57 protein-coding genes are annotated in these 43,577 nt (G+C 53.9%); 1 reads left to right on the top strand and 56 read right to left on the bottom strand.

What is annotated here, in order from left to right:
• Positions 1-190, top strand: a 190-nt coding sequence (locus B5F27_RS16995; protein ID WP_206423001.1) for a hypothetical protein, incomplete at its 5' end; no start/stop codon positions are given.
• 80 nt (positions 191-270) lie between these two features.
• Here B5F27_RS16995 and B5F27_RS09945 read toward each other — a convergent pair.
• The 56 genes from B5F27_RS09945 to B5F27_RS09675 form a co-directional block, all read right to left on the bottom strand.
• Positions 271-1,149 (bottom strand): DUF4261 domain-containing protein, encoded by an 879-nt coding sequence (locus B5F27_RS09945; RefSeq protein WP_087367113.1) that lies wholly within the window; start codon positions 1,147-1,149, stop codon positions 271-273.
• 192 nt (positions 1,150-1,341) lie between these two features.
• A complete protein-coding gene (locus B5F27_RS09940) occupies positions 1,342-2,217 on the bottom strand; it encodes a spondin (RefSeq protein WP_087323548.1) in 876 nt (291 codons plus the stop codon).
• 47 nt (positions 2,218-2,264) lie between these two features.
• Positions 2,265-2,978, bottom strand: a complete 714-nt coding sequence (locus tag B5F27_RS09935) for a hypothetical protein (RefSeq protein ID WP_087367110.1) — start codon at positions 2,976-2,978, stop codon at positions 2,265-2,267.
• Positions 2,979-2,989: 11 nt separating this feature from the next.
• On the bottom strand, positions 2,990-3,769 hold the full coding sequence (locus tag B5F27_RS09930; protein ID WP_087367107.1) for a hypothetical protein: 780 nt from the start codon (positions 3,767-3,769) through the stop codon (positions 2,990-2,992).
• 13 nt (positions 3,770-3,782) lie between these two features.
• A complete protein-coding gene (locus B5F27_RS09925) occupies positions 3,783-4,142 on the bottom strand; it encodes a hypothetical protein (RefSeq protein WP_087367104.1) in 360 nt (119 codons plus the stop codon).
• Positions 4,143-4,191: 49 nt separating this feature from the next.
• Positions 4,192-4,716 carry a DUF3885 domain-containing protein gene (locus B5F27_RS17265; RefSeq protein ID WP_242962154.1) on the bottom strand — a complete coding sequence of 175 codons (525 nt, stop codon included), beginning with the start codon at positions 4,714-4,716 and terminating at the stop codon, positions 4,192-4,194.
• A gap of 183 nt (positions 4,717-4,899) precedes the next feature.
• Positions 4,900-5,133, bottom strand: a complete 234-nt coding sequence (locus tag B5F27_RS17260) for a hypothetical protein (RefSeq protein ID WP_242962153.1) — start codon at positions 5,131-5,133, stop codon at positions 4,900-4,902.
• Between the two features lie 15 nt (positions 5,134-5,148).
• A complete protein-coding gene (locus B5F27_RS09915) occupies positions 5,149-5,508 on the bottom strand; it encodes a hypothetical protein (RefSeq protein ID WP_087367101.1) in 360 nt (119 codons plus the stop codon).
• A gap of 11 nt (positions 5,509-5,519) precedes the next feature.
• Positions 5,520-6,056 carry a hypothetical protein gene (locus B5F27_RS09910; protein WP_087367098.1) on the bottom strand — a complete coding sequence of 179 codons (537 nt, stop codon included), beginning with the start codon at positions 6,054-6,056 and terminating at the stop codon, positions 5,520-5,522.
• Between the two features lie 4 nt (positions 6,057-6,060).
• Positions 6,061-6,321: a hypothetical protein gene (locus B5F27_RS17255; RefSeq protein WP_242962152.1), complete on the bottom strand. Its 261-nt coding sequence runs from the start codon at positions 6,319-6,321 to the stop codon at positions 6,061-6,063.
• Complete coding sequence (locus B5F27_RS17250) at positions 6,299-6,634, bottom strand: DUF4304 domain-containing protein (RefSeq protein ID WP_242962151.1); 336 nt, start codon at positions 6,632-6,634, stop codon at positions 6,299-6,301. Before B5F27_RS17250 ends, B5F27_RS17255 begins: the two co-directional genes overlap by 23 nt.
• 39 nt (positions 6,635-6,673) lie before the next feature.
• The gene (locus B5F27_RS09900; protein ID WP_087367095.1) at positions 6,674-7,423 is read right to left on the bottom strand and encodes an SMI1/KNR4 family protein; all 750 of its coding nucleotides are present in this window, start codon (positions 7,421-7,423) and stop codon (positions 6,674-6,676) included.
• 29 nt (positions 7,424-7,452) lie between these two features.
• Positions 7,453-7,782: a DUF4274 domain-containing protein gene (locus B5F27_RS09895; protein ID WP_087367092.1), complete on the bottom strand. Its 330-nt coding sequence runs from the start codon at positions 7,780-7,782 to the stop codon at positions 7,453-7,455.
• 16 nt (positions 7,783-7,798) lie between these two features.
• Positions 7,799-8,911 (bottom strand): hypothetical protein, encoded by a 1,113-nt coding sequence (locus tag B5F27_RS09890; RefSeq protein WP_087367089.1) that lies wholly within the window; start codon positions 8,909-8,911, stop codon positions 7,799-7,801.
• Positions 8,908-9,186, bottom strand: a complete 279-nt coding sequence (locus B5F27_RS09885; protein WP_087247087.1) for a hypothetical protein — start codon at positions 9,184-9,186, stop codon at positions 8,908-8,910. The genes B5F27_RS09890 and B5F27_RS09885 overlap by 4 nt, the downstream gene beginning before the upstream one ends.
• A gap of 23 nt (positions 9,187-9,209) precedes the next feature.
• Positions 9,210-14,831, bottom strand: a complete 5,622-nt coding sequence (locus B5F27_RS09880) for a DUF2185 domain-containing protein (protein WP_087367086.1) — start codon at positions 14,829-14,831, stop codon at positions 9,210-9,212.
• A gap of 15 nt (positions 14,832-14,846) precedes the next feature.
• On the bottom strand, positions 14,847-15,197 hold the full coding sequence (locus tag B5F27_RS09875) for a DUF6547 family protein (RefSeq protein ID WP_087367083.1): 351 nt from the start codon (positions 15,195-15,197) through the stop codon (positions 14,847-14,849).
• 24 nt (positions 15,198-15,221) lie between these two features.
• Entirely contained in the window at positions 15,222-16,070 is an 849-nt protein-coding gene (locus tag B5F27_RS09870) for a hypothetical protein (protein ID WP_087367080.1), read from the bottom strand.
• A gap of 816 nt (positions 16,071-16,886) precedes the next feature.
• Positions 16,887-17,441 carry an RNA 2'-phosphotransferase gene (locus B5F27_RS09860; RefSeq protein WP_087367077.1) on the bottom strand — a complete coding sequence of 185 codons (555 nt, stop codon included), beginning with the start codon at positions 17,439-17,441 and terminating at the stop codon, positions 16,887-16,889.
• A gap of 16 nt (positions 17,442-17,457) precedes the next feature.
• Positions 17,458-18,426: a hypothetical protein gene (locus tag B5F27_RS09855; protein ID WP_087367074.1), complete on the bottom strand. Its 969-nt coding sequence runs from the start codon at positions 18,424-18,426 to the stop codon at positions 17,458-17,460.
• Positions 18,427-18,437: 11 nt separating this feature from the next.
• Positions 18,438-18,848, bottom strand: a complete 411-nt coding sequence (locus B5F27_RS09850; protein WP_087367071.1) for a hypothetical protein — start codon at positions 18,846-18,848, stop codon at positions 18,438-18,440.
• A 14-nt stretch (positions 18,849-18,862) separates the two neighbouring features.
• On the bottom strand, positions 18,863-19,549 hold the full coding sequence (locus tag B5F27_RS09845; protein WP_087367068.1) for a hypothetical protein: 687 nt from the start codon (positions 19,547-19,549) through the stop codon (positions 18,863-18,865).
• Between the two features lie 2 nt (positions 19,550-19,551).
• Positions 19,552-20,502 carry a hypothetical protein gene (locus B5F27_RS09840; RefSeq protein ID WP_087367065.1) on the bottom strand — a complete coding sequence of 317 codons (951 nt, stop codon included), beginning with the start codon at positions 20,500-20,502 and terminating at the stop codon, positions 19,552-19,554.
• Between the two features lie 15 nt (positions 20,503-20,517).
• The gene (locus B5F27_RS09835; protein WP_087367062.1) at positions 20,518-20,817 is read right to left on the bottom strand and encodes a hypothetical protein; all 300 of its coding nucleotides are present in this window, start codon (positions 20,815-20,817) and stop codon (positions 20,518-20,520) included.
• Between the two features lie 18 nt (positions 20,818-20,835).
• Positions 20,836-21,165 carry a hypothetical protein gene (locus B5F27_RS09830; protein ID WP_087367059.1) on the bottom strand — a complete coding sequence of 110 codons (330 nt, stop codon included), beginning with the start codon at positions 21,163-21,165 and terminating at the stop codon, positions 20,836-20,838.
• A complete protein-coding gene (locus B5F27_RS09825) occupies positions 21,155-21,598 on the bottom strand; it encodes an Imm51 family immunity protein (RefSeq protein WP_087367056.1) in 444 nt (147 codons plus the stop codon). The genes B5F27_RS09830 and B5F27_RS09825 overlap by 11 nt, the downstream gene beginning before the upstream one ends.
• A 23-nt stretch (positions 21,599-21,621) precedes the next feature.
• Positions 21,622-22,080, bottom strand: coding sequence for a C-GCAxxG-C-C family protein (locus B5F27_RS09820; RefSeq protein WP_242962149.1), 459 nt, complete (start codon positions 22,078-22,080; stop codon positions 21,622-21,624).
• Entirely contained in the window at positions 22,068-22,937 is an 870-nt protein-coding gene (locus tag B5F27_RS09815; protein ID WP_087367053.1) for an NADAR family protein, read from the bottom strand. The genes B5F27_RS09820 and B5F27_RS09815 overlap by 13 nt, the downstream gene beginning before the upstream one ends.
• 10 nt (positions 22,938-22,947) lie before the next feature.
• Positions 22,948-23,547: a hypothetical protein gene (locus B5F27_RS09810; RefSeq protein WP_087367050.1), complete on the bottom strand. Its 600-nt coding sequence runs from the start codon at positions 23,545-23,547 to the stop codon at positions 22,948-22,950.
• A 71-nt stretch (positions 23,548-23,618) separates the two neighbouring features.
• Positions 23,619-24,080: a hypothetical protein gene (locus B5F27_RS09805; protein WP_087367048.1), complete on the bottom strand. Its 462-nt coding sequence runs from the start codon at positions 24,078-24,080 to the stop codon at positions 23,619-23,621.
• 232 nt (positions 24,081-24,312) lie between these two features.
• Entirely contained in the window at positions 24,313-25,794 is a 1,482-nt protein-coding gene (locus B5F27_RS09800; RefSeq protein ID WP_087367045.1) for a hypothetical protein, read from the bottom strand.
• An 84-nt stretch (positions 25,795-25,878) separates the two neighbouring features.
• Positions 25,879-26,448 carry a hypothetical protein gene (locus tag B5F27_RS09795; RefSeq protein WP_087367042.1) on the bottom strand — a complete coding sequence of 190 codons (570 nt, stop codon included), beginning with the start codon at positions 26,446-26,448 and terminating at the stop codon, positions 25,879-25,881.
• Between the two features lie 14 nt (positions 26,449-26,462).
• Positions 26,463-27,422, bottom strand: a complete 960-nt coding sequence (locus B5F27_RS09790) for an NTF2 fold immunity protein (protein WP_087367038.1) — start codon at positions 27,420-27,422, stop codon at positions 26,463-26,465.
• Between the two features lie 11 nt (positions 27,423-27,433).
• A complete protein-coding gene (locus tag B5F27_RS09785; RefSeq protein ID WP_087367035.1) occupies positions 27,434-28,198 on the bottom strand; it encodes a DUF4241 domain-containing protein in 765 nt (254 codons plus the stop codon).
• A 3-nt stretch (positions 28,199-28,201) separates the two neighbouring features.
• Positions 28,202-28,552 (bottom strand): DUF6572 domain-containing protein, encoded by a 351-nt coding sequence (locus tag B5F27_RS09780; RefSeq protein ID WP_087367032.1) that lies wholly within the window; start codon positions 28,550-28,552, stop codon positions 28,202-28,204.
• Between the two features lie 5 nt (positions 28,553-28,557).
• Positions 28,558-28,884: a DUF5713 family protein gene (locus tag B5F27_RS09775; protein WP_087367029.1), complete on the bottom strand. Its 327-nt coding sequence runs from the start codon at positions 28,882-28,884 to the stop codon at positions 28,558-28,560.
• Positions 28,885-28,900: 16 nt separating this feature from the next.
• Positions 28,901-29,446: a hypothetical protein gene (locus B5F27_RS09770; RefSeq protein ID WP_087367026.1), complete on the bottom strand. Its 546-nt coding sequence runs from the start codon at positions 29,444-29,446 to the stop codon at positions 28,901-28,903.
• A gap of 17 nt (positions 29,447-29,463) precedes the next feature.
• Positions 29,464-30,468 (bottom strand): DKNYY domain-containing protein, encoded by a 1,005-nt coding sequence (locus tag B5F27_RS09765; protein WP_087367023.1) that lies wholly within the window; start codon positions 30,466-30,468, stop codon positions 29,464-29,466.
• 4 nt (positions 30,469-30,472) lie between these two features.
• Positions 30,473-31,327, bottom strand: coding sequence for a YwqG family protein (locus tag B5F27_RS09760; RefSeq protein WP_087367021.1), 855 nt, complete (start codon positions 31,325-31,327; stop codon positions 30,473-30,475).
• Positions 31,328-31,350: 23 nt separating this feature from the next.
• Positions 31,351-31,905 (bottom strand): SUKH-3 domain-containing protein, encoded by a 555-nt coding sequence (locus B5F27_RS09755; RefSeq protein WP_087367018.1) that lies wholly within the window; start codon positions 31,903-31,905, stop codon positions 31,351-31,353.
• 26 nt (positions 31,906-31,931) lie between these two features.
• A complete protein-coding gene (locus B5F27_RS09750) occupies positions 31,932-32,567 on the bottom strand; it encodes a hypothetical protein (protein WP_087367015.1) in 636 nt (211 codons plus the stop codon).
• On the bottom strand, positions 32,564-32,797 hold the full coding sequence (locus B5F27_RS09745; protein ID WP_158098227.1) for a hypothetical protein: 234 nt from the start codon (positions 32,795-32,797) through the stop codon (positions 32,564-32,566). The genes B5F27_RS09750 and B5F27_RS09745 overlap by 4 nt, the downstream gene beginning before the upstream one ends.
• Before the next feature lie 94 nt (positions 32,798-32,891).
• Positions 32,892-33,395: a DUF2004 domain-containing protein gene (locus B5F27_RS09740; protein WP_087367009.1), complete on the bottom strand. Its 504-nt coding sequence runs from the start codon at positions 33,393-33,395 to the stop codon at positions 32,892-32,894.
• 13 nt (positions 33,396-33,408) lie between these two features.
• The gene (locus B5F27_RS09735) at positions 33,409-34,248 is read right to left on the bottom strand and encodes a DUF2262 domain-containing protein (protein WP_087367005.1); all 840 of its coding nucleotides are present in this window, start codon (positions 34,246-34,248) and stop codon (positions 33,409-33,411) included.
• A 14-nt stretch (positions 34,249-34,262) separates the two neighbouring features.
• Positions 34,263-34,853: a hypothetical protein gene (locus B5F27_RS09730; RefSeq protein ID WP_087367002.1), complete on the bottom strand. Its 591-nt coding sequence runs from the start codon at positions 34,851-34,853 to the stop codon at positions 34,263-34,265.
• 14 nt (positions 34,854-34,867) lie between these two features.
• The gene (locus B5F27_RS09725) at positions 34,868-35,488 is read right to left on the bottom strand and encodes a hypothetical protein (RefSeq protein WP_087366999.1); all 621 of its coding nucleotides are present in this window, start codon (positions 35,486-35,488) and stop codon (positions 34,868-34,870) included.
• A gap of 4 nt (positions 35,489-35,492) precedes the next feature.
• A complete protein-coding gene (locus B5F27_RS09720) occupies positions 35,493-36,572 on the bottom strand; it encodes an ankyrin repeat domain-containing protein (protein ID WP_087366996.1) in 1,080 nt (359 codons plus the stop codon).
• Positions 36,573-36,598: 26 nt separating this feature from the next.
• Entirely contained in the window at positions 36,599-37,741 is a 1,143-nt protein-coding gene (locus tag B5F27_RS09715; RefSeq protein WP_087366993.1) for a hypothetical protein, read from the bottom strand.
• Between the two features lie 10 nt (positions 37,742-37,751).
• Positions 37,752-38,339: a hypothetical protein gene (locus tag B5F27_RS09710; RefSeq protein ID WP_087366990.1), complete on the bottom strand. Its 588-nt coding sequence runs from the start codon at positions 38,337-38,339 to the stop codon at positions 37,752-37,754.
• Positions 38,330-38,725 (bottom strand): hypothetical protein, encoded by a 396-nt coding sequence (locus B5F27_RS09705; protein WP_087366987.1) that lies wholly within the window; start codon positions 38,723-38,725, stop codon positions 38,330-38,332. Before B5F27_RS09705 ends, B5F27_RS09710 begins: the two co-directional genes overlap by 10 nt.
• Positions 38,722-38,934, bottom strand: a complete 213-nt coding sequence (locus B5F27_RS09700; protein WP_087366984.1) for a hypothetical protein — start codon at positions 38,932-38,934, stop codon at positions 38,722-38,724. Before B5F27_RS09700 ends, B5F27_RS09705 begins: the two co-directional genes overlap by 4 nt.
• Before the next feature lie 40 nt (positions 38,935-38,974).
• Positions 38,975-39,805 carry a hypothetical protein gene (locus tag B5F27_RS17245; RefSeq protein WP_242962148.1) on the bottom strand — a complete coding sequence of 277 codons (831 nt, stop codon included), beginning with the start codon at positions 39,803-39,805 and terminating at the stop codon, positions 38,975-38,977.
• 13 nt (positions 39,806-39,818) lie between these two features.
• A complete protein-coding gene (locus B5F27_RS09690) occupies positions 39,819-40,043 on the bottom strand; it encodes an Imm17 family immunity protein (protein WP_087366981.1) in 225 nt (74 codons plus the stop codon).
• An 18-nt stretch (positions 40,044-40,061) separates the two neighbouring features.
• Complete coding sequence (locus B5F27_RS09685) at positions 40,062-40,904, bottom strand: DUF2262 domain-containing protein (protein WP_087366977.1); 843 nt, start codon at positions 40,902-40,904, stop codon at positions 40,062-40,064.
• 10 nt (positions 40,905-40,914) lie between these two features.
• On the bottom strand, positions 40,915-42,297 hold the full coding sequence (locus tag B5F27_RS09680; protein WP_087366974.1) for a DUF6138 family protein: 1,383 nt from the start codon (positions 42,295-42,297) through the stop codon (positions 40,915-40,917).
• 14 nt (positions 42,298-42,311) lie between these two features.
• Positions 42,312-43,427 (bottom strand): hypothetical protein, encoded by a 1,116-nt coding sequence (locus B5F27_RS09675; RefSeq protein ID WP_087366971.1) that lies wholly within the window; start codon positions 43,425-43,427, stop codon positions 42,312-42,314.
• Between the last annotated feature and the right edge of the window lie 150 nt (positions 43,428-43,577).

Here is a 43,577-nt window from a genome sequence, read left to right as displayed (position 1 = left end):
GACTTGGACCTTGCTTTATACCAGGCGTTTGCTGCCGTTACTTCTTCGGACTGTCGTAACTGGTTTGCTTGTGCCGGTTATTGTTGATATTTTATGGGGTTGCTCTAGGTATGATCCCATTCGTAACTTCCTCCGTAATGCAGCTGTAAAAACGAAAGGCCCGGACAAATTTCAGGAAACGGAGAACTAATACATATTGGCCGGTTTGCAGAAACGGTATAGGAAAATTCCCGGTCGGATTTCTGTTAAAGTTCATCACGACAGCTTCGATTATCGCCCGCCCGAAGCAAAAGTTCCCATATGAATATCCAGCACAGCTCTGGGCGGCTGAATCAAAGCGTCCTCGTACCGGCACTTCCATTGCAGATTCCGGCTCATCTGCCCATCCTCGACGCCATCCACCGTTTCGCCGTCCTGAATGGGATTGTCGTTGGCCAGGATGTAAGAGGCCAAGTTGTAAGCGTGATTGACCACCCAGTTGGGGTCCATGTCGTGGAAGTGATATTGCAGGTCCGGCAGATAGAGTGTGCTCATGCCCAGGGTGTCGATCAGCATATCCTCGGTGCCCTGGATGTTAAAGAAACGCACATTCACCCCGAATCGTATGAACCGGTCCGGCCCTTCGATCTGGTGGGAGCGTACATCCTCTGCCAGAAATAGTTTGCCACAGTTCTGGAAATAGAACGCCTCACAGGTAGGGTACAGTTCCGCCAGAGCGTCCAAGAAGTCAGCGTCCAGATTGGCCCGTTCCAAAGCTGGAAGGGCAGCCGCCAGCATATCGGTAGCGATCACCTGATATCGGCACTCCCGGAAGATCCGGTCCCGGTCCTCCTGGCAGTCCCACATCTGGCTCATCAGAAAAGCGTCAAAGCCTTTTCCCTTGAACTTGTCGCATTTCATTACCATCAGCTGCACCGGGCATTTGCCATCCTGAAATTCCGCGATATGGTCCAGGGCGGCAAAGCCCGCCATTTTCTTATCGTAACTGAAACACTCCACTCCGCCGATGTGCTTTTCCATTACAGCAGTCATGCTTTCCTTGTCCAGCATGGGCACTGGCTCTTTGAACAGCATTTGAATGAGGTAAGGTCCCCCGGGCTGGGGGCCTTTTTTGTCATCCAGGTTTTGTTGGAACACTTTATTGCTCATTCGATTTCCTCCTTATAGCAGTAGATCATGCGGCAATGGACAATCACTACTTTGTGTGTGGAGTTACTCCAAAAACTAAAAAAAGAGCCACGCAAAACAGGATCAGTCCAATGAAATTGCGTTCTATCAGCAGTTTTATGGCCATGAGAAGCAGAAAACCGCAAATCAGAACAATTATACCGTTCATTTCGTTCATTTTCCTTCTTTCGGTCTGTTAGCGAACAGCTTCCACCGGAACTCCAGCTCTCTCTGGACAAACTCTTTCGGCAGGCCTTGGGGATTGGCGATGAGATACCAGGCCCGAAAGGTGCGCTTCTCTGGGTCTGTCTCCTGCCGGTAGAGATGATAGCCCGCCTCATCCTCCTGCGTCCACTGTCCTGCCTGCCGCTTGGCCTGCACAAAGGGTTCCAACACCTGATCCAGTTCCTCTCTGGTGCGGCTTGAGGCCCAGGCATGATCCACATCCTTGGCATGGGACTGGTAGAACAGCAGCTTTCCGGTATGGGTCTTCGCCTTGCACTCCGGCGTTCCGCGCAATTCTGCCTGACGGCGGTACTCCTCCATCTGCTCCGCCGTTCCGTACCGTTCCACCATCTGCTCCCGCACATAGATGAACCAGCTGTAGTCCTCCGCCTCGGTGAAGGGGGCGCAGACCGGCTGTAATGCCTCCACGGGGTCTGCCTCGAAGCGGTCGATGAAGTCGAGGTAGTTGGCTTTGACCAGAGGCAGAAAGGTGTCCAGCAGCCCGGTGTTCAGCCGCAGGTCCTCTGTCAGCATCCGAAAGAATGAACCGCCTGTTGTGGGTACAATTCTGAAAGAGTAGAGGTAGTCATCTCCCTGCTTTATGATACAGCTGAAGCCCACCTCCACATTTCCATGGCCGATTTCGTAGTCTATGTAGTTGTAGTGGCTCCGGTCAAACCAGATCTGATAGGTCAGCCCGTTTTTTGTTTTCTTTTTGAAGTCGCCTTTTTTCAGCCGCTTCCAGCCCTTTTCCTCCAGCCCCAGGCCGTTCCACAGGTGGTCCAGAAGCTCCTGAAATATATCTGCCGGGCGTTTTTGTTCCATAGTCTCCACCTCCTGGCAAAACTTTTTCTGGAATTCAACTTCTGCCTTCACGGGTCGTCCTTGTTTTGCGCCATTGCTTGGGCGATCTGTTTCATGGCCATGTCGATATAGAGATACACCCCATCACGGTCGCAGTGGAACAGGTTGGAGTAACTTGTACTTTCATTCGGTCGGAGGGGGTTGGGCTCCACAACCTCGGTGGCTTCCAGCAGGCCGGCGCCCAGTTCTGCCGCAGCAGCAAGCGCTTTTTTCAGGACAGCAAACTGCCCGTCGCTCCAATGTTTCTCCAGATCTTCCAGCACCTTTGGTTCCTGCTCCAGATCTCGGAGAAGCTGTAAAACCTGATTGGGAGACAGATACACGCCGGAGCAGTAGTTTTCAAGGATCTGATTTTTTGCCGGGTTGGGCAGGACAGCCGGCACCACCTGCGCCCACGGGGTGAAGTACCGGGCATATTCCGGCTTCTCCTCCATCAGAAAGGAAAAGCTGCTCCCTCTGGTGTAATAGTAGTCCCGGAAAAAGCCCTGGACCACCGCAATATAAAAGCCGTGGCTCTTGTCAAACAGCTCGTCCGGTTCTGTCTCGGCACCAACCCGCAGGGTATCCAGATATTTCTCCGCATAGAAAACTTCGATTCCATGCTGCGCGGCAAGGGCCAGAACCTTTTCCTCCTGTCCCTGCCGTATCCAGGTTAGGGGAGTAAGATACCATTCCCGTATTTCCTCTGGCGAGATCGGGTGAAAAGTTACATCATATCCCATAAAAGTCCTCCTTAGTAATCAAGCAGGATGGGCACCTGCTGATCTTCGGCAAACCGCATGGCCCGCCAGAACATGGAGAAGGCAAACTTGGCCAGGGATTGGGTGTCATACTGTGTGTGTTCCGGGATCTCCGCCTTGCTGTAGTGTCCATCTGCTTCTATGGCTCCGTCTATCGGGTATCCCTCCGTGTCTGCCCAAGCCAGGATGGTATCCTCGTCGGCCTGCCACGCCAGCTGGTTCAGCTTCTCCAGCTCCTTCCGCAGTCCGCCCACTGTGGCGATGGCGGCGGTGTTATCGGTGGGCAGAGGTGCCTGGAAGAAGAATGCGTCCGCCAGAGGCAGCCACCAGGTAACCCCGCGGAACAGGGACCATACCTGTTCGTTATCTCCCGCAAGACGGGCGATCATAGGGTTTTCCATGAAGTCCCAGTCTTTCTCCACGGTGGGGGGCACCGGTTCCTTGTATGTATGGCAGGCGGCCACCAGCAGCATTGCGCCGAAGGCATCCCAGTCCGGCTTGTCGGTGTAATAGGGCTTCTCGTTATCCTCCGGCCAGGGAGCATAGGGGGGCTTGTCTGGCTGAGAAATGGCGCTCAAGATCTGATCCCGCCAGTTCTCTACCGCCGCCTGGATTTCAGCAGGGGACAGTTCTTCCTCGTTATCAGCTGCCTCTCCATCCGGCGTGATTTTTTGAAAGCTCCATCCATTTTCCTCCGCCCATTGCTGCGTGATGGTTTTCCAGTTGTGAGAATAGTACCGGGTTAAAGTTCCGGCGTAAAGATCAAGTCCCATTGCGATGCCTCCTTCAAAGTTCCCCGCAAGGTATCCTTGCTTTTTCATAGCAGGAAATTAGCTTGTCCAGCCATTCGTCCGAGTAGTTCAGCCGTTTGCTATCTGCAATCAGTCCAAAGTCGTCAGAGATGTACCCGGCCAACTCAGCATTCTCCGTTTTTTCGTAGACGGTGATGTATGCTTTCTTCTCTATTTCTCGGGTATCAGCAACCGTTTTTCCTTTTTTCAGTTCTTCGAGAGCATGATAAACCCTGACCCATTCGCTGTCAAAAGGATCATTGTCTCTTTGATCTAAGAAATTGTCTATATTGAGTTCTTCGTAATTGATTTGGCTCAGTTTATCAAGCAGCTCATACATTTGCTTCTCCCACATGAATTTTACCTCTTATTCCCACTCTAAGGGTTCCTCTGTTTTTGTTTGCTCAAAGCCGTTCCAGGGTACAGTCGTGCCCGGAATGGTCCGTATCCAAAATGATTTCCACGAAGGCGTCCATAGTTTCTTTCCCGAGATTACGGACGCTTTTTTCATAGGCCAGCCACTGGATGTGGATGGGTTGTCCATACTCATGCCGCCCGAAACCGCCCCGGAGAATATCGTTGAAGGCGTTCAGGTTCCGACCAATCTTCCAGTCCAAACCGAAGGTAAATACCCGCTCCACTTCGTCATAAAAACTGGCCATGTTAGAAAAGCGGCGACCATCGATGGTGAACTTCTGCCGCTGTGGTTGCTCCGCTGTAAATACCCGGTCGATCTGCTCCAGATTATACTCCAAGATCCAGCCATGAAATTGATGGTAAAGCGGCAAAAGCAGTTCTCTGGAACTGCCCAGCACATCCAGCCCCCGGTCATCGTACAGGTGGTAGAGGAACGGTCCAGGCCCTGTCAGATAGACGCTGGACACAAAGCCGCTCCAGCCTCCGATATATCCCAGAATGATCTCCTGCAAAAGTTGCTCCGGCTGAAAGGTAATCCCGCTGAGATCCCAGTAAAACTGCACTTGTGCATGGGTATCCCCATCTTCGTCCAGCTCTATGGTCGGAAGTTGCTCATTGGGAATCGGGAGTCCCGTTCGCTGCCGGATAACGGTCAGCAGGGACTCGGCCGGTTCTTCATTGGGATACCCGTCGATTCACAGAAGGTCCGGCACCGCCGGAAGTGCCCGATAGATCGCGGCGGCCCGGTCCAGCGCCCCCTGAACATAGGCGGGGTTGGTTTTCAGCTTTGCCGCACTCCTGTCCAGATAGATTGGTTCCTCCCCGCCGATCTCAAACCGAATGCCTACCGGCGCATTGTACAACAGAGGGTGTTCCAGTCCAGCCATGCCCAGATTATGTAGAATGTGTTCAAACCGCTTTGCCAGCATGGTATTCCCCCATTCTTATAACATTTCATACAGCAGGGCAGCGTCGCCCCTTACCAGTTCCAGATGGGAGCGCAGCGTTTCAAGCCCGCTTTGCACCGCCTCGGTGGGCAGATCCCAATCCGGGGCAATTTCAGCGGCCAGCTCTGGGAGGTTCTGCTCCCGCAGAGTTGCCAGCACATTAGACGCCAGCTCTCCCTCCAGCAGAACGCAGTCCAAGGTGTCTTCCGTCTGAGGGGCAGGGAAGCGAACATCCAGGCCCAGTTCGTACTCGCACCAGTCCCAGATGGCCATATAGACTGCGCCGGAGCAGTCGCCGTTGGAAAGTTCCTGCCGCTGGCCGTCTTTGAGAAGATAAAAGGATGCGATCTGTGACATGGCAGTTCCTCCTATATGTTATTCGCTTCCATCAGCCCTTCTGCCTGTATCCGAATCACATAGAAGGCCCGTACCCAGTCCAGCTCCTGCTCCATGGATTCCTCCAAAGCCAGCAGGCGGCGCTTTCCCAGCCTGCGGTCAAGAAGGGCAAAAATGCGGACAAGGGGGTTCTCGCTGACAAGGCTTTTCTCGATGCTTTGGTTGTCAAAGATACCAAACGCCTCATAGAACACCTTTTGGTCAAAGGTGCCCTGCTTCAGCGCAAAGGCATGAGCCTGGTTGATGGCCTCTTTTGCGGAGTCGCAATCTTTCAGCGTTGTGGACCGCAAATGATGAAATTTCGTCCACACATTCTCAAAATAGGTGTAGTAGTTGCTCCGCAGCACTTCCACGCCGTCCAGTCGAATGGCTGCCCGGCCCTCATGGTCAGCGCTTTTGCTGTAACTGGTGGCAAAATACTGGATGCGGCCCCTGAGCGCCGGGCACAGGTAGTCATTCTCGAGCTTGTTGCGGATTCCGCTCCAAGTGGATACTCGGCTGTTTGACATAGGCTTATTTCCTCTCTGCTGCATCGCACTGCTTTTGGAGATACTCCCGGAAACATTCAATGAACTCCCGATTCCGCTTTGGGACATCGAATCCCTTCCGATGGGGAAAGAACCCCTCTCGTTCCACATCATCCAGCAGCTTTGGCAGATCGGAAAACTGGGCAAAGAAGGGCAGAGCATAGTCCTGAATCTGTCCCGAAATCTCCTGGATGGAGCGTTCCCGCTCCAGCAGAGTAGATACCTCATAGCGGGGGGAAGTCATCATACCGGCAAGTCAGCCGGGCGATGGAGGTGCCCACGATACCGTCATAAGCCTCCTCCGGCCCTTGCTGCTCACTGCGCCATTGGGCAATCACCGGGGAACTCACATCAAAGAAGGCAGTAAAGGTGGTGGAGCCAAAGCGGATGGAAGGGGAAAAGTAAAAGGAGAACACAAAGATACCGTCTTTTTTGTAGATGTCATTTTTACTCTTGCGGTATTTGTAGCCCAGCGGAATCAATGGCTCCGCGATTCGCTCACAGGTGTAGACGAAGATCTCGCGGGGCTTGGTTCCCTTGGGGAAATCCTTCTTCTCCATGTTGCTACCTTCTTTCACTTCTTTACAGCGCGGCCTAAATCAATGCGCATTGAGATACCACGCCAGTTTTTTCTCCAGCAGCTCTGTCATGTCATTGCACAGGCGCTTTACTTTATCCTGCTCGTGGGCGTAATACCAGATGGTTTCCTCTCCGGGGCGAAGCAGGAGCAGGTCGCCGTCTGCTTCTTTCCAGAACTCGCCCAGCACACAATACCGCTCTCCATGAATGGTCAGATCAAACATCCTGGAAAGGGAAAGGGTCACGCCTGTGGATACCTGGATGCCGGCGGTCAGCAGGAAGAATGCCCGCACCTGGGCCGGAAGAGTAAAGCTCAGTGCTCTTTCCTGATTCCTGATCTGTTCCTCCGTGGCGGCGGGCTTGATCTCGTCAGAGGGGTCAAGCACCTTTGCCAGTGCCTTAGAGAACTTGGGGTAGCGGGCAAACAGCTCCGGGTTGTTGGCCTTGAATTCCTTTTGTTTTTCCCGCTGTACTTTTTTCTGCTCCTTGCAGAACGCGTCCAGTTCCGCCAGATACCGCTCCTGGTAGAGATTGCTGGCCTCAAATGCGGTGCCGCTCTTTTCCAGAATGGCGATGGCTCCCTTTTGGCTGCCAAACACCGGGATCCACTGAAAGCCGTGTCGGCAGGGCTTCAGCTTCAGAAATTCGCCCCGACTCAGCAGGGCTTCCAGCTCCAACTCGTGCTCGTCCCACCAGTTCCGCCAGCTTTCGGGCGTTTCCCGCCCCTCAACCAAATCCAGGAGTTTTGCAGTCAATGATTCTTTGTCCATAGGTGCGGTTCTCCCTAATAAATGAAAAACTATAAGTCCGTAAGAAAGATTTCTGCAGCTCCCTTTTTCCGCAGGTTATACTTCTGCACCTTGCTTAATGGAATTTCAAACGATGCGTCCATCTTGGGAAATCTGTTGTTTAAGATGTCCTCATACAGAACGGTAATAAATGGATTCCACTTTTGCAGCTTAGTTTTTCTCGCTGATTTTTCCAAGTATTCGTACCCGCCGGCCAAATAGAAAATCTCCAACGCCAATGCCAAATCGCAATCCGGGTCAGCGAGGATTGTTCTTGGGACTTCGAACCCGTCATCCCAGTTATACTCATCAAGTTTATTCTTTAAATCAGCATACGCCACTTCGTCCGCCTCCGTTTCAGAGGGCGCAGAAATAGATGCTCATGGCCCCGTAATCGGTGTGCAGGACAAGCCCACTCTTGGTAAAGGCAAAATTCACCTGCCGTACTACAAAGGGATCATCAATGGTGGCCAGCAGCTGGCCGCTGCCGGTATCCCATACTTCTATGGGGGAGCTGCCACGCTCCTGCTGAACAGCCATCAGGCTGCCGTTTGTCCGCACCATGCAGGTGTCTGAAAAACTCAGCCCCTGCCGGACAGGGAAGGGGAATGGATTGTCCGTCTCCTCTCCGGTTTGGGTCAGATAAAACTTGCCGCCCACCGAGAAGCACTGGTCATCCGGTGAGAAAAAGGGATGCCAGCCCGTATTGGGAATCACTACTTTTTGGGTGGACTTCAAATCGACCAGGATATACTCACCCTCAGTGACGCGGTAGGCCGCTTTGCTCTGCTGAGGAGACAGCATCCCGAAACAGTAATAGGCAAAATTCGGGTCTTTTGACTTCTTGCATTTCAAGGTCTCCCGCCATACCTCTGTATTGCAGCCAAAGTCAAAGACGACAATCTCCTCGCCTGTGTACCACAGGGCCAGGTCGCCGCTGGCATCCAGCATGGTTTTCATGCCGTTTTTCTTGTTGGCGAAGGGCGTGATCTCTTGGGTGCGGAGTGAGAACTGCTCCAAACGGTAGCTGTTGTTCAGCAGCAGAGTATCATTGGGGCAGAGAACCTGCTCATAGGTCATCCGCTTGGCACCCAGAGAGACCATTTCAAGGATCTCCCCGCTGCCATCGAAGTGGTAGAGGATCTCGTCCTCAAAATCTCCGGCTATCCTCGTCAGGAAGAAGTCATCTCGTGTGAGAGCGGCAGCCAGGGGCATGAAGCCGTTGCTGTCCTTGCCGACAAACCGATGGCACCGCGTCTGTCCAACGGCGGCGTCTGGATTGTGATAGATGAATCCTTTCCGCATCTGGCCCATCATGGCGCTGGCTGCCTTGCTCTTGACCTGGAAGGGGGAGTCGCACAGGATCTCTTTGACCTTCCCGCCATTCAGGCAAGTTCGGATGATATGTCCGTCAATTTCAATCCGCCACTGTTTGTTTGTGACGGGGTTGAGGAAGGTTTTTTCAATCATGGTTTTGACCGTTCCTCCTTTCGGATCAGGATGCTTTTTCCCTCGGAGTTGATGCTATACAGGTCATCCAGATGGATGTGGAATCCATCCCCGCGAAGAGTTTCTGCCATACCCAAAGCGGCTTTCGCCAAGAGAAGCAGCCCCGCCCGGTTTCCCGTTAGCTCCAATTCATTTCCATCAGCATGAGTGGTAAAGGAGAGGTGGGCTTCCGGTTCCACTGGAAGGATGGGCAGTTGTTCATCATTCAGTTGAATGGTCAGTGTTTTGATTTGCATTGCTTGCCAGGGCACCTCCCACATCAATCCCACCAGAGATACCAGACGGTGGACTGCCGCAGCACATCGGCCAAAGCGCCCAGGGTGGCATCCTCCGGCCCCTGGTCGATGACATCGGGGCAGAAGCCATACAGCTCCGCTGCTGTCTCAATGGCCTTCTCTTTGGGGACGGGGGCGGGGAGGGCAAACTCCAGCTCGTCATGGCTCATGGCCCCGGGCACCGCGCCGTACCGCTCGAACCAGTATTTGGCCGCAGCCATCAGCTGGGGTGTGTCGGGGCACTCGTTCCAGTTTCCGAAGGGCAGGTAGGCGAAGATCTCCCAGGGATTCTTGACCGGAATTTTCGCCAGAATGAGAGGATGGGTCATATCGGTGTCGGAATCCCAGTAGCAGGAGATACGGTTATTCTCATAGCCGCCCTCCATCTCACCCAGGATATCTTCCTCCCAGTCCATATCATCGTCTTCGGCTTCCTCCCGGCGCTGGGCGATTTGTTCTTCCAGAACGGTTTTGCCGTCCAGGATGGGGGCGGCCAGCATCTTCTTCCGATACTCCGTTACGGTCTTGAGGTCGAATTCGTAAATGTCCGCATCATGTTCCGGGTCGGCGTTCATTACCAGACACTCCAATAGCGTTTCGTCATCCGCCTTAATGAGCACCGGCACAAAGCCTTCGTGGGCGCTGTCCCGCTTGGCATAACTGTAAGCTGCCATGATGGGGTCATCGTCCTTCATGGAGGGGAAATAGGTACATTCACAGTCCAGATACTCCATAATGGCCCGGGCTGTATCAGAAGGTTCCAGCGTATCCTCGTCGAAGTCCTGCCCCTGCCAGTTTTCAAACCGCCGGTCGATGACTTTGGCCATAGCCTGGTAGTAGTTCTCGTCAAAGGGGATGAACAGATAGGCTTCATCCTGGATCTCGTCGGAGTAATTGCGCTCCTGGCCGATGACCCCAATGGCGTAATCGTCGATGTCACTGGGGAAGAAGGGCGTTTCCTGACCATTGGAATACGCACCATAATAATAGGAAGCAAATGCTCGGCCCCGTTTGTTGAACATCGGGCCGACCAGTTGCCCGTCCAGTTCATCCCGGATAAACTCCCGCAGGTCTACACTGCCCGGGTCTGTCTGAACCTGATAGACGATCTCGCCGTATTCTTCAAGGAATTCTTCGCCCATCAGGTCATTTTCCATGCACCAGCGCAGATAAATGGCCATGTGATTGTATACGTTGATCTCATCCACCGGCAGGTGCTTCTCTTGAATGGTTTCCAGGTGCCATGCTGCATCGTCCATCTCGACCACGCCGCCGTCGATCTCCACGTTGCCCATGGTGCCCCGAGTGATAGCATCCTGGCGGTTGGGATTTACCACAAACGAGATGCCCTCCATCTTATCCAGCAGAGCATCCGCGTCGTGGGCCAGTTTGAAATCCATCTCATCCCGGTAGAGGGGGATTACCTGGTAGAAGTTGACCTCCTCGCCGTTTGGCAAGGGGCAGACTTCGCTGCCATCCTCGGTGCCCTGGGGGCCGGTCAGGATGGCGGCGCAAAGCTGCGTGTTATTGGCATAGGGCTCTTGGTTGTCTGTGGTGTGGCCCCAGCCCAGCCAGGTGTCGCAGGTGATGGGCAGGCGGGCCAGGTCTTTCAGCAGGCGAATGGGCCAGTACCAACGCTCGTTTTTCAGGTCCTCGTGCTTCAGCTTCCAGTCCTTTGGCAGAGCAATGGCGAGTTCCGCCCGTTTCAGCTTGTATTCCGCCAGTTCCTCCGGCACATTCATCCGATGGGCACCCATACCCATGGTGACCAGGGTGTAATAGTTCCGCTCCTTAGAGGGCGGCACCACGCAGATGTCCACATGGATGTCCGGGGAGGCCAGCTCGTGGAACACGTGCTCGAATGCACCGAAATGCTGTTGGATGTGTCCCTCGACGATCTCCATCTCCTCCTCGGTGTAGACCTCGGGAACACCGGACGTCTCGTCCTGAGAGCCTTCTCCGTCCGGGCCGCCCTCCGACGGTTCCCAGGAGATTTTCAGGGTCATCTGATCCTCGGGCAGAGAGACCCCCGGGCTGCGGGTGATGGCGTGTTTATCGTCTGCCGCAAAGCCGATGGTTTCTCCATCATGGAGCTCCACATCGTTTTCCAGAACATAGGAGACAAGGCTGGCCAGGAAGTCCCGCAGCTGGTTGGGGTTGGCGTCGGTGCCCAGCACTTCCATCTCGTCCTTGCCGAACACATCCATGCCGTAAGTATAGCCGTTCATGCCGTTTTCGTTCCGGTACAGGCCGAACCAGATCCAGTTGAAGATGGGCAGCTCGTCCTCCTTCAGCATATCGGCAAAGCCCTCATAGAACCGTGGCTCAAACACCACGCCGCTGGTGTAGACGCCGGTGGCGTATTTCTGACGGCAGCAGGCGGCTAACATCTTGGTGAACAGCTTGCCTTTCTCCAGCAGGTCTTTCTCTTTGCCCAGAACCGCCACCATGATGTGGGCGCGGTGCTCCCTGGCGATCTTGACCGCATCCTCCCACATATAGTTGTTTTCTGCGTTGGCCTCGGCCTCGCCGCCGGGGATAGGAGAGGTGGACAGGCTGACGGCACCCAGCATATCGCCCACTTCAAACACCAGGGCGTCATCGTCTTTTTCTTCGCTGGCGTCGTATTCATCCACGGTGATGTCCCACTTTTCCTTCATGTCCCGGATGAACTGAGCCTTGTCCCATTCTCCCTTGGACAGCAGCACAAAGCCGGTAAAGACACCTTTGTGGTCGCTCCCATCCTCATCCTCGGCCCGCCTGTCGATTTCCTCCTGGCACTGCCGGATGACAGCCGGGGCATCCTTGTCCTCAGGGTCCAGCTCCGCCCACCGCTGGGCGTAGGGGATGGCCTTTTCCTCCTGAGCGTAGAGATACTGATATCCATAAGCCATCCGCATATTCCACTGGGCCTTGTCCTGGCCTTCCTCCCGAACCGATTCCAGCAATGCAATGGCTCGGAGCAAGGCTTTTTCTGCCTTGTAGTAGGGCGGTTCCTCCTGATGGTCGCCCAAAACTGCGTAGTTTTCCAGCGCCCGGGCCATGGCATAGACGATGCGGTAGTTCCGCAAGTCCTCCGGGATGGCGTTCAGTGCCTGGATGCAGCGGGTGTACTCGTCCTCGTCGTTCCATTGTTCCAGCTGCTGGAAGAATTCTTCCTCATTCTCCGGGGTGTAGGGGATATAGTCCATACCCGTCAGCGTCTCGTCCAGCTCAGGGATCTGATCCTCATCGTCCGGCTCCTCCTCGGGCGGCGTTTTCACGTTCACCGTGCCTGCTTCACGGCGGAAGGTGTGGAAGCTGGCCCAGGGAACATCGCTGTCCGCAAAGAAGGCTTTGGCCATTTGCAGTGCCGCCTGGAGGTCCCAGGCGATGAAGTCTACATAGCCGCAGAAAAGACCGGTAGCTCCGCCGATGAGGGTGAGCACCTCGGGGCCGTCCCCGGCGGCAAACACTTGCTCCAGTTTATCCCGGAAGTCAAAGATCTTATCCGTTCCTTCCTCCTCCCGCAGGGTATCCAAAGGATAGCAGAAGAAGCCGGCCACCGCGCCGTCGGCATGGAGGTCATCCATAAAGTCGTTGTCAGCGTTCAGATAGCCGTTGATGAGGGCCGGGCAGCAGGTGGAGCCGACCATCACATCCAACCGCCAGTCGGCTTCCGGGTCCTTGTTGGGTTCCATTTGGTAGCCAAGATAGCTCTCCAGATAGGCTTCCGGGTCAGTGGAAAGATTCGCTCCCTTTTCCTTCAGCTTGTCCGGCAGCTGGGACAGGAGGAATGACTGCTCCGCCTTGGGTTCCTCCAGCACATCAAAGCTGTCTATGTATCTCATGTGGGGAATCTCGCCCAGCACCTGATCGGTGAGGGTGGTGAGCATCCACCATACCCGACCCTCCGCCTCCTGGAGCATAGGCAGCAGCTTTTCACAGTAGACAGAGAGGGCGAAGCTGTTTTTGCCCTGTTCCTCCAGCCAGATCTGCACATCCTCCCCGGAAATGTCCCAGCCATCGTCGGTGCGAAGGCCGATGGTTCGGATGGGCTGACGGCCCACAAGGATGTTCCAGTGCTCCAGCACCTCCTTAGGGGCATGCTTCTGGAAATAGATCAGCTCAAACAGCTTGACCTTGTCCCCCTCCGGGGTGAGGATCAGCTCGTACTTCTCGCCGCCCACACCCATCTCGAAGGAGATCTCGTCAAACGTCTGATTCAGAATCCCTTCCACCCGGTCCACCAGCTCCTGGCCCCGGGTGTGGTCCTTGTCCTCGTCCATCATCCGGCGCAGCTGGGCTTCCTGCCGGGCAAAGTCTTTCCATGCAGATTCTGTCCGCTCCCGGAAGCACTCCAAAAACTGCGGCAGGGAAATGCCCTTCTTGCATGAGTCGATCAGTTCCTCAATGTCTTGTCGGGTGTTGAGTTTCGGATCATCACCGGGATGCAGTTCCAGAGCTTTTTCAAAATACCGCAGGGCACGGCCCTCCTGGTCCAGATAATAATAGGCATACCCCATGCGGAAATTCCAGGAATAAGTGTCTCCCTGTTCCTCCTCGTGGGACTGCATCAGTTCCAATGCCTGATGAAGCAGCTTTCTTCCCTCCGGCTCGCCGGGGACTGCCAGATTGTTGTAGGCCCGGGCCAGCTCCATGTCGGTCTCCGGGGTACGCTCTGTCTCGGGAAGGGCGGTCAGGGCGTCAACGATCTTCTGGTGCTGGTCTTTCTCATGCCACTTCTGACACTGCTGCAAAATATCCATATCCGGGTCCTCCTCGTCCTGTTCTGGTTTCCAGTCTTCGATTGGCTGAAACGCACCATTCCCGTCCCGCTCAAAGGCGCAGGGGGCGGGGGTGTTCAGCAAGGGGATAATATCGGGGTCATCGTTGCAGATGGTGTTGAGGCCGTAAATACCGGCATTGTTGGGGTCATCCATGTAAGCGTCGCTCTCGTCACCGGCGGTGAAGCGCCAGCCGCTGTCCCAGTCGCCGTCCGGCTTCTCCCGGTAGCAGTAGCCAACCTTGCAGCCCTCCACCGTGATGCGATTGGTGGCAATGCAGCCACTGGCTCCTGACCAGTCGGGGAGCAGATTCTTCATGTCCTCTGCCTTCACATGGTAGTCCCGGTTGCGTCCAGCGGCCTCGTACAATTCCTTCCGCAGCGCCTCAACATCCCGAGCCATCTCCTGGATTTCCTCGCCGCTCATCATCTCACTGAGGTCATAGGCCAGAGGATTTTGAGCAAAATCCGCCAGGGCCTTGTTCATGGCGTTGTGTTCCTCTGGCGTGGCGGTGATGCGGATACGGCGGGAAGGGGCGTTGTACTCGTCCAGATCGTGGAGGTTCACACTGCCGCTGACGCTGCACTCCAGCAGGATGGCAGCCAGATCGGTGACCACATCAATGGCGAAGTGAAAGTCCATCTCCACGCCGCTGGAATGGGTGAATTCCAGATACTCTGCGGTCTGGTGGAAGTCCCAGTTTTGCTTGTCCAGTCCGATTTTGGCAAAAATCTCGCTGAGGGGGATTTCCTCCTTCTTCTGGTCGGCCAAAAAGTCCACAAGGTTCAGACTGTCATCCGAGCCGCCGATGTAGTTGCCCCAGTATTTTTTGATATACACTCGTTCCACCTCCTTTTATTCCGGCCACTCATCTCCGTCACAACGGCTGATGAAGTCATAGTGCAGGCTCTCAAAACAATCGTTGGGATAGGATTCACCGTCCTGATGAAGCTCCAGCCCCTCCAGATCCATCATCTCATTGATATATGCAAGGGTATCGTGGATACCCGCAATATGTTCGTCCTGAAGCATCTCAGCCAACACACCTTTCTGCTCCTGGCTCAGTGCGGCGAGAAGATCATTCTTCGTCTTGTTATCCTCCGTCTTGGGAAAGCCATCACCCTTGACCCACCGGGCGGTGATGCTGTCTTTCCGCTCCACAAGTCCGTCAATGAATGCTTTGTACAGTTCCAGCTCCTTGCTCATGCTGATCCTCCGTTCCCAGGCATTTTACTTGCGGATTAGGCTCCCATCATCTACGAAAGCGGCTTCCCGGATACGCCGGAGAGATTCCGGCTCCAGCAAAAACTCCCGTAGGTTCGGGTCCTCAAAGAAGGACATGGGGCGTACCTGTGTTGGCCCGGCAACCGCCCACAGCCGCGATGTTGCCAACCGCTCTGCTGTCTGGAGAGCTTTTTCATGCTCGCCCAGATAGAGATAGCGGGCGATGGCATCCCGATAGGAAGAGTCCGCCAGGGGTACGCCCTGAATCTCCTCAAAGAGAGCTACGGCATCTCTGGCAGTTCCGAACATGCAGCAGTGGTTATACAGCTTCCGTTTGGCGTCTGGATCGTCCGGCGAGAGCTTTTTATTCTGCCCTGCCAGCTTTGCCCAGAGCTGCTCCTTTGTCTGCGGTTCCTCCGGTTCATGGTAGGGATAGTTCTTGTCGTTGTCCGCAAAGGGCATAACGCCCCGCTTGAGGTAGTCTATCAGGATGTCACAGAAACGGTCCCGCTGGGGGAGGCCATTCTCAGCCCGGATACGTTCCTGTTCCTTGGTCAGTGCCTCGATCAGCTCCTGCTCCCGATGGAGCTGGATGGCGGCCACCGTCATGGCAATCATGTGTTCATCGCTCACATTGCTGTAATACCACTCCTCCAGCCAGGGGAGAATGGTCAGATCCAAGGCCAGAGCCTTTTCATAGTCCATGTTGAAGTAGGCAACCTCGGTCTTGACCGCTGCTACCTGATGGGGATATTTACCGGCAAAGGATTCCAGGGCGTCCAGGGCTTCTTCTTTGCCGTCCATAATCTCATAGCAGATCATACGGACTTTCTTGGGCAGTTTCACGACATCCATGACTCAACCTCCTTTTGTGACATTTTATCATATTTAGGCCATAAAATCACTGTTTTTTTGTTGCGATTGCTTCTGATTGGATTTTGGCTGGTAAAGGCACGGCCAGTATGTCCCCGCAATAAAGTATTCAAATTTTCTTCCGCGATGTTCTCGACCTGCCGAAAGACCGGCTTGATTGCCCATCAGCAAAGACAGGCGAGGCTGTCAGCGGTGGCTCATGAAATGTGCAGTTCCTCTTGACCGTTGCTGGCTCGGTTGCCTTTGCTGTCTCCACGATAAATGGAAAATTACCCACCTGTTTTTGATAGTCTGTTCTGCAAGAAGGTAACAGCGGCTTCATGTACTTCTTCTCTTAATTCGCCCTGTGTAGGACTTTTTGCAATCCTCTGTATATCCGAGAGAATACAATTTATGCTCTCATCGGAAAAGAGAGGTGCCAGACAGGTGATAATCCAATACTTCCATATGTCGTCTTTTTCATATGGACTTAAAACTCTATGAATTAAAGGGACAAGGGCTGATTGGTGTAAAGCGAGCACCGACAAAATAACACCAGCGACAGGCCAATTACAGTCCTGTATCCACTCCAAAAGAGAGGGTAATCGGCTCAATCTCATTGTCAGTAAGGTGTTTTAGCCTCTCTATATTTGAACTATCAAATTTGTTTTTTGGCACTAAGTCGTGAATATCTGTCATATTAGCTCTTAGTCTCCAGCTCAAATTTTATTTTGTCGTTCTCCAAATACTTTTTTCTTTCTTAAAGAAGACGGAGTGTGTTGTTCACCTTGTCTGTACCATACGCAGTACGCATGGTATTCACTCCTCTAAGCGTTTCAGGTACGGAGCAGGGACCACCTTTGTCAGCCACACTCCATTGGCGGATAAATAAAAGCGATATCCATCCCGGTACATCTGACCTGCGGCCACCAGATAGATTACGGGTTCTCCGTGCCGCCGACCTACTTTTTCGGCAGTTTCGGGATCAGGGGACAGATGGACATACAGGCGGCTTTGGGGAAGCAGTCCCTGGGCCTCAATGGAGGCGGCAAACCGCTGGGCTGTTCCGTGGTAGAGCGTTTCATGCGGTTCGGTTAGGGTCAGTTCCACATCTACCTGAATGGAGTGTCCCTGGTTGGCCCGGATTTTGGTTCCGTCCTCGCTGAAGGAATACCGCTGCTTTTCATCACTCCGCATGATTTCCTGCAAGATGTCCCGATTGATGGGGTACTTCTTGCTGATGCCTGCCAGCAGCGCATTGACATCCGCCCAGCCGTGGGCATCCAACTTGATTCCAATGACCTCCGGCTTGTGCCGAAGGATCAAACTTATATACTTGCTGATCTTTGTGAGATCGGGCGTTCTTTCTCTCATGTTGTCCTCCGCATTCTCAAATTAACTCCACCCGGATAATGGGCCGGTAGAAGTCATAGTCGCCGTTCAGTTCCTTGTCCTCCTGCACTTCCGGCTTGCAGTGCGGCGAACAGGGCAGGAAACCGAGGAAAATTCCAAGTCCGCCGCAGATGCTGCGCCCGCCATCACCGCCGCAGGTGGTAAACTGCTCGGCCTTCACGACCTCCCGCATATAGGGGTCATAGGCGATGGACAGACCAAAGAAGTTGGGCTCCTCCATATCAATGGGCTTGTCCTCATCCTCCGGGCTTTCAAAATGGTGCAGGTGCATGGAGTAGTCCATTCCATCTCCCCAGGGGAATAGGGTGCGGCACCCACCGCCGCACAGATAGGCCCACTCGTCCGCCGTAGGCAGCGAAAGCCCCTGCTTTTCCAGACTGGCAAGGAGCGTTTCATAGTCTGTAGGATTATAAATGCAGATCTGAAAGCCCTTTTCCGTCCGCTCAATGCGTGTTGACTGGTGCAAGGTAAGGCTGTCAAGGTCACTCCAGGCAAACTCCCGGAACTTCTTCAGCCAGTCAGGATGGGCGGTCAGCCTGGGATCGTCCATTGTGACCTGCTCCCAGCAGAGTTCTTCCAGCTTTCGGCCCACCAGCATGGGGCCAATGGCTGCCTGCCGAACGGGAGCCATGCTTTCCCGGATCATCTCCTCTGGGTCCTGTTCCATCTCCCATTCCTGGAACAGATAGTCCAGTTCCTCTCGGCTGTCTTGATCCAGCCCAACCGCAAACCGTTCCCAGCCCAGGGTGACGGTATCGCCGGGAACGAAAACATACTCCCGGCCATCTTTCTCAAATATACCGGTGGTGCAGCTCTGGCCCCAGCGGTCAAAGGTATGCAGGCCGAGAAAAGTCATATTATAACGAGCAGCAAGGCTTTCCATCAGCGCCTGCTTCTCGGTGGTTTCCATTTGATTGAATTGGGTGCGAAATAGTCTTTCGTTCATAGCAAGTCCTCCTACAGCCTATCCAGATTCTCCTGTAGATCGCCCTGCATCAAGTGTTGGGCAATGGCTTGGTTCAGTGCCTTATGGGGGTGATAGGCTGCCTGCTCTACATCGTGGAGGCACTCCGCCATCAATGCCTCTGGCGAAATGCCTTCCCGTTTGCCATAAAGATGGCCGAAGGCATAGCACACAGACTTTAGAAAGTCAAAAATGTAGTCGTGATTTCCGCGCATACTGGGCAGATCATTGAATGAGCCCATACCACCGTATGCCCGAAGATGATGGGCAACCTCCCGCCGCTGATTCCAGTCCTGAATGTCCCGCTCCAACCAGTCGATCCAGTTCTTGAATTCCGGATGGTCTGCCTGAAGGATTGAGCGCAGACAGATCAGAGCCTCAGTATAAATATCTGTCTGTTTCATCAGATTCCTCCCAACTATTTTCCGAAATGCTCCAGATATAAATCCCGCACAGAATAAGGGCCTACAAGGTTCGTTTCCTGCCGGCCATCCCAGGAATACATATAAATTTTGCCCTCGTCCCCAATGTATCGTTGCTCCTCAAAGGGTGCGGGAAAGGGAAAAATCTCTACCATGCTCCAGTCGATCTTGGGTTTCAGCCCATCAAACTCCTCGCGCTTGAGCCTTTTGAAGTTAAACACCAATGCTGCCCCAATCCCATCGAACAGCAAGTCTGCGTATTCTCTGGGGGTGATACTCTCGCTCACATTGGCGGCATCAACATTCACATCCAGAACCTTGTTGCCGCAGTTTGTCCAGATTTTATCAGGAGAGAACCAGGTGGTGCGTTCCTCAGAGCCTGCAAAGTCCTCACGGGGATACCATCCGTTTGCGCTGTCCGGCTTGACGCCTTCCCGAAGCGGCCCGTTGTACGGGGAAAGCGGATAATATCGGTGCCGCACCGGATCAAATCGGTCAAAGGCAATTTTCAGCTGATATCTATGCTTTTCACTGCGCATGAGCTTATGGAGCTTCACGATATGTTCTTCGATCAAGCTCCAAATGTACTCATCCACACGGATGGATACACGGGGGCGGCTGAATAGTGTGATTTTGTTGGTGTCTGTATCTACATTGAGCCAGACACGATTGATCTCAACCATTGTTATTCCTCGCTTTTACCAAGTACCCCGCCATAGAGAACGCCGTTTTTCCCGAGGAACAGCATCTGGCTGCAAAGCAGGCTGCACTGCTCCACAGCGACTTTGTTTCCATCACAGGTGGGAATAGCCTCCCGCTTTTGCTCAAGGCGATCACCATGAGCGGTAAGGAAGTAGAATTTGTTATGTTTCTGATACCCGCCCTGAAACAGAAAAGTATCACCAGACGGGGCAACAGAAAAAGCTCCGCTTCCTTCGATTGGCAGTTCAAACACAAGATCCTCTTTGAAGGTCGTCCGCACCAGCTGGAATTCATCGTAATAATAGAACCACAGGTTTTCTTCTTCGTCCAGGCTGATGGCATAGCAGTCATAGATGGAATACTTCTCATTCTTCCAGAGAGGAGTTCCCTCCGATGTCCATGCAATCAGGCCGCAAGCACCCAGAGGTTCATCCCAACCGTAATTACCAAATACACCTTCGTCAAAGTAGCTGGTAATGATGGTGCCATCTTTTTTTACCACACAGTCTTGAATGCCATCCCCCAGGCAGAAACGGGACAGCACAGCTCCATCCCGGCTGACAATCCAGGCGTTCTTGTCGGGGCCGTTTTCCCGATAGGCACACCTTGCTCCCAGCAGGAGGAAGTGTTCGCCTACAGGCCGCAAATAATGAAACTGGAATTTCAAACGGCCAAGAGGAAACAGCGTCGTTTCCAGCACCCGCTGTTCCGCCCAATCCAGCTGGATTTCCACTGCGGTATAGGTGGAAGGGGTACTGAGCCAGTCCTTCCCCTGTGTTTCGGACGGCTGTTCCATGAGAAGATAGACTTTTCCATCCCTTGCCGTGAAAAAGTCTGTGACTTCTGTGCCCTCCAGATGGTTTCCCCGGCGCAGCTGGTCCAAGTCAATGATGGGGAACAGCGGCAGATTTTTGGCTTTTTTAGGTTTGTTCATAGAGTCTCCTCCTGTCTACTTTAACGCTCCATCATAGGTATGAGTTTCCCAGATGGCCTCAAATTCTGCTTTCTCTATTACACAGGCGTGGAATTCCTCGCCCCAGATATGGGCATTGAATTCTTCCGCGGTTGGAATGGGCAATACCTCTATCACACCATCATAAAGGTCCGGGATGTTGCGGGTGTGGCTATCCGCAAAGATGTCGATGGAGCGACGAGCCAACCGCTCATTTTCGGTATCCACTTCATAGAGGATGACCGGTGGTTCTCCCTCTGGTGCGCCCTCCCAAAGGAGCTTGATGTACTCGATCATTTCGATCCCCTCATCGTATCATTTGAAATAGTAATACCAATTCCCGCCAAATTCCCGGTCACATTCCTCCTGTGAGGCAAAGGTGCAGTCCTTGATTCCCTCAATGGGGTAATGACGCTTTATCAGCTGCTTTCTGTGATAGGAATTGATCTGTTCTGTCAGGCCGCTCTGCTGCGCCGTCTCTAATTGCGAGTCTGTGGCAAAGATGTAGGACACAAAGTAGTTGTCCGGCTGGATGTAGTAGCCAAACTCAATGGCCTGCTGGATGTCATCGAAGTGGTGTTTTACATCCTCCATGCAGGCTTCTATTACTTTTCGCCATGCAAACTCCTGATCTTTATTTCTCATGTTCCACCTCACCTATACCGAGATAAGTCCCCATCGTTTTTTCATTGTCACAGGCCGCCCGGATCATTTTGGACAGTAGCATCAAATCATCGATGTATTGGGAGTACACGCAGAACACATCTTCGTCGGAGTCGAAGTGAAACAGATCCTCACCGCTATTGTTTTCCTCGAACTCCCGGATCACGCCCCGGACCAGCCGTTCCCAGTCTCCGCTGCTGCCGGTCAGTCCCAGCCGGCAGAATTCTTCGACCCGGAATCCGTCATTGATTTTCAGCAGAAGGGAGATTGCATAGGGGTGGTGGGGAATGAGAAAGAATGGCGCGATCTGCTCCGGCTTCACCCAGATTTTGAAAGGCGGGCGCGGATCAGGTATCCAGGGCAGAATCTCCCATTCATCATCCTGGCGATTTCCGTATTGGCAAAAGTCCTTCATGCAATCCCTCTCTTTCCGGCACATCAGGAGCTCAGTTGGCCTCCGTTTTCCGGGCGGAAGAGCCTGCGGCCCGCCAGCAGTTCCTCCAGCTTTTTGGCCAGCGCCTCCACAATGGCGTGGCAGGGGCGTTTGTAGCCTGGAATTTCCAGGCGTTGCAGCCCGGCACACTGGAGGGTTTCGTATTGGTTCAACATGAACAGGGTCAGCTCCGAGATAAGCTGGTATCCCTCCATATTGTCCACGTCGGTATGGCCTTCCTTGGCGGTCATCAGACCGATGATTCCCACGGCCACCGTAAAAGCCCCGCAGCAGGACACTTCCGTCTGCATCCCGATGCCCATTACCGAGAACATCTTGCGGGTTTCCTCGGATAAATGGAGGCCGTAGTATTCGTTGCAGGCCCGGAACATAGCTTCGGCACAGGTTAAGTCGGTGTCGATGTGGTAAAAGTTGACCAGTTCGTAGAGTTTCATGTTTCCCATACACTGCTCCAATCGCAAAGCATTTCGTTTTCTGTCACCCGGCGCAGCTCGTCCCGCACTTCCATCAGCGCAAAGCCCAGCAGGTTTTGTCCCCGCCATTTTATGGGGTCCTGGGCCTCGGGAGAGCTGGCCGGGAGGCGAATGCCCCAGATGTTATCATAGGGGCTGGCCTCCACCAGCACACTATCTCCGGTGGAAAGCAGAAACTCTCGCAGCTCCCGGTTCTGGCTGAATTTGTGCCAGTTGCCAAGCAGCACGATGGCGTATTTGAACTTGTCCCATACTTTCTGGTCAAAGCCCCGCACCTTGCGGCCCAGGGCCTTGATTTGTTTAGGGTCGCTACATTTCAATATCTGCTCCCGGATTTCATTATCACTAAAGAGCTCCGCCTTGCCCGCCATCATATACTGCTCCATACAGAGGTAGGAGTCAGCCGTCGTATAGAAGTCCTCCATCCACCACTGGCTGAGGCAGCTTTTTGTCAGCTGGCCGTCTTCAGAAGGCTGATGTCCCCAGAACAGGCACAGCTTTCGCGTTTTCCCCGCGGCAAACTCCTGCTGGAGCCACTGGCGGGTGTACTTGGGCTGGCCCTCCGGCTGCCACACATCCACCAAGAAGTCACCATGCTCCAGCACCTTGCTGCTGTCCTCGTCATCCCACCAGCCTTTCCAGGTCACCGGCTCGGGAAAGAGGGCGCGATATTCCGTACGCTCCTCCGGGGAGAGGGTATCCAGCCAATCGCCAAATCGGTCTATGTAATCCTCCCCATAGCCCATGCGCCAGCCAATGGAGTATCGCTCGATCTCCCGGTGGGCCAGCCAAGGGGGAGGCATGATTTTCTTGTCTTGTAGTGCCATATTGTTTTCCTCATTTCTCTTGCAGTTTCTTCAGCAGCTTCACGATCCGCTCCCGGTTCTTTGCGGTTTTCATGAAGGTGGGGAGATGGTCGGCCTGGGTCTTTTTCTGGTTTCCAGATGGCTTTTCCCGCAGGTCGGCGCTGAGATAGCCGATCAGATACGCAAGATGCTCCTGGTTGAGGGCCCAGACCGGCTTACCCTGGAAGGAGGTCAAATACCACAGTTCCAGGCCAAACCAGGGGTCCTTCCCATCCTTGATCTCAGAGGCGTAGGAGAAAGCCTTTGCTGTTTTGTGTACCTCGCCTGGCATGGATGCCCCGCAATAGGGGCAGGCCACATGGAGGACGGAAAAGTGCTGTTTTGCCGCATCTTCAATATCCGCCCGGTAGTATCTTCCGCAGTTTTTGCACTGGTTATGGACATCGTAGCGGTAGACCGTCCGATCCTGCGTCATCCGGTGGCCGCAGCTTAGGCAGCGAAAATAGGCGTTATCCTCATCCGCTGTCACCACACCTGCGCCGTGGCACTTGGGGCATTTCACTTGGATGCCGGTGGTGAAAGCGCTGTAAACGCTATGGGTGAAATAGGGTTCGTCAACAATGCGGCTCATATAGCGCAGCCTTTCTTCTGAGAACATTGTATCATGTTTGAAGTCCTATAAAGTTCCAGACAATGTGCATTTTAGTCTGGAATGGTGATTTCGCTGACCTGTGCCCCAAAGCCTTCCAGGAACAGTTGGACGTTTTCGGGGGAGTCAGGGGAGAAGCTGTCAGAGAGAATCGGAACACCGGTGGCCAATACGGCATCGTCCTGTCCGACCACAAAGGAAACCATGACTGGGGCGGCATTTTCATAGGTGTAGAGGTAGAGGGTGTTTTCAGTCAGGCCGTCGCAGACAAAGGTGTCCGAAACGGTACAGATGCTGGCGGCGGCCAGGGTTTCTGCACCGTCCAGGGCATTGATCTGGTTGGCTGCGGCGCTCTGGATGGCGGCATAGATGCGCTTCTGCAAAGATTCAGGAAAGCCGGTCAGATCGGCCTGGCCGGTAAGGCTGGTAACGGCCTGGTCGGAAAATTGGATTTCATAGACAGCTTTGGGCTGGGAGAAGTCCCCCTGGCCAGCGTTTGACAAAATTTCTCTCACAGCGGGGTCGCCTGTAAAGAGGGAAACCCAGGCTTCGCTTTGGATTGCTTCGTTCATTTCAGATACCAGTGCAAGGCCATGACTGTAAAGTTCCGAAGCAGGGGAGGAAGTGGTTTTGCTGTTACAGGCCCCAAAAAAGAGGAGAGCCGCCAGAGATATCGCAGGAAAAAGAATTTTAGAGTGTTTCATTTTCTGTACCTCCTAATAGCAGAGCTCACATTTTATGGATGCATCAAAAATCACGAAGCCCATCAAATTTATCAATCAGGGCGTCTTCCTGGAGCGTATCGCCCGGCAGAGCATCCAGAATACCCCGCAGGGCCATATAAATCTCATCCCGCTCCTCGGTTTCGATGAAGCCCATCTTGTTGAAGGTATGAGTGTAGGCTGCCACCGCGTCCAGAGCCTGGGTCTGGGCATTCTCGCCCGGCTCAGCGGCCAGCTTCATCAGCTGAGAACGGGTCTTGCGATATTGGTTGGCTGCCTTTTTCGCAGCGGAGGCGGGGATATGCTCTGCGCCGTCCCAGCCTCGGAAGGGATTGTCCAGGTTTTGCGCCAGCCATTCCGGTTTCCGAGGCTTGGTGATCCGCAGGTCCATGCCCGGCTTCCTTTTCCAGAGCTGCTTTGCCGCTTTTGCTGCCGTCTCCGGCAGGCTGGTCATCCAGAACCAGCGAAGCTCCGGCAGCTGCTCCGGGGTGGGGATGTCGTCCGCCCCGAAACCGAACAGGTCGAAGGTGGAGAGATTCGTCAGTTCCCGGAATCCTTCCACGGCTGAGAAGTTCCCCAGGTTTCCCGGTGCTCCCCAGAGCCGCAGTTCCTTCAGGTGGGGATGGACAGCAGCCAGCCCGGTCAGATCAAAGTCCTTCAGCTGGATGCCATGCAGCCCCCATAGGTTCGGCAGTTCCGTGTGCGGGCGGTATTCCTCGATAAATTGGAGGGTCAAATTGCCGCCATCTTCGGGGGCATGGATGGTACAGGTGTCCGGCCCCTTGTTCTGGAACAGGAGCTGCTCTGTGTCCTCACCCAGCCACAGTTCCTCCAGCCCTGTCATGTCCAGCATCAGCTTTCTGATGCTGGTGCCCCGCAGATCCAGTGTTCTTTGACCGTGGTTTAGCAAAGTCACTTCATCAACAAAGGGGTTTCCCCGCAAAAACTCCAGCAGATCCGGGTGCCACCGCTCGCAGATGAGGGTGGAGAGGCAAGGCAGCGCCTTTAGTTCCTGCGCCGAATCGAATGGTGCGTACTGGTCCATCACCCGATGACTGTTGACCTTCAGCTGGATACCGCCGATCTCCGTTTGCTCGTCACTGTCCATAGCCTCCTTGAAGGCCCGCCGCCGTTCCTCCGGAATGGCCTGCCACCGGATCTGGAGATACACATCATAGCCGTCACTCCAGCCTCCGTAGGAGCGGCAGGGCTGGTCGGTGAAGGGCGGAAGTGTGCCCACCAGTTTATACTGGGGCGGGACCTCCATCGGCACCCGCAGCAGGTGGAGGTCGCGGGACCAGTACATGAAGTCCTTGTAGAGCGGGCGGAGATGGGGCAGTTCGTCCGCGGTTAGAGGGGCGTCGCCCACCCAATCCAGGGAGAGGACCACCGCCCAAGATTCTTTGCTCACCGTGTCCGGCGGCGCAATATAGGCCACCTGGCAGGCGGTGTAGCGTTTCAGATATTGGTTGTAGACTGTATAGACCTCTCCGGCGCTGGCTTTCATGGCACCACGCTCCTCTCATCCGTTCTTTTCCAGATAGAATCCCCGTCACGGCTCCCGTTTCATCTTCGGTAGGGATAGATTTCTCTAATAAGCAGAGCTTGTAATTTCAAAGCTAAAATTCATATCTGCATTTATGGTGGCTTTTTCGCTTGTAACTGGTTGTATCACAAACTCAAATGTAGGTTCATAGTCCCCGTCCTGCAAGGTTTCTCCACCCAAAATCTCGATATCATACCACCCATTTGCGAGTTCAATCATCGGTTTCTTGTACACTCTATAATAAGAAATCAGATCGTTCACCTTTTCAGGCGTAAATTGTTCCAATATCGGCCATGTGAAAAGCATCAGCGTATTATGATCTACTTTGAGGGAATAACCACTTTTTCTAAGTTGCAATCGGTTTCCTTCTTTGCACAGCTCTGGTCTATCACCAGAGAGATTGAACAATATGGTATAGGGATAGTTTTCAATACCGGTCATTGGGATTACAATTCCTTCGGCAAACACCCTGTCGCCGCTTTCATTTGTCGTAAACTCCATCGCCAAATCGTCTGAAAGGTTATTTGCCTGCTTCCAGTCCTCCAGCAACAAAATATCACCAAGGAGAAAATAATTGACAAGATCGTTTAATACTTCCGTAAACCTATGTATCATCAATAATACCTCCCTTACAATCCTGTCCGCTGCCAACCGTCCAGCCGCTCCTGCACTGCGTCGATTTTCCAGCCATCGCCCACACGCTTCATCAGAAAGCGACGGTCAAAGCCGGTGTTTTTCTCCCTGGTGTAGATGTAGAGCTTATTCCTGGTGATCTGCTCCGCATCAAGGAATTCTTCTCCGTCGTAGGTACCCTGGGCACTGTATGAGAGGCCCAGAGGCCGGTAGCCCGGACGGGGCTTTTCGCTCACATACTTCTCCCAGATTGCCAGCAGGCGGGGCACAGCCTCGGCATCTTCAAACCCAACCTGCTCCATGTACTGCTCCCATTCCGTCATTTCTGTAAAGAAAGCGGACAGCACCCTGCGGCATTCCTCCGCTGCCTTCTCATCCAGCTGGATGGGCTTTTTGGCCTTTTCCCGCTGGAGCTGGGAGAAGTGTTCCATCTGCTCCTTAGTGAATTGCACATGGGCCACCGGGTGGATGTAGTTGTTGCCGGCGACAGCCAGCAGTCCATCATAAGTAACAGCAGTGTGGTCGATCCAGATGTGGGAGAGTTTGGGGATGGAGGCTGCCTGGAGCAGACCGGCATCATCCAGCCCGGTGTGGTCAAGGGCCAGCAGGTCCAGCTTACAGTTTTGCAGAGCGGACAGGCCGCTTCCGTCGATCCCGTCGTTCCCGGTCAACAGCAGGATGCGCAGCTTGGGCATAGCGGAAAAAACGGGAAAACAGGCGTCAGTGAGGGCACTGTCCTCAACGCCGAAGTTGGCCATGCTTTTATGCCCAGCAAAAGGGGAGAGCAGGTCATCCGTCACCGGATAGCCTTTCACATGGAAGCCCACCAGGGTGTAACCGGCCAGCCGCTCCATGATCTCTGCGGTCAGCTCCGGGACTTCAAACTGCTTTTCTCCGTCTAAGGTCAGGACGCCACTTACCCAGTCTGCTGTCCGTGCCCGTTTTGGCCATTCCATGGTTTGCCTCCTTATGCCTGTTCTTTGTAGCTGGATTCAATGTCGATGAAATGCAGATACACGGCACAGACTGTGCCTTTGGCGTCGTAGCCAAAGTAGACCGGATAGTAGCCGTCGCCCCAGCCCGAGGCGAAGATGGGCAGATTGCAGTCGGTGTCCGGCACGGTCCAGTTGAGCCAGTCGCCATAGCTCGATTGATATTGGGGCTGGGCCTTGGCGTTCTCCTCCAGCAGGTCGCAGAACAGGTCGTTATAAGGGTCGATATCCGGGTCTTCCTCCAGCCGCTTGGCCCAGTAGGTCTTGAAGGCTGCCTGGGTCTGGATGTCTGCCACACAGCCCATCCCGGCGTCTACGCCAAAGCCAAAATAATCGTCCTCGCCCAGTTCCTCATTGAGGTCCTCTTTGCCTGTCATGGCTAGCTCATAGCGGACAGGTTTCTCCTGGCTGACCTCCACCTTGGCGCAGGCGTAGCGGTCGCCGTATTTTTTGCTGGGGACCACGCAGATCTTCACCGGATATGTTCCAGCGGGAATGGTCTGGATGAAGGGCGGCGTGTCCTCCAGCTCCACCAGCGGGTCACAGGCAAAGATGGTTCCGGTATGGAAGTGAACTGCGCCGATGTCCAGCACGTCCACTTCCATAGTTCCGATTTCTTTTTCAGTAAAATAGGCTTCCAGGTCCGTTTTGCAGGTCAGTTTGTCCTTGATGGATTCGTATTTGTTCAGCCATTCGGTTGTCGGCATACTTGTTTCCTCCTGTTGATTCGGTTTGAGCATCGGTCAGCTCTCTACAATGCGAACCTGTTTTCCTCCAATTTCAATTTCCAGCTTTACGCCATAGTCCTCTGCCCATGCGGGGCACTTGCTGAGCAGGGCCAGGATACGCTCATCCGGTTCCCGACCAAGGGTCACCCGCAAAATCACGGACCAGTCCCCATATTCCCTTTGAAATTCCTCGCTCTGGGTGTGGTTCAGATAGCCCTCCATCTTGTCGAGCAGGGCCTTCTGTGTTTCCGGGGAGCCATCAATGAACCCGTTGCAGACGAGGACCATTAAAACTTCCTTTGTTTCGGGTTTTTCCGCCAGAATGTCGATCTTATCCAGGTCGCCAAACATATTTTCAATGGACATTGTTTTCACCAGTCCCTTTCCCGGATGGCCTCCTCCATATCAATGGGAATGCCAAACCATTTCAAAATGTAGGCCACGGTAACGCCGATGCAGTCCCGTGCCACCGTTTCAATCTCGCTGTCGTTCTCGTAAAATTCATCCTGAAGGTCATTGATTCCGCAGACCGCCTCGTCCAGCGTTTCCTGCACCACTTCGGTGTCGGTTTCGCCGCTCTCCAACAGGTCGATGACTTTCTGGAGTTCGTCCTTTACCTTGTCTACCAGAAAAGTAGGATAGTAATCGTCCTGATACATCTCGTCCAGCAGCTTGTAATTGGGGTCAAATGCTTTCATAGGGATTGCTCCTTTCTCATTCAAACATCAAGCCGTATGATTCGGTCAGGCTGCCATCATCCTCATGGAACATACACTGATACAGAGGCTGGCGTTGTGTTGCTTTGCGGAACCGCTCCAGAACCGGAGCCAGCGGCTCATCAGTAGGGATGCCGAGCGCATCAGCCACCCGCCGCCAGCTGTCCATATCCATATCTTCCAAGTTGATGTTGCGCTGCCTCTGTCCATATTCCTCCAGTGTTTTGGAGGCCGCATACTCCTTTGCGTCACAGCAGTCGTGCCAGCAGATGCAGCTCACAATCAGTGAAAAAAGGTCATCCATGCTCTCAGCCAGACGGCCTGCCTCACCTTCGCTGCTGTAATAGCCGATGGAGCCATCTTCCAACAGGTGGTATTCTCCGCCGGAGCCATCTCTGGCAAAAGCCATACCGGGCAGTGTGAAGGTTGCTCGACCATCCGCCTCATCCCTCGGAGACAACTCATCCAGCAGGAAGAAGTCAAAAAGGGAATCAAACTCCTTTGCCAAATCAGGGTTTTCATGCAGTGCCTTCAAATAATCCATCGCCGTTTTCCCCCCGTTTACTGTTCTGGTTTTAACTCATGCAGCCTTTCCCGCCACAGCGGTTCTTCAATCATCTCATCGTTTTGGTAAAAATGTTCCTTGTCACGGGCCAGATGATCGGCAAGCGGAGGTGCGTCCAGCGGGGTGCATACCGTAAAACTGTCCCGAACCGCCCCCTTAATCTCCCGGTTGAGGTAGTACACCCGCCTGGCATCGCGGGAATACCAGTGACTGAGCAATTCCCATGAGGGGAGATCTGCCTTGGGGAGCTGCTTACCGTAAGCATAGATCCGTTTCTCATCCCTGGCAAAATAGGTGTCACCCAACGAGCGGAAAGAGGAAACTTCCGCGCCTTTGATGATCTTCACCCTGCCGTCTCCGTTGTGGAAATAGACTTGCCGGCTGTCCTTTGCATATCCCTGGGGCGCACCCGAATCGTTCTGGCCATTGTCTAATACCTGGAAGGTTGCCAGCTCTACATCTGGGATTCTCCCGCTGGTGGTATAGACGGCTGTTTTGTCCATCGCGTAGGCATAGTTTAGTACCCGAAACGATGCCGGGTCTGCTCCACGCAGGCGAATCCCGCCGAGAAAGCAGGCCGTAGAGGATTTGCCCCAGTAATGCCAGCAGCAGAAGTCTTTGGGCGAAACACCCTTCAACAAGCCGTTTTCATATAGGCCAGAGAAATAAACGGCTCCATCCCGAAGGAAAAATTCGTTGTCCACCGGCTCTGTGCTGGTGATTGGCTGCAGCAGTTCTTCGTGATGATCTGTTATGCTCAGCTCGATCTCGTCGTCGCTGTAAACTAAGTAGAGTCCATGAGGGGCCTTTCTATCGAAATGCAGTTCAATGTCATGATATTTGAGGATCAAAGGTTTCTCGTGGCTTCTCATGGTGGAAACGGCATCGGGATTCCCGAAAATTTCTATCACCTCATCCTGTGACATACCAAATTTCAGCGGTGAAATGTTCTGGGGATTCTGCAATATTTGATTGCGCCAAATAGTAAAGTCCTGTTTCATATTTTTAACAGCACTGGAGGACCAGCCAGATCCGGTCAAAGCGGCGGGCGGCCAGATCCTCTTTGGTGATATAGAAATAGATGTGCCCGCAGTCTCCGAACATCAACTCGAAGTCACCCTGCTCCACGGTATCCAGCTGGAACAGCAGCATCCAGCGGTCACGGGCCGTTTCTTCCGCCTGTTGGCGGATATCCTTCGGGATTCTATTCCAGTTTTCGGGATTCCCCAGGCGATAGCCCTGGGATACCAGGTCGCACTCGTCGAACATACTGTTCTGGATCACATCGGGCCAACCCAGCAGCTGGGAGCGATCCTCCGGGTCCTCGGGGGCCTCGCCGGTCAGTTCCTCCCAAGCCTCGTCGAAAGCGTCGTCATCCTCCTCATCCGGGAACACCTCGCTGAAGTCCTCCCAGGAAGGATAGGAGTATTTTGAGTCCATCTTGATTTTGACCATAGGAAATTTGAAGTCTTCCTCCATATCCGCCGGGAAGTCAGCGGCGGACAGCGCGGACATGTCCTCGAACCAGTAAACGCGGGCACAGCCCTGATCCTTGGGGTCATAGCCCCAGCACTGGGTATCCGTCTCATAGAAGAAGGAGAGCAGGCCGTGATCAGGCAGAAGATGCTCTTTGTCAAACTGGGCCAGCTCCGCACAGTTGAACTGAGCCAGGAAAGTGAGAGGACGATCCTTCACCACATGGTCATAGCTCTCGCCCTCATAGGTGGGCCAAACGAAGTCCGGCGGCACATCCGGCTTCCCGCCGAAGCGGGTAGCGCCCAGCTTGTATGTTTCTTTTCTGGCAATTTTCAGCTGAATGCTGTTTCTGCCCAAAGACTCCAGTTTCTCTTTGATGCTCATGTCAGTTCCTCCTTGAAGAGTTCTTACAGCTTTCCATCCAATGCCTCAACCGTTTTCATGGCAGCGGAATCAAATTTACACTGCCGCAGGTCCCGTTCGATCAGGGCAAACACATCCGGAAAGCACTCGATCTCATCCTGATACTCATATTTCGCATACAGTTTCCCGTATTCGGAGATCCAAACCTCCGCCGGGTAGTAGTAGCCGATATGACCGATAGGCTGGCATTTTTCACCGGCAGCCTGTTCGATCTCTGCCAGTTCACAGCCGGACATATCCCGAAAATAGGCTTCTTCCAAATGGTTTTTGATCCCATTGACCAGGTAAGGGAACAAAGCGAATTGGAAGTCAGCCGCCCAGTTCAGTTTTTTCTGCTCCAGGTACCACTCACAGCACAGGCCGAAATATTTGCGGTAAAACCGCTGGGTGGTCTTCATCATAGGGACACCATGATCGGCGTAATACTTCTCAGCAATGGAGATGTCCACTTTTCGCCCTTCCTGCCATCCGGCGTACTCCATCAGCTGCTTGACCTTGCTTTTGAGATCGCCGGAGATGGGGATGCGTTCTTTGATCATTCGAATCCTCTCCTGTCGGCTGCCAATCAAAGTTCATGTGGATACCCAATCTTATCCAGGCCCGTCTTGATTTCTTCCCATTCATTGCGCTTCGGGTTCAACGAAGTGACCAGTTCTTTTGTCACTGGAACCCCATCAGCAAGCTGGCGCACAGCTTCTAAAGGCAGATCGGCCGGATAAAACCACTTCCCGTACTCCACATAGCTCAACGGATTGCCATCCATCGTGGAGAGCAGATCCTTGGATGCGTCCTCGCCGTCCATAGGATTGCAGTGCCATGTGGTGCCATCTTCCGTCCAGACGCAGAAGGTACTTTTCATCTTTTTGACTTCACGGCTGCTCATGAGCTTTTGCAAAGCAGAGGGCATTCCATCCGTCAGGTCTTCGATACGGGGAAGTTTTTCCTCCCAGTCGTAGAGTTCGGAATCCACACCATTGATTACACAGCCTTCCGGCGCAAACATGACAATCATGCTCTGGTCACTGCCATCGGTGGCAAAGAATGCCTCTTTACCTTTTCGCCATGCGGGGTTGTATGTATAGTGGCGGATGAAGCTCCATTCCTCCTCCACCATGATGATGTCCAGAGCTGCCAAGCCTTTGCAGAAGTTTTTCAGGCGCTCCGCGTTGGGAAGGCCAGATAAATCTTTTGTGGAAATCATGATACATACTCCTTTGAACTGTTCGTTTGCTCCAGCCGTTCCATCAACAGTGGGATTGCCATAGCCTGCCAAAAATCTCCGCTTATCCAACCAGTGGACATTCCTACATGAGTTTTGGCAAATTGATCTACATAGTAGTGTTTGCCCGGCTTCGGCAGCTCGCCGGCCAAATCCGCAAAGATGTGGAGGATTTCCTCACGGAGAACATTGGGTGGATACGGCAGTTCCAACGCCTGATACCGCTCCTTCAGAAGCTGCCACAGGAAAGGGTCACCCCGAAGCCCCCACTGGACAGGCTCAGGCTCAAAAATACAAGCAACAGATTCAGCTTTCATGGGTAATACAGAAAATCTCCTCGTTTAAGTCAAAGTAGATCACCATCAGCTCGTCGGTGATCTCCGGGTTGAAGGACAGATCCATAATGAAAACTTGTTGTTCCATCTCGTCATCCACCAGACTGCCGAACCGCTTGAGCTTCAAAAAGTCCACCATCTCTGCAAAGGACAGCTTGGATGGGTCGGTTCCCGGAAAAAGTTCCGCCGCAATATCCGGGCCTACATCGTCCCGGTGGAACTCCATGAAAAATGTCACAACGCTATGGTAGCGGCTGTCCTCGTCCGCCAGCGCCGCTTTGATGGCGGCTTTGGCCTTCTCCGCCAATTTCTCCGCCTCATCCAGCATTTTTCCCACCGCATCCATGGCAGCAGGATCGCCGGTCAGTTCTTCCTCTACATCGAAGAGAAAGGGTAGTCCCGATTCCTCGGGAAAGTTGAAGATTTCCTCACCGGGCGTATATGTAAAATCAATGCGTTTACAGTTCAGTTTCATAATTTTATCCTCCTTACCCCTCAATGTTGGCAGTTTTGAGGCCCTTTTTCAGGGAGCCGTAGACCGTCACCGCATGGTCGGTGAACATCTCGTCGCAGTCAAACCAGGCGGTGAAGCTGCCGCCGGAGGTGACGGACAGGCTCGTCATGCTGATCCGCCGGGCCAGTTCTTCCTCTGTGATGGGGTCGGTTTCCGGATTGCGGGGATTTTCCTCATCCTGCGAGAGCCAGTTGTTGGCCAGCTCGGTCAGGTTCTTGGCTGCAAGCTCCCGCATGGCCTTGTCCCAGGTTTCACAGTCGGCCAGCAGCTTCTTGGCGGCACTGCGGGCGCGGGTCCAGGAAGGCTTGCTCTCGGCATTGACTTCCAGAGAAAGGCTCACATCCTTTCCGCACCACTGGATTTTGCCCTCGAAGGAACCGTAGTCCTTGTCCAGTGTCAGTTCTCCCAGCACCTGGTCCTGAATCACCACCGGCTTGTGGTATTCCTCCAGGACGGCCCCGAGTTCCGGGCAGTCCTCATGGGCCTTGACTATCTCGGAGATACACCAGGGCCGCACCACCAAATCCTTTGCCCATTCTTCCTTCATCCGGCGGATTTTCAGGCGGCAGATCTGCTCTTTTTGAAAGCGTCCCCAGCCTTTTTCGCCGTTCCGCTCCTCGTCGCTGACCGGCCAATCCAGCCGTTCCTCTTTGGTGCTGGCCTTGCCGGTGTCACAGAACACCATGCCCAGCGTCACAACGGTCATTTCCCAAAATTTGCCTTTCCAGTTATATCCGCCCCCAATGCAGCGATTGATCAGGGCGACCACTTCCTGCTCCTCGGGCTCGTACATCTCATAGAATTCTTCAAACATCGGTGTAGCCTCCTTTACAGCAGTTCCAGCACCTCGGCAGCGGGCTTGGCAAACTCTGCCGGGACTTGCTCCAATACATCCTGGTAGGCCAGTACCGCCTGCCAGGAGCAGTAATAGAAGCTGTAGAACAGGTCATCGGGGAAGACCTCGTCCTCCTCGTAGCGCATCTCATCTTCTTCCTCGTCATATTCCTCCGACCACAGGTATTCTTCCTTCAGCAGGTCGGAAAAGCGGGGGAGAGGGGCTGCGTGTTCCATCTCATCTCCATCGTGGAAGCACTGAAGGATGCAGGAGAAGAAGTCCAGCAGTTCCCCGGCCAGGAAATGAGCTACGGGGTTCTGTCCGCTGTCTGCGAGGGCCTTCTCTAAAATTCGGCTCAGGAACACCATGCCAAAGGGGGTGGCGTGCCACAGGGTACTCTGGTGCTCCATGTTGGTGGTGAGCTCATAGAGGGATTTTTTGACGGACGCCAAATCACACATCTGCTCCAGCACCGTCAGGTGTGCGGGGAAATCTATCCCCCGGCCATAGGCGGTGGTGAGCTGATGCCACGGGACATCCGTGACCTTAAGATGGGTGATGTAGGTTCTGTTTTCTTCTGTCATGTTGCCGCCCTCCTTTATTCTGCTGTCTGGCTGCGGTACTCCTTCTCCAGCGCGGTGTACCATCGATTCAGCATGGTTTCCAGACTGGTTTTTCCTTTCCGATCAAAAAAGGCAAGGAACTTTTGCAGCAGTCTGGGGAATAGATATTTGCCTGATTCTGTCAGATCCTGATTGAAATAGACCATCCGCAGGATACGGCCCTGTCGGTCCAGAGGGTTCTTTTTCAGAAGTCCCTTTTCATAGCAGAAGCGCAGAAACACCACATTCTCGTCGTAAAAGTCTTCCACCACAGCCGCGCCGATGCTGGTGTAGGTGATGTCGTACACCAAACGGCTCCAGTCAAATTTCTCGGCATAGAGCAGTTTCAGCGCCTTTGCCCAGTGTTCCTCCGGGATCACCAGCATCCTGTGCTGGGCGGTGCTGGAGTAGCCGCAGTAGACGGGTTCCGGCTGCCCCAGCAGCTCGCTCACACCGTCGGCATAGACGAAGCACAGTTCCTCATCGAACAGGCCGCCGATGAAGTTGCCATTGCAGTACAGCATATAATTCTTGAACTTGGCCGGAGAATAAGAGAGGCTATATTCCTGCGAATCCAGGCTTTTATGTACCTTGTTCAGAAAATCTATGGATGTCATGGCTTTACTCCTCAAACTCACCCTCGATCATCCCGTTCAGATACCGTCCGGGATCTGCGATGAAGTCATCCCATTTGGCCAGAGGGTGGAATTCCTCATGCTCTATGTCCAGATACCACAGCTTTTTGTCCCTGGGGCTCCACAGCAGCAGATAGTCGCTGTAGTTATCCATCTGCACCATCAGAGAGAGCAGCTTCTTCCGTTTCCAGGTCATCTCCTGCACATCCATGAAGGAGTAGAGCTCCGCCCACTTCACCCATTCCTGATCCGGGAACTCCAGCCGCAGGGGGCCGGTCTTCAAGTATTCCACCAGCTTGGCGGGCAGTTTGTAGGGCATGAGCTGCCGGAGCTTTTCCTGCTCGTTGTGCCATTCCTCCGGTTCCAGGGCCTTCAGGTAGTCGGCCAGCTCCTGATTTTTGCTCTGCACTGCCACGGTGTAAGGCCGGTCGCCGTATTTGTCAGCAATGGTGATGTCGGCTCCTTGCTCGATGAGCCAGCGCACCATGGGGAGATTTTTGTGTCGGACAGCTTCGGTGACAGCGGTGGAGGCGTTCGGAAACACCATGTCCGGCTTGTGGTAATTGATGTCCGCCCCTTTTTCCAGAAGCAGCCGGGCAAGTTTGGTATTGCCCTCGGACACAGCGGCCCGGAATGCCTCGCCGCCAAACTTGTCCACTGTGATCCCGGCCTGCTCCAGCACCTGGATATTCTCCGGGCGCTTGCCCCAGCGCACTTCCTGGAAGGCCCGCTCTTTCTGCTTCGGGCTGAGTTTTGCGGCCTGTCCAGCAAAGAGCGCCACCACCTCCGGCCCACAACAGCGGGCGGCGGTAAGCAGCAGGGGCTGTTCCTCTGCCAGACCGGGATCAGCTCCATGCTCCAGCAGGAAGTGGATCATGGGCACATCATTCCGAAAAACCGCAATCTCCAATGGCATCAGCTTGATGTATTCGCTGAGCTGGATGGGAACATCCAAATCCAGACCGCCCTGGAGCAACGCCTCCAGCTTGGGAGTGTCATGGTCACAGATGGCGGCAGCCGTTTCCGGGAGGGTCTCCCAGCGGCCAATATATGCAATTTGGTACATAAGGCACCTGCTTTCTCGACTTGTACTCATTCATCCCCGAACCGCTCAGCAGCGTCTTTATAAACCGTAATACTTTCCTCCACTTTCACTTTTTCGCTGCGAATACGGAAGTATTCCCGCAGAATGCGCTTCAGTTCCGGGTTTTCCACCTTGCGGGGCAGCAGGCTGATGAACATTTCGTCGTAGCTTCCATACAGAACACCGCCCCGGTTGTAGGTCTGCCATGTCACCGTAGGTTTGTGGCCCTCCGGGTCCTTGGCCAGATCAAAGAGCCATCGCTCATCCAGATCCACATAGCGTTCAATCATAAACCTTGTGTCATAGGTTCCATAGCTATAATCCCCCCAGAAAATCAGAGCAATCATTCCATCCGGGCCCAGGCGTTCATAGGTCCAGCCTTCCGGATAACAGCGGTAATGGAGCATTCCCAGCGCATGGAACAAATAGGCTTTTTGCGGCGTATCCAGAAGGGGCGAATAGGTCTCGTACACCTGCTCCTTGGACTGGGTGAGGATCGCCTTCATAAAGACTGGCATCAGCCAGCTGCCGCCGTAGCGTTCATTCAGCTCATCAGCCAATGCTTGCAGCCGCTCCTCCGAGTTGCGGATCAGGGAGGCGGTCAGCATCACGGCGGGAATTTTCTCTTTTTCCTTGGGTGTGGCATCCCAAATGCGAAGCCCGTCCGTAATCCACCAGGAGGTACAATCATCATCAGAATAAACAGGCGTGCGTTTCAGCTGGGCGATCCGCTGGGTGTTTTCCGCCAGGAAGCGGTAGACCTCCAGCATTTTAGGCGAGGCTTTCCCCAACATCAAATGGAAACAGAAGTTCAGTTGTTCGATACCCAGTGGCTTTGTGTCCCCCTCGTCCAGCAGCTGGGAGAGAGTCTTTAGAATAACTGGGGCAATCTGCTCCGATACACAGTTGGAACAGGTATCCGACATGATATTGCTGCCCATCCATTTGCCCTTGACCAGTTTGGCCCACAGTGGGGCAGCAGGGGCATACTCCAGCTGCGCCAAAGCCTTTTGAGCAGCCGTTTTGCATTTGCCCTTTTCTGTATTCACAAGCTGGAAAAGCAGTTCGCCGTTTGCTTCATCCTTGCCCAACTCCAAAATGGCTTGTTCTCGCTTTACGCCTTTGGAGGGCAGTTGTTCCAAAGTCATCATTCATTTTCTCCTATCCCACAATGGTGGTTTCCTTGACGGCCAGATTGTCGTAATCCATGGCGATCAACTTTCCGGCGGCCTCTGAGGTACACATGAACCAGGTGCTCACACCCCAGGCGTCCATCCTTGTTACGGTGAAAAAGTCGGTTTGGGCAGAAACAGGTTCTCTTGCGTCAATATAGTAATCGGAGTAGAGATACACCAAATCTACCTCACGCTCCGGCAGCCACTTGGCCCGGCGCACACGAGGCTTGCCGTTTTTCAGAGTCTTTTCTCTGGGGTTCTCAAACCACGCCAGTTCCTTGAGCTTCAGGCCGGTGAAGGTATCCATGAGCCGCTGGGCAATCTCCCGGTGGGTAAATACTCCGCAGTCCCAGGAGCCCATCAGCCATGTTTGTATAAAGTCGCCCACCTTGCTGCCAGGGGCAGGCGGCCCGTAGACGCTCTCGTCCGCCCACATGACCTCTATCTTTTCGCATTGATCCGGCCGAGGACAGGACTGCTTGTTGCTATAGCGGTACATGATATTCACATAGCCGAAGTCCTTGCCGGTTCGGTCATGACCGACGGCTTCCACTTTATAGGCAGTTATGGACATTGCAGTTCCACCTCCTGAGCCAGTACAAATCCGCACAGCCCAAGGGAAGAGTCGATGACAAATACCCGGATGTGCTCCCGGTCCATGCGCTCCCGCAGTTCCTCGATGCTGCAACAGGCGGGAAAGCCGTAAGAGATGGTCCCGCCCAGCAGGTCTTTGTACTGTTCAAAAAATCCGTCCAGGGTTATTTCGTCCATGCCAAAGAGGATGTTATCCTGAACCACATTTTCAAACCAGTGGGCCAACAGGCCGGTGAAGTGAACGGATACTTTCTCTCCGGTCTCGGTCTGGGTATCCATGTGCAGGGTGTGGGCTTCAAAGTCAGTGCAGCAGCGCAGGACTTTGTTGTCGTGCAAATTTTCAAAGGATTGAATCAGCGTACTCACAGGGATTCCCCCTCATCCATGAGCTGTTCCTGGACCTCTTTGGGCAGATCGTTCCATAAAATGTCGTATGTAAAATCCCGAATCTCCGGGTAACACTCTCGTGCGGTCTTTTCCGCCGTTTCCCGATCCAGGTAGTGCATCTCTTGATGGAAAAACCAGTTGAGCTTTTCCATCAGCCGATAGAGGCGAATCTGTTCTTCTTGGGTCATGGGACACCTCCTCGGATTAGCAAAGGATAGATAGCTGTACTTACGCCAGCTCTGCGTCCAATATCTGGACTGGTTTTCCTTTCTCGTTCACATAGTAAAGGGCGATATAGTCAATGCCGTCCCGCTTGACCTGTTCCCAAGGCATACGCTCGCCGATGATCAATTCCACAGTATCCGTCTCATCTGGTTCGAAGTCTTCTTTTTCGTCCTCGTAGTCCACGCTGTACCCCAGCTCCAGCACCAACTTGGAGGCGGGGATTTCATACCGCTTGAGGAGACGGCGTTCCAGTTCGGATGGATCATGTTCATTGCAGAACATATTGTCGTAGCCATGCCGTCCACCATCAAAGATGACGAACTCCTCGCCGCTCTCTGGGTCGCGGGCTGCCACCAATCCGGGAGCATCATCGCTGTCTACAATATAGGATTGGGGTTCTCCTTTCAACGTGAGCAAATCTCCGTAATACCAAACCTCCAGCAGTTCATTGCCAGTGGTAGAACACAATGTCACGGTGGGCAGGCGTTTTTGCGTCCACTCTTTCACATGGCCGGTGAGCCAGGTGGGATAACGGGGAGAGGGCGGGGATGTGACTTCTTTCGAAGATACGCCGTGTGTGCGGTTCCACGGCTCCATATCTAAACTGACCGTCCAGTCGCCGTCTATATATTTCATTTTGGAATTGGCCTTGATGTAGTCCTCTCCCCAGAGGGCTACATCCGCCTTGCTGTACCAGGTCTTCATGGTGATACCGTCGCCTCTTAGGATCTCGCAGCAAATATGCTCCTCCGGCTTTGCGTTCCGCAGTTTGAGCATACACAAAATTTCCGTATCTTCTGGGGTGATCTCCCGGAATGTAAATTTGAATGACATTTTGTTGTCCCCCTTACAGTACCCAGGACATGATGCTGGTCACAATCAGCACGATTCCCAGTAGGAAGAAGATCACCCGCCTGGAGCCGCGGCCATAGCGGTGAGAGTCCGGCTTGCCGGTGGGGTCGCAGAGCCAGTTCCAGTTCAAAATGGCTCCGATCAGAATTACCACGCCAATGGCTAGGGTGACAAAGTTCCAATGCTCCTGTAAAAAGGCAGTAATCTGCTCGCTGTTCATTTAGGTATCCTCCTCTCTTTACCCCTGTATATCCGCATCAACGGCCCCTTTTTTCAGTGTCCCATCCACAGTGATCACATGGCCCCAGAACAGATCATCGTCCTCAAACCATGCAGTAAAGCGCCCACCAGGAGATACTGTAAACTCAGTGAGCAGGATGCGCCGGGCGAACTCATCCTCCGTGATGGGGTCTTTCTCTGGGTCTCGGTCGGTCTGGTCATTGTCCGCCAGCCATTCGTTGGCCCGCACCGTGAGCTTCTGGGCAGCCATGGCCCGCAGGGACTGGTCCCAAGTCTCCTGGTCGGCCAGCAGCTTCTTCATCACGTTGACGGCGCGGGTCCAGGAGGCTTTCTTTTCCATATCTACGTCCAGCGAAATGCGGACTTCACTTCCCATCCACGGACAGGTCCCATCGAATGTGCTCAATTCACGGTCCAGGGTGAGGGTCCCCAGCACTTCATCTTTCAGAAGGATAGGTTTTATATACTCCGCCCAGATCGCTTCCAGAGCAGGGCAGGGGACATTTTCCTCCAGCACCGCCGTAACATACCACTGAGGTTCGTAGAGGGCATCACCTTTCCAGCCGCGGGCTTTGATCCGGTAGATCTGGCCCTTGGTAAACCGCTTGGAATAGTCGCCGGCATCCCGTTCCTTGTCCGTCAGCGGCCAGCTCAGGTAGCATCGACCGGAGATCGCCTGTCCGGTCTGGACATCCGCCATGGCGAGGGCATGGGTATGCGCCGCCCAGTAGGTATCCAGAAAGGTTTTGTCCGCGCTGACACCGTCCTGAATCAGTACCAGTTTTTCCTCATCTTCTGGGGCGTACAGGGCAATAAAGTCCTTGGCCGTTCTCTTTTTCATGGACTTCTCCTTACGCAAATACTTGCCGGTATTTCTCTTTCAGGTCTTTCGGCGCAGACTTGATGACTTTGCTGCCGCCATTTTCGGAGGATGAACCCCAAATGGCCCAGAGCACATCACGCCACAGGTAGGCCGGCGCCTTTTTGTCACTGCGGGATTCGTCCGGCAGGTAATATTCCAGATGCGTCTTAATTTCCAGTAGAGCATCCAGGCTCTCCTCATTGGCGATCAGAGTGCGGAACTCCTTTACGGGCTTCAGATTCTGCATGGACTGGACACCGTGGACCAACACCGGCAGGGACTGGGAAGTAAACCCGTACTTCTCGAAAAAGGTGTGAATAAACTTTTCCTGCAAAGAGGAGTGCTCGGCATCACAGCGATCCAGGTAATCGCACACCAGCCGCCACCACTTCGGCCCCTCCAGCCCCAAGGCAAACACGGCAAAGGTGCCAGGCATGGCACAGGCTTGATCCGCGAGGTTTTGATACCACTCATCCTCCCGCATGGCCAGCCGGGCATAATTCTCCATTCGGACATGGAGGCGGGGGTACCGCACTGCACAGGCGAACAACTGGTTGATGCTCTTCCTAGGCAGGCCGGGAATGGGCAGGTAGATCTTCTCGGGCCCCCTGAACTCGATGGAATAGCTGCGGGGAAACCCCGGCTGCTCCAAAGTCTCAATCAGATAGGTGAGAGCTTCCTCACAGGCCCCCTCGCCGCAGTCTCTGGCGGTGATACAGATGGTGGCAAAGGCGTCATTGGCTGATGCGGTCAGGTGCTTGGTCTTTCTCTTTTGGATGGAGGGCGGTAGCTTGCCGCTGCCATGGGTTTTCAGTTCCTTTACCATAGCGGGGCAGAGCTGGGAAACCAGCCCCAGGATGTGTTCGGTGGTGATGGAGTCGTAGCTGGCCCCATACACCGTATGGCAGACAGCCACATAGCAGGCAAAGTGCAGCAAGCCATCATCTGCATCTTCCAGTGGCAGCTCTGGGCGAACTGTACAGGGCGGAAAGACGGTGAAACCGTCCTCCCGTTGCCCTACATCGAAGTACCGTTCCTGTACCTGGCTTTCGATGTACTTCCCCAGCTTATAGCGGATCTCCTGCCAGCCCACCAGCCGTCGGAGAGCATCGCAGAAGACGACTGCTTCTTCATAAGGAAAGCCCTTCAGCGGCAGTCTGAACAGATATCGTTCCAGCAGCTGATCAGGAAGAAACGGTGTTCCTTTGTGATTCCGCACCACGGTGGGAAAGCCAGCGTGATTTTCACGGGCGGTGCCGTTCAGGATATCCTGGATGCAGAGATCGGCTTCTGCCAGCACCTCTGGGAAGGTGTCCGGCTTGTGGATCAGATAGTAGCGGTCATGTACGCCGTCACGCTTTGGCAAACTCATGGTGCGTTCTCCTTTCAAGTCTGCTGATGCTGCATGGAGACGATCTGGCAGTCTGGACAGAACTCCACATAGAGGGTTCCTTCTGCACAGTCAAACACCGTATCCCACTGAACCTGAGCCAAATACTTCATGGGTTTGCCGCACTGGGGACAAGTGGTATATTCTGCATCCTGAACCCAGTTGCCAAAGCCGCCGATGGTGTTTACATCCTCACGGGCGCATCCATAAAACAGGGGAACAGGAGATTTGCCCAGCACAAAGGGATTCTCGGTGAGGGCCTTGTACTCCTCGGGGCTAACATAGCAATCCATCTTTTCCTCTCCGTCAAAAAGTTCAGAAGGAAAGATCTCCACGCCGCCGTCCAAAGTGAAGCGATTGAAAGCTGGACCTTTCAAAAATCCCACACAGCTGGGGCAGCAGGTGGCGGTCAGGATGCCATTCAGCCCCAGGAACCGGAGCCGCTCGTCCCGACCATCCAGTACCAGCATATCCGCCATACGCCCGCCGCAGTGGGGGCAGGTGTCCTTTCGCGCCCGACCAATGCGGACAGGGGATGCTTCGCTGGAAGCTCCCTTGACCATGGGATAACAGGTGTCGAAGGTGAGCTGAGTTCGGCGGCCCTCTTTATCAAAAGTCCAGCCGCCGATCTGGGCGTAGCTGGATGGGTCCACATAGAGGCCCTTTCGCCAGGGGCGAGGATTCCGCTCCAGCTCCAGCAGTGTCTCCATTGCTTTGTCATCTCCCTGCATAGCAAGGCAGCTCATCAGCTGGGAGGCTACGTTGGAATCTTCCGTGGACAACAGCGCATGGATCAGGCCATCCCGCACATCGGCGGGAGCGTGATAATAGATCTCACAGGGCCAGAACACCTCAGCGGCCAGTGCCGCCCGCTGAATCTCCGGGGTGATGGCGTTCCGGTAACTGAGCAGCTGCCAAAAGTCATTGAGTTCCGGGTCCTCCATCTCTTCCAGCCGCTGGATGTTCTGAATCAGATTTTGCTGCTTTTCCGCGATCTGTTCCGGTGTCCAGGCGAGGGCCGCGTTTCGATCCTGTTCACACTTGCATTTCCAACACAATCCCTCATAGCCCAAGGGGGTCCCACAGCTGGGGCAGGTATATTTCAGACTCATCTTGATTGACTCCTTTCAAATAAAAGAAAAAGCCCTGCATCCTGAACCGCCCCATATTGTGCGGACAGTACAAAAAAGAGGCCTGCAAGGGGTAGAACAAGCGAATCAAAGACTGGCCTGGCGAAGCGAGAGCGGAGCCAGGCCAGTCTT

The sequence above is a fragment of the Faecalibacterium sp. An192 genome (genome assembly GCF_002160175.1).
In the GTDB taxonomy this organism is placed as follows: domain Bacteria; phylum Bacillota; class Clostridia; order Oscillospirales; family Ruminococcaceae; genus Faecalibacterium.
This window is presented reverse-complemented; position numbering and strand designations above follow the sequence as displayed.

Excerpts from the sequence above, each read along its gene's own strand:
- B5F27_RS09940 (WP_087323548.1), bottom strand. The coding sequence starts at position 2,217 with ATGGAACAAAAACGCCCGGCAGATATATTTCAGGAGCTTCTGGACCAC.
- B5F27_RS09870 (WP_087367080.1), bottom strand. The coding sequence starts at position 16,070 with ATGGATGTCGTGAAACTGCCCAAGAAAGTCCGTATGATCTGCTATGAG.
- B5F27_RS09720 (WP_087366996.1), bottom strand. The coding sequence starts at position 36,572 with ATGTACCAAATTGCATATATTGGCCGCTGGGAGACCCTCCCGGAAACG.
- B5F27_RS09715 (WP_087366993.1), bottom strand. The coding sequence starts at position 37,741 with ATGATGACTTTGGAACAACTGCCCTCCAAAGGCGTAAAGCGAGAACAA.
- B5F27_RS09935 (WP_087367110.1), bottom strand. The coding sequence starts at position 2,978 with ATGGGATATGATGTAACTTTTCACCCGATCTCGCCAGAGGAAATACGG.
- B5F27_RS09760 (WP_087367021.1), bottom strand. The coding sequence starts at position 31,327 with ATGAGCATCAAAGAGAAACTGGAGTCTTTGGGCAGAAACAGCATTCAG.
- B5F27_RS09730 (WP_087367002.1), bottom strand. The coding sequence starts at position 34,853 with ATGACAGAAGAAAACAGAACCTACATCACCCATCTTAAGGTCACGGAT.
- B5F27_RS17245 (WP_242962148.1), bottom strand. The coding sequence starts at position 39,805 with ATGTCATTCAAATTTACATTCCGGGAGATCACCCCAGAAGATACGGAA.
- B5F27_RS09685 (WP_087366977.1), bottom strand. The coding sequence starts at position 40,904 with ATGAAAAAGAGAACGGCCAAGGACTTTATTGCCCTGTACGCCCCAGAA.
- B5F27_RS09710 (WP_087366990.1), bottom strand. The coding sequence starts at position 38,339 with ATGTCCATAACTGCCTATAAAGTGGAAGCCGTCGGTCATGACCGAACC.
- B5F27_RS09790 (WP_087367038.1), bottom strand. The coding sequence starts at position 27,422 with ATGGAATGGCCAAAACGGGCACGGACAGCAGACTGGGTAAGTGGCGTC.
- B5F27_RS09815 (WP_087367053.1), bottom strand. The coding sequence starts at position 22,937 with ATGGCACTACAAGACAAGAAAATCATGCCTCCCCCTTGGCTGGCCCAC.
- B5F27_RS09825 (WP_087367056.1), bottom strand. The coding sequence starts at position 21,598 with ATGAAGGACTTTTGCCAATACGGAAATCGCCAGGATGATGAATGGGAG.
- B5F27_RS09845 (WP_087367068.1), bottom strand. The coding sequence starts at position 19,549 with ATGGTTGAGATCAATCGTGTCTGGCTCAATGTAGATACAGACACCAAC.
- B5F27_RS09875 (WP_087367083.1), bottom strand. The coding sequence starts at position 15,197 with ATGAGCAAGGAGCTGGAACTGTACAAAGCATTCATTGACGGACTTGTG.
- B5F27_RS09835 (WP_087367062.1), bottom strand. The coding sequence starts at position 20,817 with ATGATCGAGTACATCAAGCTCCTTTGGGAGGGCGCACCAGAGGGAGAA.
- B5F27_RS09910 (WP_087367098.1), bottom strand. The coding sequence starts at position 6,056 with ATGTCAAACAGCCGAGTATCCACTTGGAGCGGAATCCGCAACAAGCTC.
- B5F27_RS09850 (WP_087367071.1), bottom strand. The coding sequence starts at position 18,848 with ATGAAACAGACAGATATTTATACTGAGGCTCTGATCTGTCTGCGCTCA.
- B5F27_RS09890 (WP_087367089.1), bottom strand. The coding sequence starts at position 8,911 with ATGATTGAAAAAACCTTCCTCAACCCCGTCACAAACAAACAGTGGCGG.
- B5F27_RS09800 (WP_087367045.1), bottom strand. The coding sequence starts at position 25,794 with ATGAAAGCCAGCGCCGGAGAGGTCTATACAGTCTACAACCAATATCTG.
- B5F27_RS09810 (WP_087367050.1), bottom strand. The coding sequence starts at position 23,547 with ATGAGCCGCATTGTTGACGAACCCTATTTCACCCATAGCGTTTACAGC.
- B5F27_RS17255 (WP_242962152.1), bottom strand. The coding sequence starts at position 6,321 with ATGATGACTTCCCCCCGCTATGAGGTATCTACTCTGCTGGAGCGGGAA.
- B5F27_RS09725 (WP_087366999.1), bottom strand. The coding sequence starts at position 35,488 with ATGACATCCATAGATTTTCTGAACAAGGTACATAAAAGCCTGGATTCG.
- B5F27_RS17250 (WP_242962151.1), bottom strand. The coding sequence starts at position 6,634 with ATGGAGAAGAAGGATTTCCCCAAGGGAACCAAGCCCCGCGAGATCTTC.
- B5F27_RS09740 (WP_087367009.1), bottom strand. The coding sequence starts at position 33,395 with ATGAAACTGAACTGTAAACGCATTGATTTTACATATACGCCCGGTGAG.
- B5F27_RS09855 (WP_087367074.1), bottom strand. The coding sequence starts at position 18,426 with ATGAACGAAAGACTATTTCGCACCCAATTCAATCAAATGGAAACCACC.
- B5F27_RS09945 (WP_087367113.1), bottom strand. The coding sequence starts at position 1,149 with ATGAGCAATAAAGTGTTCCAACAAAACCTGGATGACAAAAAAGGCCCC.
- B5F27_RS09885 (WP_087247087.1), bottom strand. The coding sequence starts at position 9,186 with ATGCAAATCAAAACACTGACCATTCAACTGAATGATGAACAACTGCCC.
- B5F27_RS09735 (WP_087367005.1), bottom strand. The coding sequence starts at position 34,248 with ATGTTTGAAGAATTCTATGAGATGTACGAGCCCGAGGAGCAGGAAGTG.
- B5F27_RS09700 (WP_087366984.1), bottom strand. The coding sequence starts at position 38,934 with ATGACCCAAGAAGAACAGATTCGCCTCTATCGGCTGATGGAAAAGCTC.
- B5F27_RS09770 (WP_087367026.1), bottom strand. The coding sequence starts at position 29,446 with ATGGATTATTTGAAGGCACTGCATGAAAACCCTGATTTGGCAAAGGAG.
- B5F27_RS09775 (WP_087367029.1), bottom strand. The coding sequence starts at position 28,884 with ATGAAAGCATTTGACCCCAATTACAAGCTGCTGGACGAGATGTATCAG.
- B5F27_RS09925 (WP_087367104.1), bottom strand. The coding sequence starts at position 4,142 with ATGTGGGAGAAGCAAATGTATGAGCTGCTTGATAAACTGAGCCAAATC.
- B5F27_RS09930 (WP_087367107.1), bottom strand. The coding sequence starts at position 3,769 with ATGGGACTTGATCTTTACGCCGGAACTTTAACCCGGTACTATTCTCAC.
- B5F27_RS09780 (WP_087367032.1), bottom strand. The coding sequence starts at position 28,552 with ATGTCCATTGAAAATATGTTTGGCGACCTGGATAAGATCGACATTCTG.
- B5F27_RS09750 (WP_087367015.1), bottom strand. The coding sequence starts at position 32,567 with ATGATTTCCACAAAAGATTTATCTGGCCTTCCCAACGCGGAGCGCCTG.
- B5F27_RS09840 (WP_087367065.1), bottom strand. The coding sequence starts at position 20,502 with ATGAACAAACCTAAAAAAGCCAAAAATCTGCCGCTGTTCCCCATCATT.
- B5F27_RS09820 (WP_242962149.1), bottom strand. The coding sequence starts at position 22,080 with ATGGGAAACATGAAACTCTACGAACTGGTCAACTTTTACCACATCGAC.
- B5F27_RS09830 (WP_087367059.1), bottom strand. The coding sequence starts at position 21,165 with ATGAGAAATAAAGATCAGGAGTTTGCATGGCGAAAAGTAATAGAAGCC.
- B5F27_RS17260 (WP_242962153.1), bottom strand. The coding sequence starts at position 5,133 with ATGCTGGCAAAGCGGTTTGAACACATTCTACATAATCTGGGCATGGCT.
- B5F27_RS09675 (WP_087366971.1), bottom strand. The coding sequence starts at position 43,427 with ATGAGTCTGAAATATACCTGCCCCAGCTGTGGGACCCCCTTGGGCTAT.
- B5F27_RS09765 (WP_087367023.1), bottom strand. The coding sequence starts at position 30,468 with ATGAAACAGGACTTTACTATTTGGCGCAATCAAATATTGCAGAATCCC.
- B5F27_RS09860 (WP_087367077.1), bottom strand. The coding sequence starts at position 17,441 with ATGAGAGAAAGAACGCCCGATCTCACAAAGATCAGCAAGTATATAAGT.
- B5F27_RS09690 (WP_087366981.1), bottom strand. The coding sequence starts at position 40,043 with ATGAACAGCGAGCAGATTACTGCCTTTTTACAGGAGCATTGGAACTTT.
- B5F27_RS09755 (WP_087367018.1), bottom strand. The coding sequence starts at position 31,905 with ATGATCAAAGAACGCATCCCCATCTCCGGCGATCTCAAAAGCAAGGTC.
- B5F27_RS09785 (WP_087367035.1), bottom strand. The coding sequence starts at position 28,198 with ATGCTCAAACCGAATCAACAGGAGGAAACAAGTATGCCGACAACCGAA.
- B5F27_RS09915 (WP_087367101.1), bottom strand. The coding sequence starts at position 5,508 with ATGTCACAGATCGCATCCTTTTATCTTCTCAAAGACGGCCAGCGGCAG.
- B5F27_RS09680 (WP_087366974.1), bottom strand. The coding sequence starts at position 42,297 with ATGAGTTTGCCAAAGCGTGACGGCGTACATGACCGCTACTATCTGATC.
- B5F27_RS09900 (WP_087367095.1), bottom strand. The coding sequence starts at position 7,423 with ATGGACAAAGAATCATTGACTGCAAAACTCCTGGATTTGGTTGAGGGG.
- B5F27_RS09795 (WP_087367042.1), bottom strand. The coding sequence starts at position 26,448 with ATGATACATAGGTTTACGGAAGTATTAAACGATCTTGTCAATTATTTT.